Here is a 54,708-nt window from a genome sequence, read left to right as displayed (position 1 = left end):
AGATGCTCGACCGCCTGATGCAGCACCTGCCGCGCTTGTCGCAAACCGGGCAGGACAGCGGCGTGGCACTGCGCGACCTGCGGGTGGGGTTGAACCTGCTCGACCTGCTGGCCTACATGCCGCGTGCCGGGCAGCAGGCTCGTGAGCGGCTGAACACGGTAGTCGAGGAAGTCGGCGCGCACTACGCTGCCTGCCTGCGCGCCGGCGAGCGCCTGCACGCCCCGGCCGCGCTGCTGCGCAACATGGAGCGCGCGCGCCTGGCGCTGAACCTGGATGAGCTGTACGAGCGCGGCGATGCCCGCACCCACCTGCTGCACGCACTGAGCGGCCTGCGCCTGGCACTGCTGCCGGGCGTGGAGGTGATGCTCGAGCCAGCCGAACAACCGCAACTGCCCCCCGGCCTCGACGGAGCACCCCTGTGATCGGTGAACTGGATATCAGTGGGGTATTCCTGCCCACGCTGCTGGTGATGATGTTTGGCACCTACCTGCTGTTCCTCGGGGTGCACGCGGTGCTGGTGCGCCTGCATTTCTACCGCCTGGTCTGGCACCGGGCGTTGTTCAACGTTGCCCTGTATGCCGTGCTGCTTGGCGCGGTGGACCACTTTTGCCGAAACCTGATGCTGCCATGAAAAAACCTTTGCTGACCCTGGGCCGTGTGGTCCTGACCTTGCTGGTAGTGACCTTCGCCGCCGTGCTCGTGTGGCAGATGGTGGTGTACTACATGTTCGCCCCCTGGACCCGCGACGGTCACATCCGCGCCGACGTGATCCAGATTGCTCCGGACGTATCCGGGCTGATCCAGAAGGTCGAGGTGCGTGACAACCAGACCGTCAAGCGCGGCGATGTGCTGTTCACCATCGATCAGGACCGCTTCACCCTGGCCCTGCGCCAAGCCAAGGCGACCCTGGGTGAACGCCAGGAAACCCTGGCCCAGGCCACCCGCGAAGCGCAGCGCAACCGCAAGCTTGGCAATCTGGTGGCCGCCGAACAGGTGGAAGAAAGCCAGTCCCGCGAGGCCCGTGCCCGTTCGGCCGTCAGCGAAGCACAGGTGGCCGTCGATACCGCCCAGCTCAACCTCGACCGCTCGGTGGTGCGCAGCCCGGTGGACGGTTACCTGAACGACCGAGCACCGCGTAATCACGAATTCGTCACCGCCGGCCGCCCGGTGCTGTCGGTGGTCGACAGCGCCTCGTACCACGTCGATGGCTACTTCGAGGAAACCAAGCTTGGCGGTATCCACATCGGCGATGCCGTGGACATTCGCGTCATGGGCGACAACACCCGCCTGCGTGGCCATGTGCAAAGCTTTGCCGCCGGCATCGAAGACCGCGACCGCAGCAGTGGTGCCAACCTGTTGCCCAACGTCAACCCGGCATTCAGCTGGGTGCGCCTGGCCCAGCGTATTCCGGTGCGCATCGCCTTTGATGAAGTGCCGCAAGACTTCCGCATGATTGCCGGGCGAACCGCCACGGTGTCGATCATCGAGGGCCAGCGCCCATGAAACAGCTGATCCTGGCGGGGCTGTGCCTGTCGTTGGGGGCCTGCATGATGGTCGGCCCCGACTATGAGGTGCCGAAGGACGCGGCGGTGCAACGCAGCGAGCTCAACGGCCCGCTGCGCCAGGATGCCGACAGCGTGGTATCGGCACCGGTGCCTGAGGACTGGTGGCAGCTGTATCAGGATCAACGGCTGAACGAGCTGGTGCGCCAGGCCCTGAGTGCCAACACCGACCTGCGCGTGGCTGCCGCCAACATTGCCAAGGCGCGCGCCCAGGTCGAAGTGGCTGAGTCGCAAGGTGGCTTCAACGGCGGCGTCAAACTTGGCGCCCAGCGCCTGCAGGAATCGGGCGAGGCCTTCCTGCTGCCAGAGAAAGTGCCGGTGGCCAACATCGGCGAGGCCATCATCAGTGCCTCGTACCAGTTCGACCTGTGGGGTACTTTCAAGCGTGGCACCGAGGCGGCCAAGGCCAATGCCGACGCAGTGCAGGCCGCCGCCGATACCGCCCGCATCACCCTGGTGGCGGATGTGGTCAAGGCCTACACCCAGGTGTGCTCGGCCAACGAGGAATACCACATTGCCCGCGAGTCGCTCGACCTGCAGGAGCAGAGCGTGAAGCTCAACCAGCGCTTGCGCGATGCTGGCCGTGGCGACGAAACCCAGGTCACCCGCTCGCAGACCCAGTTCAAATCGTTGCGTGCCGAGCTGCCACGCTTCAAGGCGGAGCGCGAGACCGGCATGTATACCCTGGCTGCCTTGTTGGCAAAACCGGTCGATCAGTTGCCTGCCGGCACTGCCGATTGTGCCGAGCTGCCACACCTGAACCAGCTGGTGCCGGTGGGCGATGGCGCCGCGCTGCTCAAGCGCCGCCCAGATGTGCGCCAGGCCGAACGCCAGCTTGCCGCTGCCACTGCCTACATCGGCGTGGCCACCGGCGCCCTGTACCCCGACATCAGCATCGGCGCCCAGGTTGGCACCATTGGTATCCTCGAAAACCTTGGCGAGCCGGCGACCAACCGCTGGGGCTTTGGCCCGCAGATCAGCTGGACCATTCCCACCAACGGCACCCGTGCCCGCATTCGCATGGCCGAAGCCTCGACCCAGGCAGCCCTGGCGAATTTTGATGGGGTGGTGCTGAACGCCATTCGCGAGACCCAGACCCGCCTGGCGCAGTACAGCGCCCTGCTGGACCGGCGTGACGCGCTGGCCGAGGCGGAGAAGTCGGCCAAGGAAGCGGCGGACCAGACGCACCGGTATTACCAGGCGGGGCGTGAATCGTTCCTGGCCGACCTGCAGGCGACGCGCACCTACACCGATATGCGCGCGCAGCTGGCAGCGGCCAATAGTCAGGTGGCTCAGGGGCAGATTGGTGTGTTCCTGGCGTTGGGTGGGGGGTGGAAGGACACCGCCAAGCCTTGAGGCCCAATCGCCGGCAAGCCAGCTCCCACAGGTACTCCACCGCTTTTGAGACCTGTGGTTCACCTGTGATAGCCGGCTTGTGCATGCCTTGAAATTGGTACGGACCATGGGAGAGCTGGCTTGCCGGCGATCGAGGGCAAAGCCCTCGCCCAGGTTCTAGAGCTGGAAGACATTTCCGAACCAGAAACCAAATGCTTCAGTTCGAACGCCCTGTCGAATTATCCTACAGCACCTCTCGGAAGGTGCTGTCTTGGCTGGGAAGCACACCAGGTTTAATGTCCTTGGCTCGCCTTTTCAGGTGAGTTGCCTCACTTCTGTTGCCCATTCCTTTCTGTTTATTCGTTGTCGATAAAGGACATTTACAGGCTTGATGTTATATCGGTATCGATATAATTTGTGTGCAGGCTCCTGAAATCTGTGCATTGCCATGTACGCCAGAAAGGTGCAGCGGCATGACCAAACACACGGGTGAGGCATGAGGCGCAAGCGCAGCTGGCGATTGGAGCGATGGCGAAGGGGTATGCGGCATGTGGGACGGTCAGAAGCCTATCGAATGGGTAGGCGGCAGCAAGGATGATGTGCGCAGGTTTCCACCAGCGGCGAGGCAGCGGGCTGGGTATCAGCTGGACTTGATCCAGTCCGGTGAAGAACCTACCGACTGGAAGCCGATGGAGAATGTGGGGCAGGGTGTGCGGGAGATCCGCATCAAGTGTCAAGACGGTGCTTTTCGCGTGTTCTATGTTGTGAACCGCCCGGAGGCTGTCTATGTCCTGCATGCATTCCGCAAGACAACTGAAAAGACGGATAAGCGCGATATTGATGTGGCGAAAGCCCGTTTCAAGTCGCTGGACTGAGAGGTGATCAACAATGGCGAATGAACGCTCGGCATCTGTATGGGACGCGTTGGCTGATACGCCAGAAGAGGCCGACAACCTTCGGCTGCGCTCGCAGTTGATGCGTATTTTGGTCAAGACGGTGCGTGCCTGGGATCTACCTCAGAAGGATGCGGCGCGTCGGCTACATGTCACTCAACCGCGCTTGAGTGAGCTTTTGAATGGGAAGATTGACAAGTTTTCCCTGGATGCCCTGGTAAATCTGCTGGCCAATGCCGATCTGGAAGTGGATTTCACGGTGAAGGAAAAGCTCGCCTGAATCGGTGGCTGGACCATGAGGGCCAGGCCTTGCCGTTTTCAACCCGCACCGAACTGAGGCGTCGTAAGACATTTCCGAACCTGAAACCAAATGCTTCAGTTCGGATGCCCTGTCGAATTATCCTACAGCGCCTGTCGGAAGGTGCTGTCTTGGCTGGAAAGTGTTCCCGGAATACTGTCGTCGGGTCGCCTCGCAAGGCGATCGGGCGTGAGACACCCGGATTTCATTCGGTAGCACCGCTTTATGGCGGTCGTGTGCGGACAGGCTTCGGCCTGGCCGGGGTTACCGTATGTCCCGTGTCTCACACCGTGCACGACTGCCACCCAACTTCGTGAGACAAGGAGGAGAGCAGTTCAATCCCCCATACGGAGTTCTGCCATGAACAAGCTCGTCCCCGATCCACCAGTTACCGATCTGCTTCTGCTCGACCCTCCCGCGCTCTCACTAATCGATCCTCTCAGCCCCAAAGACTGCGAAGAGCTGATCAGCGCTCTCACCCTGACGATCGACCACACCACCATAGTCCTGCTCGACAACCCTCCCGGCGACACGCGCAATGCCATGGGCATGAATATTCGATTGCTCTGCCGCCTGATCAATGCCGTGTGCGACCGCACCCATGCAACCCGCCACGATCAAGGAGCGACCCGATGAGCGATGATCCAAGAGACTCTGCAACCGCAGGTGTGGAAACCTTCGACTTGTTCCGCCTGCAGCCAAATGTGCCGTTCAGCCATGCTTTCTCGCAGCTATCTGTGCTGCTGGGCTGTATACGCCACCTGACCACCGAAGCGGAAATGGAAAACGACCGCATTGCAGGTAGCGCTGCGCGGATACTAAGCGAGATGGCCAAGGCCTTGATCGATGATATGGAGCGGGGGATGAACAAGGTTCTTCAATAACCCTAAAGACCCCGGGGCCGCTATGCGGCCCATCGCCGGCAAGCCAGCTCCCACACCTGTACGCCACTGCTATCGAGTCCTGTGACTTACCTGTGTGGCTTGCCGGCGATGAGGCCCAGACAGGTCAGCGCCTGCCACAGGCCTGATGAGTACTCTGTGGGAGCTGGCTTGCCGGCGATAGGGCCCTGACAGGCAAAGCCCCATCAAAGCCAAATTGCATCCCAATGCGGATAATCCCCAACCCTCGCGACCAATCCTGCCCGCTTCGGATTCATGACAATGTACCGCGCCACCGCCTGCACATTCTCCTCCCGGCGCAATGCCCGGTCATGAAATCCCTTCTGCCAGAGCTGGCCGCTTCGCCCTTGATACCTGTTGATCATCATGGTGCTGCGAGATTTCACCCTGCGCATCAAGCGCTTCAGGCTGCCCGGTCCAAGCTCGACCAGCCAATGAAAGTGATCAGGCATCACCACCCAGGCCAGCGATCTTACGGCACCTTCCTCCTCAGCCTGGCGCAACTCGGCAACCAGCAAGCGGGCCGAGTGAAGGTCATTGAATATTGGGGCCCGGTCAAGGGTTGTGCTGGTAAGCAGATACAATCGACTGGTTTCCGAAAAACGGCCAAGCCGTAACTGGTCTGAGTGGGGACGATCCATGTTCCCTGTCTCCTGATGGTTTGCTCCTCAGGCTAGTGGCTATGGATCTGCGAATAACCAATCAATTGGTACCCGGTGTTTCCAGTGACATCGGCGCAGCCTTCATCGCCGGCAAACCAGCTCCCACCTCGACCGCATCTCCCTCAAGCCATGTGCAATACCTGTGGGCAGGCAACACAAGACAGAATCTCCCACAGGTTCAGCGCATTCCCCCTCTTCATCTGATTTGTAGCAAGATTTTTCATGAAATCCGCCCAGCACCCTTGAGTGAAGCAAAGTGGGAGTGAACAATGTTCTCTTTCGCATTCCCTTCGAGACTGGCCATGAAAACCCGTTCCCGTCTGCTTGCTTGGCTGCCGGTTATTTTGCTCGGCCCGGTGCTGGCGCTGTGCAGCACCCTGGCGCTGGCCGAAGCCCCCGCCGAGGCCACCAAGGCCCTGCACCTGCTGGACTACATTGGCGCCGACTACCCGCCCACCGTGCAAGACGGCAAGGTGATCGACGATGGTGAATACCGCGAGCAGCAGGAGTTCAGCGCGGTATTGGCCGACTTGGTCAAAGGCCTGCCTGCGCATGCTGAACAAGCAGCCCTGGAGCAGGGCGTCCAGGCGCTGCGCCAGGCCATCGACCAGCGCCAGGACGGCCCGGCTGTTGCCAGGCAGGCCCGCCAGCTGGGTGCGCGCCTGGCGGTGGCCTACGAGGTCAGCCAGGCTCCGGTAATTACTCCGGACCCGGCCCGCGGCGCTTCGCTGTATGCGCAAAACTGCTCGATCTGCCACGGCGAAACTGGCGCCGGCGACGGCCCGGCCGGCGTGGGCCTGGAGCCTGCACCCGCCAACCTGCGCGATGTTTCGCGCCTCGACCAGTTGAGCCTGTTCGACCTCTACAACACCCTGGCCCTGGGCATCGATGGCACCGAGATGCCTTCGTTTGCCGACCAGCTGGACGACCGCCAGCGTTGGGATGTGGCTGCCTACATCGCCAGCTTCACCGCCAAGCCAGAAGCCGGCAAAGGCGACAAGGCCTGGAACATCGCCGACCTGGCCCGCCAGACCCCGGCCGAAGTCGCCGCCAGCGAAGGTGCCACGGCCGTGGAGGCGTTCCGCGCCCAGCGCGCGCAGCCGCCGCAGGTCAAACGTGGCCCGGCGCAATTGCTCGAATACACCGCGAGCACCTTGGACAAGAGCCTGGCGGCCTACCGCGCAGGTGATCACGACCAGGCCTATGACCTGTCAGTAGCGGCCTACCTGGAAGGCTTCGAGCTGGTGGAAAGCTCGCTGGACAACATCGACACCCAGGCGCGCAAGGACACCGAAAAATCGCTGATGGCCTACCGTCAGTCGCTGCAGGACGGCTTGCCCGTGGCCCAGGCCGAGCAACGCCTGAGCGAAGCCAAGGCCAAGCTCGAGCAGGCTTCCAAACTGCTGGGCAGCGATGGCCTGAGCTGGTCGCTGAGCTTTGTATCCGGCTTGCTGATCCTGCTGCGCGAAGGCCTGGAGGCGATTCTGGTGCTGGCGGCGATCCTGGCTTTCCTGCGCAATACCGGCCAGCAGTCGGCGGTGCGCAGCGTCAACATCGGCTGGGGCCTGGCGCTGGTGGCCGGTTTCGCAACCTGGGCGCTGGCAGCCTACGTGATCGACGTTGGTGGCGCCCAGCGCGAGCTGCTGGAAGGCTGCACGGCGCTTTTCGCCGCGGTGATGGTGCTGTGGCTTGGCGTGTGGATGCACGACCGCCGCCATGCTGCCGCCTGGCAGGATTACATCAAGAGCAGCCTGGTCAGTGGTGGCGGACGTTTCGGTTTTGCCGTGCTGGCGTTCTTCTCGGTTTACCGCGAACTGTTCGAAGTGATCCTGTTCTACGAAACCCTGTGGCTGCAGGCCGGCCCAGCCGGGCACCAGGCGGTGCTGGCGGGTGGTGCCACGGCGCTGGTGCTGCTGGTGGGGTTGGCCTGGGTGATCCTGCGTGGCTCGGCCAAGCTGCCGCTGTCGCTGTTCTTCAGCATCAACGCCGCGCTGCTATGTGCCTTGTCGGTGGTGTTCGCCGGGCATGGCGTGAAGGCGTTGCAAGAGGCCGGGGTACTTGGCACGCGGCCGGTGGCGTTCTTCGAGTTCGACTGGCTGGGGGTTCACGCTGACGCCTACTCGCTTTCGGCGCAGGCGCTGGCCTTGCTGGCCATCGTGTTCCTGTACGGGCGCTCGCGCCTGGCGGAAAGGCGCAGGGCGACAGCTCACTGACCGGCCTGCTCGGTCCCTGTGGGAGCGGGTTTACCCGCGAATCAGGCGACGCGGTGTATGGCACCGGCTGCGCCGGTGTTCGCGGCTGAAGCCGCTCCCACAGGGACCGCGCAAGTTTCAAAGTTTGACCAAGTCCGCCATTCAGGCCGGCTGTGGCGCCTTGAGAATGTTCTGCAGCAACTGGACACTCTCGACAGCGTCATGACCCAGGCTGGTCAGATAGCCGCCATCAGGTTGATCGGTCAGCCCTTTTTCATGCAGGCGTTGCGCGGCGGCTACCAGGGCAGGGGAAGCGTTCTTGTGAATCTTGATGCCTTCCTGGCTGCTGTCGTGCTTGAACAGCGAAAGTACTTCCAGTTCAGCGATCAGATCGGGGGTAAAAGGCATGGCGACTCCTGACTTCCAGACAAGGATGACGGCACCGTTCTACGGTGCCTGATCTTCGAGTGTAGCCGGGTTATTCGTCCTCGCCTTGATCCATCTCAGGTGGCAGCTCGGGCAGCGCACGCAGGGCGCTCTCGTACCACTCGCGGTCGAACTCGCGGTCTTCCACCAGCATGTTGTCAATTTCGAAGGCCAGTACATGGGCCATCAGGTTGAGAATGTCTTCGCGCTCGTAACCGACCAGGGTCAGTTTGTTGAGCGTGGCTTTCGCCGCCGCCGGGTCGCCGCTTTCGATCTGGTTCTCGATGGCCTGGGTCAGCGTTGCCTCGGCGAAGGCTTCGTCGTCGTCATTGTCGATTTCGGTGGGCTCGCTCATGGCGGTACTCCTGTGATGGGATGCACAGTGTGCCACGCCCGTGGCGGCAATGCCCGGGCATTGACGGGGCGCATGACGCTGGTCAGCGGCGGGCGTACGGTCTATAAAAGCCGGGCCAACCCCTTACGGCCTGGAGGCTGTTACCTCATGCTCAAGCTTCATGGATTCTCTGTCAGCAACTACTACAACATGGTCAAGCTGGCCCTGCTGGAAAAAGGCTTGCCCTTCGAGGAAGTCACTTTCTATGGCGGCCAGGCGCCACAGGCGCTGGAAGTGAGCCCGCGAGGCAAGGTTCCGGTGCTGCAGACCGAACATGGCTTCCTCAGCGAAACCAGTGTGATCCTCGACTATATCGAGCAGACCCAGAGCGGCAAGGCGCTGCTGCCGGCCGACCCGTTCGGGCAGGCCAAGGTGCGCGAACTGCTCAAGGAAATCGAGCTGTACATCGAGCTGCCGGCGCGTACCTGCTATGCCGAGTCTTTCTTTGGCATGCAGGTCGAGCCGCTGATAAAGGAAAAAGCCCGTACCGACCTGCTGGCAGGTTTTGCCACGCTCAAGCGCAACGGCCGCTTCGCACCCTATGTAGCGGGTGAACAACTGACCCTGGCAGACCTGATGTTCTGCTTCTCGGTCGACCTGGCCTGTGCCGTGGGCAAGAAAGTGCTGAACATCGACTTCCTGGCGGACTTCCCGCAGGCCAAGGCGTTGTTGCAGCTGATGGGCGACAACCCGCACATGGCGCGGATCGTGGCGGACAAGGAGGCGGCGATGCCGGCCTTCATGGAGATGATTCGTAGCGGTAAACGCTAAGAATAGTGTTGGGGCATTCGCGGGTAAACCCGCTCCCACAGGTACAGCACTGCTTTTGAAGCCTGTGCAATACCTGTGGGAGCGGGTTCACCCGCGAACGAGGGCGAAGCCCTCGCAATGGGCCTTAACGCGAAGCCAGCAGCGCCTTGCCGCGGGCAACCGCCGCACGCACCTGCGCCGGTGCAGTACCACCAATGTGGTTACGAGCATTCACCGAGCCTTCCAGGGTCAGCACGGCAAACACGTCCTGCTCGATCTGGTCACTGAACTGGCGCAGTTCGTCCAAGCTCATCTCGGCCAGGTCCTTGCCGGTGTCGACGCCATACTTCACCGCGTGCCCCACGATCTCGTGGCAATCACGGAACGGCAGGCCACGGCGTACCAGGTAGTCGGCCAGGTCGGTAGCGGTGGAGAAACCGCGCAGGGCCGCTTCACGCATGATGGCGTGCTTGGGCTTGATTGCCGGGATCATGTCGGCAAAGGCACGCAGCGAGTCGCGCAGGGTGTCGGCGGCGTCGAACAGCGGTTCCTTGTCTTCCTGGTTGTCCTTGTTGTAGGCCAGCGGCTGGCCTTTCATCAGGGTCAGCAGGCCGGTCAGGGCGCCGAATACACGGCCGCTCTTGCCGCGTACCAGTTCCGGCACATCCGGGTTCTTTTTCTGCGGCATGATGGAACTGCCGGTGCAGAAGCGGTCTGGCAGGTCAATGAACTGGAACTGCGCGCTGGTCCACAGCACCAGCTCTTCGGAGAAGCGCGACAGGTGCATCATCGCCACGCTGGCGGCGGCGCAGAATTCGATGGCGAAGTCGCGGTCCGACACGCCGTCCAGCGAGTTGCCGGCCACGGCTTCGAAGCCCAGCAGCTTGCAGGTAAGTTCGCGGTCGATCGGGTAGGTGGTGCCTGCCAGCGCGGCGCTGCCCAGGGGCATGCGGTTGGCACGCTTGCGGCAGTCGACCAGGCGCTCGTAGTCGCGGCTGAGCATTTCGAACCAGGCCAGCAGGTGGTGGCCGAAGGTGACCGGCTGGGCAGTTTGCAGGTGGGTGAAGCCGGGCATGATGGTTTCGGCTTCACGCTCGGCCTGCTCCAGCAGGCCCTGCTGCAGGCGGGTGATTTCGGCCAGGATCAGATCGATTTCGTCGCGCAGCCAAAGGCGAATGTCGGTGGCCACCTGGTCGTTGCGGCTACGGCCGGTGTGCAGCTTCTTGCCAGTGATGCCGATACGGTCGGTCAGGCGTGCCTCGATGTTCATGTGCACGTCTTCGAGGTCGACACGCCAGTCGAAGGTGCCAGCCTCGATCTCGCCCTGGATGGTCTTCAGGCCATCGATGATGGTGTCGCGCTCGACATCGCTGAGCACGCCGACCTGCGCCAGCATGGTGGCATGGGCGATCGAACCCATGATGTCGTGGCGGTACAGGCGCTTGTCGAAATCGACCGAGGCGGTGAAACGGGCGACGAAGGCGTCGACGGGCTCACTGAAGCGGCCGCCCCAGGACTGATTGGTCTTGTCGGTGCTCATGGATTCACTCATTGCAGGCGTGAACGAAAAAGTGGCGCCGATAATAGCAGGGTTGGACTGGCTGCCGCAGGGCGCCGGTCGAGAGAAATGCCCGGAAAATGGCTGAGAAGGATTTCAAGGAATGAACGGCAGTGTTCCACGGACCGTCTACAGTTGGACAGAGGACTGGCAGTGAATCTGCCGGCCGAGTGAATCTTTGGCCATCGCACCGGTCTAGAGCGTGACCTTGTGTCGCTCGAACCATACCTGTCTACGCTATACCTGTGCGAGACTCATTCAGGAATCCAGCGCAATTATGAATGTCCTGATCGTTGATGACGAACCCCAAGGCCGTGAGCGCCTTAGCCGGCTGCTCGGCGAACTGGAGGGTTACACCGTGCTGGAGCCTAGCGCCACCAACGGCGAGGAGGCCTTGGCGCTGATCGAAAGCCTCAAGCCCGATGTGGTCCTGCTGGACATCGGCATGCCAGGCCTGGACGGCCTGCAGGTTGCTGCTCGCCTGTGCGAGCGCGAGGCGCCGCCGGCGGTGGTGTTTTGCACCGGGGACGATGAATACGGTGCCGAGGCTTTCAAGGACAGTACCCTCAGCCATGTGACCAAACCTTTCCAGGCCCAGGCCTTGCGCGATGCCTTGCGCAAGGCCGAAAAACCCAACCGCGCCCAGTTGGCGGCGCTCACCAGGCCGGCCAACGAAGGCGGCGGCCCGCGCAGCCACATCAGTGCCCGCACGCGCAAAGGCATCGAGCTGATCCCTTTGCCCCAGGTGATCTATTTCATTGCCGACCACAAGTACGTGACCTTGCGCCACGAGGCCGGGGAGGTGCTGCTCGACGAGCCGCTCAAGGCCCTGGAAGACGAGTTTGGCGAACGCTTCGTGCGTATCCACCGCAATGCGCTGGTCGCCCGTGAGCGTATCGAGCGCCTGCAGCGCACGCCGCTGGGGCATTTCCAGCTGTACCTGAAAGGCCTTGACGGCGACGCCCTGACCGTAAGCCGCCGGCATGTGGCCGGTGTGCGCAAGATGATGCAGACCCTCTGATACGGCGCCCGCATGGTAAGGGCTGCGCCCTTGTTCGCGGCTGAAGCCGCTCCCACAGGTATGGTGCCGCTCTGAAGGCAGTGATGAACCTGTGGGAGCGGCTTTAGCCGCGAAGAGGCCCTCAGCTGATCCACATCTGCTAGCGATACCGGCGATGCTGTTATCATCGGCAGCATTTATCTGGATCGGGGCGTTCCATGTCCACTCGCGAAATCCGCATTGCCACCCGTAAAAGTGCCTTGGCCCTGTGGCAGGCCGAATACGTCAAAGCCCGCCTCGAGCAGGCTCACCCCGGTCTGCTGGTGACCTTGGTTCCCATGGTCAGCCGTGGCGACAAGCTGCTCGACGCGCCGCTGGCGAAGATCGGCGGCAAAGGCCTGTTCGTCAAGGAACTGGAAACTGCCCTGCTGGACAATGAAGCCGACATCGCCGTGCATTCGATGAAGGACGTGCCCATGGACTTCCCCGAAGGCCTGGGCCTGTACTGCATCTGCGAGCGCGAAGACCCGCGCGATGCCTTCGTTTCCAATACCTTCGACAGCCTCGAAGCGCTGCCTGCCGGCAGTATCGTCGGCACCTCCAGCCTGCGTCGCCAGGCCCAGCTGCTGGCGCGTCGCCCGGACCTGCAAATCCGCTTCCTGCGCGGCAATGTCAACACTCGCCTGGCCAAGCTGGATGCCGGTGAGTACGACGCCATCATCCTCGCCGCCGCCGGCCTGATCCGCCTGGGCTTCGAAGAACGAATCACCTCCACCATCAGCGTCGATGACAGCCTGCCGGCTGGCGGCCAGGGCGCGGTGGGCATCGAGTGCCGTAGCGCCGACCAGGAAATCCATGCGCTGCTGGCGCCGCTGCATCATGCCGATACCGCCGACCGGGTGGTGGCCGAACGTGCCCTGAACAAACGCCTGAATGGCGGCTGCCAGGTACCGATCGCCTGCTATGCGGTGCTGGAAGGTGACCAGCTTTGGCTGCGTGGCCTGGTAGGCCAGCCCAGCGGCGGTACACTGCTGGTGGCCGATGCCCGCGCACCCCGTACTGCCGCCGAAACCTTGGGCGTGCAGGTGGCCGAGGACCTGCTGGGGCAGGGCGCCGAGGCCATCCTCAAGGAAGTCTACGGCGAGGCCGGCCACCCGTGAGCTCCTGGCGCCTGTTGCTGACCCGGCCTGCCGAGGATTGTGCGGCACTGGCGCAAAGCCTGGCAGCGGCGGGGGTAGCCAGCAGCTGCCTGCCGCTGCTGGCAATCGAGCCCGTCGCTATGGATAACCAGCAACGCCTGTTGCTGGAAGGCCTGCAGGGCTTCCAGGCGATCATTGTGGTCAGCAAGCCGGCAGCCCGGTTGTTGCTTGAGCAACTGGCCGATGCCGGCCTGCAGCCACCCGTGCAAGGCTGGTTCACTGTGGGCGAGGCGACCGCCGCCGTGCTGCAGCGGGCGGGCCTGACGGTGAGCTTCCCGCCAAGTGGCGATGACAGCGAAGCTTTGCTGGCACTGCCGGTCCTGCGCCAGGCAGTTGCCACGCCGGCACCGCGGATCTTGATCGTTCGTGGTGTCGGAGGTCGCGAACTGCTGGCAGAGCGTCTTGCAGAGCAAGGTGCTAGTGTCGATTATCTGGAACTGTATCGTCGCTGCCTGCCGGCTTACCCGGCGGGCACCCTGATGCGCCGCATCGAAGCGGAACGCCTCAATGGCCTGGTGGTCAGCAGTGGGCAGGGTTTTGAACACTTGCAGCAGATGGCCGGCGCCGATTGGCCGCAGCTGGCGCGTCTGCCGCTGTTCGTGCCCAGCCCTCGGGTTGCAGACCAGGCCAGGGCCGCCGGGGCCCAACAGGTTGTGGATTGCCGTGGCGCCAGTGCCACGGCCTTGCTGGTAGCCGTGCAGCGCAGCGCTGCACCTGCCTCTTAAGGCGCTAAGCTGAACGCGATGCGCCCCCATGCAAAGGATGGATACGTGAGCGAGACTGTCTTGTCCAATAACGATCAGCCGTCGGCACAGGCGCCGGCGGAACCCGTCACCGCCCCACCTGCCAAGCGCTCCGGCAGTGGCCTGGCAACGCTGGCCCTGCTGTTGGGCGCGGCCGGAGTGGCGGTAGGTGGCTGGGGTGTCTGGCAGGTGCGTCAGCTGCAAGGCAGCGAATTCAACCAGGGCCAGCACATCGAGGCGCTGAACCAGCGCGCCGAGGCCCTGCAGCAGCGCGAACAGCAGATCAGCGCACAGCTGGCCAGCCTGCCGGCGGCCAGCGAGCTGGAAGACCGCCGCCGCCTGGTGGCACAGCTGCAAGGCGACCAGCAACGCCTCAGCCAGCGTCTGGAAACCGTGTTGGGCGAAAGCCGCAAGGAATGGCGCCTGGCCGAGGCCGAGCACCTGCTGCGCCTGGCCACCCTGCGGCTGTCTGCGCTGCAGGACATTACCAGTGCCAAGGCCTTGGTAGAGGGTGCCGACGAGATCCTGCGCGAGCAGAGCGATCCGGGTGCCTTCGCCGCCCGTGAGCAACTGGCGCGCAGCCTGGCCACGCTCAACAGCACCCAGCAACCGGACCGTACCGGCCTGTTCCTGAAACTGGCCGCTCAGCGCGAGTTGGTGCAGCAACTCAGCGCCCAGTCGCCGGAGTTCGACACCAATGCCGATGCCCTGGGCGCGCTCACCGCCGATGGTGACGGCGCCAGTCGCCTGTCCCAGTGGTGGGCCGAGATCTCCAAGTACTTCCAGATCGACTTCAACGCCGATGACAACGTGCGTCCGCTACTGGCCGGGCAGCAACTGAACCAGCTGCGCCTGGCCCTGAGCCTGACCATCGAGCAGGCCCAGTGGGCAGCGCTCAATGGCGATAGCAAGGTTTACACCCAGGCGCTGGACGACGCCCGCAGCGTACTGTTGGCCAACTTCAACGCCGACAACCCGCAAAGCAAGGCCATGCTTGACAGCCTCAATGCCCTGGCCGAGCAGCCGGTGTCGGTGGTTACCCCTGACCTCAGCGAAAGCCTGGCTGCAGTGCAGGCCTATATCCAGCGCCGCCACCTGCCGGCCGAGGCAGAAGGGGGCAAACCATGAAACGTGTCTACCTGCTGGCCGTGCTGGCGATCGTGGTCGCCGCGGCGCTGGGTATTGCGGTCGCCAAGCACAGCGGCTACGTGCTGATCTCGTATGGCAGCTTCCGTTACCAGTCGGGGCTGTGGGCGGCCCTGGCGGGTTTGCTGGCCGTCGTGCTGCTGCTGTGGCTGGTGCGCTACCTGGTCGGCCTGGTGCTGACCTCCAGCGGCGTGGTCAACCCGTGGTCGCGGCGTAACCGCAGCCGGCGTATTCGCCTGGCCATCGAGCAGGGCCAGCTGGACCTCGCCGAGGGCCGCTGGGCCAGCGCCCAGCGCCACCTGCACCGGGCTGCCGAGGCCGAGCGACAGCCGCTGCTGTTCTACCTCGGTGCCGCGCGTGCGGCCAACGAGCAAGGCCGTACCGAAGACAGCGACAACCTGCTGGAGCGTGCCCTGGAGCGCCAGCCGCAAGCGGAACTGGCCATCGCCCTGACCCATGCGCAGTTACAGATGGACCGTGGCGAAAGCGATGGTGCGCTGGAAACCCTGCTGGCCATGCAGGAGCGCCACCCGCACAACAGCCAGGTGCTGCGCCTGTTGCAGCGCCTGTATCTGGAGCGCGGCGACTGGTCGGCACTGATCCGCCTGCTGCCCGACCTGCGCAAGCACAAGGTGCTGCCAGCTACCGAACTGGCGGCCCTCGAGCAACGTGCCTGGGGCCAGAACCTGAGCTTGGCCAGCACCCGTGGCGAGGATGCGCAAAGTGCCCGTCAGGCGCTGGAGCGCGCCTGGCAGCAACTGACCGCAGCCCAGCGCCAGGAGCCACAACTGGTGCTGGCCTATGCCGAGCAACTGCGCCAAGTGGGCGCCCAGAGCGAAGCCGAACAGGTGCTGCGCACTGCCCTCAAGCGTGACTACGAAAGCCACCTGGCCCGCCTGTACGGCCTGGTGCGTGGCGATGACCCGGCGCGCCAGCTGCAAACGGCCGAAGGTTGGCTCAAGGCCCACCCCCAAGATGCAAGCCTGCTGCTTACCCTGGGCCGCCTGAGCCTGCAGAACCGCCTGTGGGGCAAGGCGCGCGACTACCTCGAAAGCAGCCTGCGCATGGAGCGCAACCCCGAGGCCTGTGCCGAGCTGGCGCGCCTGCTCGCCGGCCTTGGCGAGACCGAGCGCAGCAACCAGCTGTTCCAGGAGGGCCTCGGCCTGCTTGACGAGCGCCTGCTAGCCCTGCCATTGCCCGAAGGCGTACGCGCCTGACCTACCCCAGGGCCCGCGCAAAGGTGCGGGCTCCGGGGGCAGGTAACTTTCCTTTCGATGTAAGTTAGATCTGCAGTCCATTTCTTCAGACGTTTCCTACCGCATGGTTGGAAATTTCCTTCGCGATTCAGCGACTTGTCATTGCCGTCGCGCCTTGAAACAAAGCGCGTCTTTCCTCTACCGTTTCAAGCCACTTCATTATCCCGGGACCTTCACCGCCCATGCTGCCGGCCCGTTTGCGCACCTTTTTCCTACCTGCCTGCCTTGCTGCACTGGCGGTACTGGCCGCGTCCGTCCACCTGGAAAGCGTCCTCGGGCTGGTGCCCTGCCCGTTGTGTTTCAGCCAGCGGCTGCTGCTTGGCGTGTACGCGCTGCTGTGCCTGGCGGCAGTGCTGCAGGCGCCGGGTACGGCGGGCATTCGCTGTTACGCGCGGGCAACGCTGGGCTGTTCGCTGGCCGGGGCGTTGCTGGCAGCGCGACATGTCTGGTTGCAAGGGGGTGACGGGGCCATCCCTGTCTGCCCGGTGCCGCTCGGTCGGCTGTTCGAACAATCCTGGGGCGAGGCGGCCCGGCAGTTGTTGTTCGGCGGCCCGGATTGCAGCTCTCTGACCTGGAGCTTTCTCGACCTGACCCTGCCCGAGTGGAGCCTGCTGGCTTTCCTGCTGTTGGCGTTGCTGCCCTTGAGCTGCCTGCTGGCGTATCGTTTCCGCAGCCTGGCGAGAACATGACCTGGCGCAAGGTTGCGCCATTGGTACGACCAATGGCCGTGTAACAGGGTATTAAACACTTGTATGAACTTTGTCCGCTGCGTACCTTGAAGGCCAGCCCGTGCGGGAATAATCTCCCAGCACGCATACCGAAAACACAACTGCTCGATGCCGCCTGCTGATGTCACCTTTGTGCTGCATGGTCGTGGTGCGAGGTGCAGCGGCATCTACCCAGAAGGGAAGAGATAGCCATGCTCGATAGTTGCCAGAACGCTCAGGAACGCTGGGGTGGGGTTCATAAACTGATCGACCGCTGGCTGGAGGAGCGCCAGGAACTGGTGCAGGCTTTCCGCGCATTGCGCGATGCGAAGCCGGCCTTCGCCGACAAGGACACGAACGGGGAGTTTTGTGCGCTCCTTGTCGACTACGTTTCGGCGTGGCATTTCGAGGTCTGCGAGCAGCTGGTCAGTGAGGCCAAGGCCTTCGGAGACGAGAAGGCGTTGAAGCTGGCCGAAGAGATCAACCCACGGATCAATGACAGTACTCAGATCGCACTGGCCTTCAATGACCATTGCGCCAAGGGTGAGTGCAAGGACACCGAACGCTTTGCCGAAAAGCTGGGCAAGCTGGGTGGCCTGCTGCACGAGCGCTTCGAGCTGGAAGACTGCCTGATCGAAGTGTTGCACAACGCGCACAAGGAAGAAGGCGCGGTCCAGGCCTGAGGGTTGGCGTCAATCGCCAACCGCCAGCAGCTCGATCTCGAACACCAGGGGTGTGTAGGGTGCGATCAGGTCCCCTGCGCCCTCGGCGCCATAGGCTTGCGCTGAGGGAATCACCAGGCGCCATTTGGCGCCAGCGTGCATCTTTGGCAAGGCTACCTGCCACCCTTCGATCACCGAATCCAGGCTGAACCACTGGGGCGTCTGGTTCTGGTCGAACACCGAGCCATCTGGCAGCCTGCCCACATAACGCACCTGCACCTTGCCACCGGCTTTGGGCTGCGCGCCCGTACCTGCTTGCAGTTCGCTGTAGAGCACGCCCTCCGGTAGTTCGCGTACGCCATAACGACCACGCTCGTTGGCCATGAAGCGTGTTTCAGCAGCTTGCAGCTTTTGCATGGCGGCATCGCCTTCCTGCGCTTCCTGCTGTTGGAGCAGGGCCTGCATGCGTGCCTTGTCGAGTTTCAGCGGTTGTCCCTCATAGGAATGGCGCAGGCCTTCTATCAGCGCATCCAGCTGCAGGTCAGGCACATCCTGGCGCAGTCGCTCACCCAGGCTGGCGCCGATGCTGTAGGCAAGGTCATGTTCTTTGCTGTCGGCCAAGGCGATGGGTGCCAGCAGGCATAAACCTAAAACAAGATATCGAGACATGGTCAGTTCCTGCGCCAATGAGCGGGGAAGTATGCCAGTGTTCACTACTTGTATTGGCCTTTTCATGGTCCTTGTGGGAGCGGCCTTGTGTCGCGAAAGGGCTGCAGAGCAGCCCCGGCGATATTTGCCCTGGCGCTGAAACCGGGGGCCGCTCCGCGCCCCATCGCGACACAAGGCCGCTCCTACAGAGGGGCTGTGCAGTACAGATAACTGCCAAATATCAGCAATGATTTATTCAGCAACTACACTTGCTCGGAGCTGCAAGATAACAACTTTGCCCAGGCATGCAACGCGGCGTAAATAATACTGTCAACATGCCCTAGCGGCGGTAGCAGCAGAAGCATAGTATGAGCCGCAAACTCGTCAGCCAGGAGGTAAACCATGTCGGCTAAAAAGAAGCCAGTAAGCACGCCGTTACACCTGCTCCAGCAACTTTCGGGCAGCTTGCTCGAACACTTGGAAGATGCCTGCTCGCAAGCGCTGGCTGATGCGGAAAAACTGCTGGCCAAGTTGGAAAAGCAGCGTGGCAAGGCTCAGGAGAAACTGCACAACGGTCGCCTGAAACTGCAAGACGCGGCCAAGGCAGGTAAAGCCAAGGCGCAGACCAAGGCGCAAAAAGCCATTGGCGAACTTGAAGAGCTGCTCGACTCCCTCAAGGAACGTCAAACCCAGACCCGTTCTTATATCCAGCAACTCAAGCGCGATGCCCAGGACAGCCTCAAGCTGGCCCAAGGTGTAGGCAAGGTTCGTGAAGCTGCAGCCAAGGCGCTTGACCAGCGTGCTGCCAAGACTTCCAAACCGGCAGCCGCCAAACTCGTCACCAAGGCTGCTGCAGCCAAGCCAGTTGCCAAGGCCACCGCTGCAGCCAAGCCTGCGGCCAAACCAGTTGCCAAAGCCACTGCTGCTGCCAAGCCGGCTGCCAAGGGCACTGCTGCTGCCAAACCTGCGGCCAAACCAGCTGCCAAAGCCACTGCTGCTGCTAAACCTGCAGCCAAGCCAGCCGCCAAGGCCACTGCTGCAGCCAAGCCGGCTGCCAAGGGCACTGCTGCTGCCAAGCCTGCAGCCAAACCAGCTGCCAAAGCCACTGCTGCTAAACCTGCAGCCAAGCCAGCCGCCAAAGCCACTGCTGCTGCCAAACCTGCAGCCAAGCCAGCCGCCAAAGCCACTGCTGCTAAACCTGCAGCCAAGCCAGCCGCCAAAGCCACTGCTGCTGCCAAACCTGCAGCCAAGCCAGCCGCCAAGGCCACTGCTGCTGCCAAACCTGCAGCCAAGCCAGCCGCCAAGGCCACTACCGCTGCCAAGCCTGCAGCCAAGCCAGCCGCCAAGGCCACTACCGCTGCCAAGCCAGCTGCCGCCAAGGCTCCAACACGTGCGGCCGTCAAGCCCGCAGCTGCCAAGCCTGTTGCCAGCAAGCCAGCCGAAGCCAAACCGGCTACGCCAGCCGCCAGCACTCCGGCCGCCGCGACCAACTCGGCCACCCCGGCAGCTTCGGTAGCATCATCGGCACCTGCCAGCACCCCGGCTCAGGCACCGTCTTCGGCGTCCTGAAGTGCTGCCGCCGCGACGCGCAAATTAACTAGCGCGTCGTGGTGGCGGGCCTGGTCCGGCGCCAGCCGGTCCAGCCAGTCTTCCATGGGTTCATGGGCGCCCACCGGCCACTGTCGCGAACGCTCCTGCAAGCGTTCCAGCAAGGCCTTCTCAGCCTGCAATTCCAATCCCTTCACTTGCTCCCGCAGCACCGCCAGCTGCGCATCACCTTGCGCTGCTGCTCGCCACTGTTGGCGCAAGCTGCGCAACGGGTTGACCACGTCGCGCTGCCAGGGCTCGGCAATCTCGCGCAATGCTGTTACGCGTCCCTCTCGCACGGCCACGCCACGCGCCTGCAGCCAGGTTGCGCACAGCAGCAGACAGACATCGCCACCCAGTGTCTGCAGGTCAAGGCAGGCGGCTTCCACGCCGGGCCTGGCGTACAGGGCCAGGGCGTGATTCCACAGGTCGGTGTGCATGGTTCCACTCGCGCTATGGGCCGAGGAAGCTGGTAGACTCCGCGACCATCATGATCAGACTATCCAACCTCACTTTACAGCGTGGTCCGCAGCGCTTGCTAGAAGGCGCCGAGATGACCCTGCACACCGGTCACAAGGCCGGCCTGATCGGCGCCAACGGCGCCGGAAAATCCAGCCTGTTCGCCTTGCTGCGCGGTGAGCTGTCGCCCGATGCCGGCGATTGTCAGTTGCCTGGTGACTGGCGCATCGCCCACATGCGCCAGGAGGTCGACACCCTTGACCGCCTGGCCGTGGACTATGTGCTCGACGGTGACGTGCGCCTGCGCAAGGTCCAGGCTGAACTGGCCGCAGCCGAGCAGGCTCACGACGGTACCGCCCTGGCGCGCCTGCACATTGAGCTGGATAGCGCCGACGGCTATACCGCCGACGCCCGCGCACGCAAGTTGCTGGCCGGCCTTGGCTTCACCAACGAACAGATGGGCCGTCGCGTCGGCGACTTCTCCGGTGGCTGGCGGATGCGCCTGAACCTGGCCCAGGCCCTGATGTGCCCGTCCGATCTGCTGCTGCTCGACGAGCCCACCAACCACCTGGACCTGGACGCTATCCTGTGGCTGGAGGACTGGCTCAAGGGCTACCCCGGCACGCTGTTGCTGATCTCCCACGACCGCGACTTCCTCGATGCCGTGGTCGACCATGTGCTGCATGTCGAGCAACGCAAGCTGAACCTGTACAAGGGCGGTTACACCGCCTTCGAGCGCACCCGTGCCGAGCGCCTGGCGCAACAGCAGCAGGCCTACGAGAAGCAGCAGGCCCAGCGTGCGCACATGGAAAAGTACATTGCCCGCTTCAAGGCCCAGGCCACCAAGGCCCGCCAGGCCCAGAGCCGGATCAAGGCCCTGGAGCGCATGGAAGAACTGTCGGCGGCGCATGTCGATTCGCCGTTCGATTTCGTCTTCCGCGAGTCGCAGAAAATCTCCAGCCCGCTGCTGAGCCTGTCCGAAGGCCGCCTGGGCTACGGTGACAAGGCAATTCTCGACAAGGTAAAGCTGCAGCTCACCCCCGGTGCGCGCATTGGCCTGCTCGGCCCCAACGGTGCCGGCAAGTCGACCCTGATCAAGAACCTCGCAGGCGAGCTCGAGCCACTGTCGGGCCGCCTGGTGCGGGGAGAGAACCTGGCCGTGGGCTACTTTGCCCAGCACCAGCTGGACTCGCTGGACGACAAGGCCAGCCCGCTGCTGCATCTGCAGCGCATTGCCCCCACCGAGCGTGAGCAGACCCTGCGCGACTTCCTGGGCGGTTTCGACTTCCATGGCGACCGCGTCGACGAGCCGGTGGTGAACTTCTCTGGTGGTGAAAAGGCACGCCTGGCGCTGGCCCTGATTGCCTGGGAGCGGCCGAACCTGCTGCTGCTCGACGAACCGACCAACCACCTCGACCTGGAAATGCGCCTGGCGCTGACCATGGCCCTGCAGGAGTTTGCCGGTGCCGTGGTGGTGGTGTCGCACGACCGTCACCTGCTCAAGAGCACCACCGACGACTTCTTGTTGGTGGCCGACGGCAAGGTCGACATCTTCGATGGTGACCTGGACGACTACAGCCGCTGGCTGGTCGAGTACCGCCAGCGCAGCGCGCCGGCCAGTACCGCCCCGGTCAACCCGGACAAGACCGACAAGAAAGCCCAGCGCCAGGCCGCCGCAGCCTTGCGCCAGCAACTGGCCCCGCACAAGAAGGCCGCCGACAAGCTGGAAGCCGAGCTCAACCAGGTGCATGCGCAACTGGCCGAGATCGAGACCGCGCTAGGTGATGGTGGCCTCTACGACGCGTCGCGCAAGGACGAGTTGCGTGACCTGCTGGCGCGCCAGACCAAGCTGAAGCAGCGCGAAGGCGAACTGGAAGAGGCCTGGATGGAAGCGCTGGAAACTCTTGAAAGCATGCAGGCCGAGCTCGAGGCGCTGTCCTGATGGAGGAACTGCGTTCGCTGCTGCCGGGGCAGTGGATGGACACCTTCTGGCTGGGCTTGCAGATCCTGTTGATCCTGGTCGCGGCCTTCGTCCTGCAGCGCATCGTTGCGCGCGGGTTGAGCCGCCTGGGCCAGCGTTACCCGTTGCCAGCGGAGCTGCTGGTGCCGGTGCGTGGCGGCTTGCGCTGGCTGATCATGGGCAGCGCGTTGCTGTTCGTGCTGGAACGCCTGGGTGTCTCGGCGACAGTGCTGTGGACAGCACTGTCCGGCTTCGTCGCGGTGGCGGCAGTGGCCTTCTTCGCCATGTGGAGCGTGCTGTCCAACTTGCTGTGCGCGGTGCTGATCTTCACTGTCGGGCCGTTTCGCATCGGTGACGTGGTCGAACTGGTCGACACCCTGGACAAGCCGGGCGTGAAAGGCCGGGTGATTGCCATCAACCTGCTGTTCACCACCTTGATGGAAATGCCCGAGACGGGCGGGGCGCTGGTGCAGGTGCCCAATAGCCAGTTCTTCCAGAAGTCGGTGCGGCGCTGGCGGGGGGCTGAGGTGCAGTCCATGCACAAAGAGTCGTCCGCCGAGGCTGACTGAACCTGCACCGGCCTCTTCGCGGGTAAACCCGCTCCCACAGGAATTCCACAGCCCTTGGGGACAGCGCGATACCTGTGGGAGCGGGTTTACCCGCGAAGAGGCCGGTACAGGCAGAACAAATCCTGCAGAATTTGCTGGTTATTTTTTCACCAAAACCTTAGCTTAACGTTTTGCAACATATGTTCGAGCGAGGTGTGTGATGTCGATGGAAGTGTGGCTGGGCTTCTTTGCCGCCTGTTGGGTGATCAGCCTTTCACCCGGTGCCGGGGCGATTGCTTCGATGTCCAGCGGCCTGCAATACGGCTTCTGGCGTGGCTACTGGAACGCCCTGGGCCTGCAACTGGGTCTGATCCTGCAGATCGCCATCATCGCCGCCGGCGTCGGCGCCGTCCTTGCCGCCTCGGCCACGGCCTTCCAGGTCATCAAATGGTTCGGCGTCGCCTACCTTGTCTACCTGGCCTACAAGCAATGGCGCGCCTTGCCGATGGACATGAGCGATGAATCCGCCGTGCGCCCGATCGGCAAACCGCTGAGCCTGGTGTTCCGTGGCTTCCTGGTCAACGTCAGCAACCCCAAGGCACTGGTGTTCATGCTGGCGGTGCTGCCGCAGTTCATCAACCCGCATGAACCGCTGTTGCCGCAGTATGTGGCGATCACCGTGACCATGGTCACCGTGGACATGCTGGTAATGGCGGGGTACACCGGGTTGGCGGCGCGGGTTTTGCGCTTGCTGCGTACGCCCAAGCAGCAGAAGCGTTTGAATCGGACGTTCGCCGGGTTGTTCATTGGTGCGGCTACCTTCCTGGCGACTCTGCGCCGCGCGCCTGTCTGATAGGTCCGGGGGCTGCTTTGCAGCCCATCGCGACACAAGGCCGCTCCTACAGGGATTGTGTAGCGGCCACCGCTATTTTTGCTTGTCCACCAACCCCTTGAGCAAATCCACCGGCAGCGGAAAGACGATGGTCGAGCTCTTGTCCCCGGCAATCGTCCCCAGCGTCTGCATATAACGTAACTGCATCGCCCCCGGCTCCTTGCTCAGCATCTGCGCCGCCTGCATCAGCTTCTCCGACGCCTGCAACTCACCCTCGGCATGGATCACCTTGGCCCGCCGTTCACGCTCGGCCTCGGCCTGGCGGGCAATGGCGCGCACCATCGATTCGTTGAGGTCGACGTGCTTGATCTCGACGTTGGCCACCTTGATGCCCCAGGCATCGGTCTGTGCATCCAGCACCTGGCGAATGTCCGAGTTCAGCTGCTCGCGTTCGGCCAACAGTTCATCCAGTTCGTGCTTGCCGAGCACCGCGCGCAGCGTGGTCTGGGCCAGCTGGCTGGTCGCCACGAGGAAATCCTCGACCTGGATGATCGCTTTCTGCGGGTCGAGCACGCGGAAGTAGACCACGGCGTTGACCTTGACCGAGACGTTGTCGCGGGTGATCACATCCTGTGGTGGTACATCCAGCACCACGGTGCGCAGGTCGACCCGCACCATTTGCTGGATCACCGGGATCAACAGGATCAGCCCCGGCCCCTTCACCTGCCAGAAGCGCCCCAGCTGGAACACCACGCCGCGCTCGTATTCACGCAGGATGCGAAACGCCGACAGCAACAGCATCGCCAGCACGATCAGTACCGCGCCGAAGCCCAATTGCATGAACATGGTCATTCTCCTTGCGCCGCGGGCGCGGCGGCGCTCACTTCCAGCATGACGCCATGGCGCGCGGTCACCCGCACGTTCTGGCCCGCTTGCAGTGGCGTTGCACACTGCGCCTGCCATTGCTCGCCCTGGGCTAGCACAAAGCCACAGAACGGGTTGCCCGCCTTCACCTGGGTGACGGTGACCAGGCTGCCGACCAGGCCGGCGTCACCGCTGACCAGGGCCCGTCGGCGGGCCTTGAGGGCCATGCCCAGCACACCGCCGATCAGCAGCGCCGAGAGCAGCGCCAGGGTGCCGATCAGGGCCAGCGGGATGCCGAAACCGGGGGCATCGGTGTCGATCAGGATCAGTGCGCCGACCACGAAAGCGACAATGCCGCCAAAGCCGACCACGCCGAAACTGGGCAGGAAGGCTTCGGCGATCATGAAGGCGATGCCGAGCAATATCAGCGCCACCCCGGCGAAGCTCACCGGCAACAGCTGCAGGGCATACAGCGCCAGCAGCAGGCAGATGCCGCCGACCACGCCGCCCACCGTCGAGCCGGGGTTCATGAACTCGAACAGCAGGCCGTACACACCGATCATGATCAGGATCAGCGCCACGCTGGGGTTGGTGATGACCGCCAGCACCCGGGTGCGCCAGTCCGGCAGGTGCTCCACCAGGCTGGCGCCGGCAGTCTGCAGCTGCCGGGGCTGGCCAGCGACAGTGAGCGTTTTGCCATCGAGCTTGCGCAACAGGTCGGGTACGTCATCGGCCACCAGGTCGATCACATCGATCTGCAAGGCCTCGCTGGCGGACAGGCTGACCGCCTCGCGCACGGCCTTTTCCGCCCAGTCGGCATTGCGCCCGCGCAGCTGCGCCAGGCCCCGTATGTAAGCCGCCGCATCGTTGACCTGCTTGCGCGCAAGGGCCTCGTCATCGCTGCCTTCGGCCTTGTCGTCCTTGGGCGTGCCTGGCGTGGCGCCTATCTGCACGGGGGTTGCGGCACCCAGGTTGGTACCGGGCGCCATGGCTGCGACATGGCTGGCATAGAGGATATAAGTGCCGGCGCTGGCGGCGCGGGCACCACTGGGGGCGACGAAGGTGGCGACCGGCACGGGGCTGGCGAGAATCGCCTTGATCATCTGGCGCATGGCGCTGTCCAGCCCGCCCGGGGTGTCCATGCGGATCACCACCAGTTGCGCGCCCTGCGCCTGGGCCTGGCTGAGGCTGCGCACCAGGTAGTCGGCGCTGGCAGGGCCGATGGCATCATCGATGCCCAGCACCCACACTGCACCGGGCGCTGCCTGACCGCCTGGCGTCATACCAAGCAGCAACAGCAGCAACAGCCAGCGCCAGCAGCGGGCGATCACCTGTCGTCACCTCGTTTGCCTCTATTGCACAAGTTTAGCCCTGCCTGCTGGTACCCGGCCTAAAATTGGAAATTGGGGGACGAAACCGGAGGTGCATCATGCGTATGGCAAAGACCCTGCAGGATCGCCTGGACAAGGCCAACTGCGACTACGACATCATTCCCCATCCACATTCGGCCACCAGCCTGGAGTCGGCCCGCACGGCCGGCGTGCCCGCCGAGCGGGTCGCCAAGTCAGTGATGCTCGATGACCGTCATGGCAACTACATCATGGCCGTACTACCGGCCAACCGGCATCTGGACATGACCAAGGTGCGCATGTCCGGGGCATGGCAACTGACCCGTGAAAGCGGCCTGCCGAGCCTGTTCGGCGACTGCGAGCGCGGTGCCGTACCGGCGCTGGGTGATGCCTACCAGATAAAGATGCTGCTTGATTCGAGTCTTACCCGCCAAGGCGATGTCTATCTGGAGGCGGGTGATCACGATCATCTGATTCACATGAGCATGGAGCAGTACCTGAAGCTGGTGCCGCGCGCCGAAGTGCGTGAGCTCAGCTGATGCTCTCAACCCATGCCGGGCCGGCATCGTCGACGACCGGTCTGGCGACGAGGAGGAACCATGGATAAGCCGATTCATCCTTTGTCCGAGATTTTCCAACAGCTGGGGTTGCCAGACGATCCGGTCGAAATCGACCGTTTCATCACCACCCATTCGCCGCTTGACGACGATATAAAGCTGGTTGATGCACCTTTCTGGAACGATTCCCAGCGTGCCTTCCTGAAAGAGAAGTACATTGCCGATGACGACTGGATTCCGATGATCGACCAACTGAACGAGGCGCTGCACCCACGCAAAAAATAAAGCGCCGAGTGGTGCCTGACGAGTGATTGGCCGTTGCTATGCTCAGGAAAACAACAAGGGGATAGCGCGATGAAAGATCCCTACGCACCGGGTTTCTGGTGCTCCGTGACGATCCTGGGCACGTTGACGGCCAGTTATTTCTACGGCATCAGGCAAACGCAACAGATGAACCAGGCAGTGCACTTCCTGTATGCCGCTGCCGCCGTCACTGTGGCAGTTGCACTGGTGGCGCTGACCTGGATCGCCTGGCAGCAGCTGCACCTGAACAAGCGTGAGGTGGTGCAGGGGCGAACGTTGCTGACCATCTGGAACACCAAGGTTGCGCTACGCCGCGTCGAGACGGTGTTCGACCGCTATTTCTGGGGCAGCTACTGGCATTCGGGGCGCACCTTCGAAGAGGTCATGGGCGAACTCAAGGGCACGCCGCTGGAGCAGAGCCTGGATGCGTTGAAACGCCAGTGCCGCTTGCTCGACCGCGAAATTCATGACCACCATCACCACTGGCTGGCCAATGCCCGCGACCTGTCCAGCGTGGCCCAGGCCATGGCTCGTGAACGCTACCAGCTGGACCTGGGTGAGCCGACCCGCAGCGGCCATGGCAACACCGCTGTGCTCAACCGGGACCTGGAAGTGCTGGTGTACACCTGGTCGGCGCGCCTGCGCAGCTTTGACCATCAGCTGGACGAACTGGAGCGCGCCTACCATTGAGACGCTTTATTCACCGCGGATGTATTGCTCCAGTTTCAGGATCAGGTTTGCCTGTTCTGCGATGGTTTCCTTGACCAGGTCACCGATCGACAGCAGGCCAAGCAGTTCGCCATTGCTGACCACCGGTAGGTGGCGCAGGTGGCGGTTGGTCATCAGGTTCATGCAGTACTCGAGGTTCTGCTTCGGTTCCACGGTAACCACCGGCGCACTCATGATGTCGCGCACGGGGGTAGCGGCGGACGAACGGCCCTTGAGCACCAGCTTGCGCGCATAGTCCCGTTCACTGACGATACCCACGACCTGGTTACCCTCGACCACCGGTAGCGCACCGACGTTTTTCTCCGCCAGCAGCTTCAGTGCGTCGAGTACCGAGTCATCCGGGCCGATGGTGTACACGGTCTGGTGCTGGGACTTGGTCTTGAGGATTTGTTCGACGGTCTTCATACGGGCCTCTGCGGGTGGAAAAAGCGATGTCTCGGAGTAAATAAAGCATCCGGCACGGCGCTCTGCACGGCAATGCAGGAAACGGCATCGAGTCGATTGAAAAACGTCATGAGTGGTCGCCTGTGCTGGCCTCTTCGCGGCTGAAGCCGCTCCCACAGGGACTGCACAGCTTTCAAAGGCGGTGCAGTCCCTGTGGGAGCGGCTTCAGCCGCGAAGAGGTCGGCAGAGTTGGCTCAGAGCTTCGGCATCTGCCCGATCCGCGCCACCATTTCGCTCACCACCTGCAAGTCCAGCATGAACTGCTCCACGGTCTTGAACTCGTTGTCGTTGTGCCCGGTGTACTTCACATCCGGCATGGCCAGGCCGAACTGCACGCCGTTAGGCAGGTCGTGTACCGAGGTGGCGCCCGCCGAGGTACCGAACTCGTGCTTCATGCCCAGGTTCTCGGTGGCCACATCAAGCAAGGCTTTGACCCATTCGCCCTCGGGGTTGCGGTACATCGGCTCGTCCAGGCTGTAGTCGAAGGCCACCGAGGTATGGCTCTGCCGGGTCCATTTGCCCAGCTTGTCGGCCAGTTCGTCCTTGATCGTGGCAATTGGCTTGCCTTTCGGAATGCGCAGGTTCACCGCCAGCTTCAGGCCTTTTTCATCCACCCCGACAAAGGTCAGCGAGGCGGTCAGCGGGCCCATGAACGGGTCCTTGAAGGCCACGCCGAGCTTGTTGCCCAGGTAGTCCAGGCCCCAGTTGTCGGCGGCGTAGCGGGCGGCGTCGGTGAAGTGGTTGTGCTTGAGCGGCACATCCTGGCCCAGGCCGTTGATGAAGCCGAGCATGCGCGCTACCGGGTTGACCCCGGATTCCGGCTCCGAAGAGTGGGCGGAAACGCCGGTCACGGTGAGCAATACCTGCTTGCCATCGGCTTTGGCCACGATGCTGAAGTCGCCGCCATTGCGCTTCACGTAATCGGCACCGGCTTTTTCCAGCTGGCTGGCCAGCTTCGCCGGGTTGTCGGTGACCAGGGTCGCAACCGAGGTAGTCGGAATCTGGTTGGTGGCCAGGCCGCCAGTCAGGTTGACGATCTCGGCACCCTTGCCACTGGCCGGGCGCTTGCTGAAGCTTGCCATGATCGTGCCGTAGCCTTTCTCGGCGATGACCACCGGGTAGCCGCCATCGAGGGCCAGGTTGTAGTCGGGCGTGGGGTTGCGCTCGAAGTAGTAGGGGATGGCATCGCCGCTGGTTTCTTCAGTGGTGTCGATCAGCAGCTTGAACTGGCGGGCCAGCGGCAGGTTCTCGTCCTTGGCCACTTTCAGCGCGTACATCGCCACGACAATGCCGTTTTTGTCGTCTTCGGTGCCGCGGCCATACATGCGGTCACCGACCAGGGTGACCTTGAACGGGTCCAGGCGCGTGCCATCGGCCAGCTTCCAGTTGTCCGGGTTGACCGGCACTACGTCGGCGTGAGCATGGATGCCGACCACTTCCTTGCCGCTGCCCAGCGAGATCTCGTACACCCGGTTGTCGATATTGCGGAAAGCCAGGCCGAAGCTGTCAGCCAAGGCCTTGATCTTGTCGGCGATCCTGAGGAACTCGGGGTTCTCGTGCTGCGGCGTGCCCTCGACATTGAAGGTGGGGATGGCCACCAGCTCACGCAGGGTTTCGCTGGCAGCCTTGCCGTACTTGATGCGGGTATACAGGCCGAGCAGGCGGTTGATCTCGTTCTGCTGCTCGGCCGCCAATGGCTTGCCGCCCAGGTAGGCATCCAGGGTTGCCGCAAGGTTGTCGGCCTTGGCCAGGTCGCTGCCTTTGAGCTTGCCGAGGAACTGCTTGAAGTCGCTTGGGTCGCTGCCGTCGAACGCTTTGACGATGGCCGCGGACTGCTGCTGGGTAAGGTTGGCCTGGGCCGGTTGGGTGAACAGGCCGATGCTGGCCAGCAGCAGGGTGGTGGCGGTGAGTTTTTTCAGGTGCATGGTTGTGCGCATTCCTTCGCCAGTCATTGTTGTGGGTTACCCGTCGGGAAACGGGAAGACGCCCACGCTAACACCAATGACCCGTGGCACGGGAGTGCCAGAAACGCGACATGTCGCACAAACGAAAAAGCCCCCAGCAATTTACCGGGGGCCTTTCTGTGCTTCTGTCCCGTCCTGAGCAAGGTTCATACCTGCAGCCCGGGGCGTAGCGCAGCGCGCGGGATTCGCGTGTAACCTGTGCCTGCGCTTTTTCACAAGTGACCCCGTGAGTATGGAAGCAGACAACAATACCAAGTCCCACTACACCTACCAGGCCGTGTACCGGTACCTGCTCGATTGGATCGAGGCCTCACCGTCGGACGTTGAACAGCGCCTGCCGTCGTTGCGTCAGCTGGCCCAGCGCCTGAACGTGTCGGTATCCTCCACCAAGTACGCCTATTCGCTGCTCGAAGACGAGGGCCGGGTGTACGCGAGGCCCAGGCACGGTTATTTCACCCGGGCCAGCAAGACGCCGCTGCACGGCGAATGTTCACCCAGCCTGCTCGACACGGTGTTCTCCAGCGCCCGCCAGCCCGGCATGCTGGCCCTGAGCAGCGACGCGCCGGCCATGCTGCTGTCACTGGAGAAACCGCTGCTGATGATCGAGCGCGAGCTGGCGCGCCAGTACCCCCGTTCCCATGCGCCGCTGTACCAGCCGTTCGGCGAGCCGGAGCTGCGCGGTGTGCTGGCCGACCGCTACACTCGCTCGCCCCAGCGCTACTGGCATGCCGAGCATGTCTTCATCGGCTCGGACCTGCGCAGCATCCTCGAGCTGTCGCTGCGCGCCCTGGGCCTGGAAGGCCAGGTGGCGCTGGTCGAGTCGCCCTGTTCCTGGGCGGTGCTGCGGCAGTTGCTGGCTGCGCGCATGACCATCGTCGAGGTGCCTTTGCGCGCCGACGGCCGTTTCGATCTGGAGCAGTTCCGTCAGTTGCTGCATGCCCAGCCCGTGCGCCTGGCGGTGCTGTCGTCGGCCACCAATGTGCCCCAGGGCGGGTTGATGCCGGCTGCGGACAAGCGGCAGATCTCCCGCTGGCTGGCCGAGCGGGATGTGTGGCTGTTCGAGAACGATGGCTACGGCGAGTTCTGCTTCGAGGCCTCACCGGCCTGCTATCGCGACTTCGCCGACCCCAACCGCTTGCTGGTGTTTTCCACGCTCGACAAAGTCATCGGATCCGAGGCGCCCTATGGATACCTGCTGTGTCGGCGCCAAACCGAGCAGTTGCAGCAGCTGTTTCTGGAACGTGCCTTCCGCCTATCGCCGATACGCCAGAAGGCCATCGCCAAGCTGTACACCTCACGCCGGGTTGACCAGCACTTGCAATTGCTGCGCGCCATGCTGCGCGAGCGCATGCAGCACATGCAGGGCCTGCTGGAGCTCCACGGCCAGGGTTACCTGCGCTGGGTCGCGCCCCAGGGCGGGGCCAGCCTTTGGCTGGAAGCGACCCGGCCGGTGGAAATGCGCCGGGTATTCCAGCGCCTGCTGAGCCAGCGCATTGTCATCGCGCCCGGGGAAATCTTCAGTCAGCGCGGCCTGTGGCGTAGCCATCTGCGCTTGTGCTACACGCTGGACTGGAGCAAGGACATTCCCCAGGCGCTGCAACGCCTGGTCAAGGCGATCCAGGACGAGGCTCAGACGCCGTAGCAGTGGTCAAGCGTCGGGAAGGTGCCGTCACGCACCTCGTCTGCGAAGTGTGTGCAGGCCTTGCGAATCACACCGGCGACATCGGCGTACTGCTTGACGAACCGTGGCACATGCTCACCCCCCAAGCCCAGCAGGTCCTCGGTGACCAGCACCTGGCCGTCGCAGGCCGGGGAGGCGCCGATACCAATGGTTGGCTTGTCGCTGTCCTCGGTTATGGCCCGGGCCACCGGCTCGGCGACGCCTTCGAGCAGCAGCGCGAAGGCGCCCGCCCGCAGGTTGGCGCGTGCATCGGCCATCAGTGCCGCGCCGCTTTCCGAGCTCATGCCTTGGGCCTTGTAGCCGCCCATGACGTTGACGAACTGCGGCATCAGGCCGATGTGCGCCATCACCGGCACACCGCGCTCAACCAGAAATTCCACGGTGCCGGCCAGCACCTGGTTGACTTCCAGTTTCACCCCGGCGCAGCCGGTACGGGCAAGCACCTCGGCACAGTTGCGAAACGCCTGCTCGGGGCTCTCCTGGTAGCTGCCGAACGGCATGTCGGCGATCACACAGGCCAGGCGCGTGCTGTCGACCACCGCGCGGGTATGGGCGATGGTCTCGTCCAGGCGCATGCCCAGAGTGGAGCTGCGGCCGTAGCCGACCATCGCGGTGGAGTCACCGACCAGGATGAAGTCGACCAGGGGGTCGATTACCTGGGCAATCGCGCTGGAGTATGCCGTCAGCGAGACGATCTTCTGACGGCCTTTCATGGCCACCAGTTGCGGGACAGTCATTCGTCCGTTACGGATATGCGTGCTCATCAGTGTCTCCTTAGTTGTGAAACGGCCCCGGTAATCGGGGCTCCCGGTTACAGCCAGTCTTGCTCCCACGTCCGCCAGGCGAGTTGGTCCTGGCGGATGCGGTCAGGTTGCGGATGGACCATGAACACGGCCCCCGGCGAACTGTTGAGGTCGACGGTCGGCGCCAGGGCGCGGCCGTCGCTGAAACGCCAGCGGGCGCTGTGGTACGAGGCAAGCTGGTCGAGGCGCGAGGTTACCCGGCCCAGGTCGAAGCGACCCTGGCCACGGGCGATCAGGTTGAGGGTGCAGGCCGCCTGCAGCTGGCGATAGCGCCGTGGGCGCTGCAGCAGGCGCGCTGGGGTCAGGCAGGCCTCGACGGTCAGGCTGACCTGGTCGGCGCCAGTGGCAGCCTGCAGGGCGGGTGGGTTGGCCAGGCCGGACAGGCGCGCGCCGGTTTCCAGCAGGCGTGGCCCGGCGGCGGTGAGGATCACCTCGGTGTGCGCCGGGCCCTCACCGATGGCCAGGGCATCGAGCACGCCCTCGACATAGCCGACCAGGGCCTCCAGGCATGGGTCGTCGGGGGCCAGCAGGTATTCGCTGTCGTAGATCTTTCGCCCATCCTCGCTCAGTGTCTTGGTGCAGCGCCAGGCATCGCTGAGCCAGTGCCGGCCTTGGTGGCTGACGGTGTTGATCACGTACTCGTCGCCTTCGAGGTACTCCTGCACCAGCACTTCATGGTTGTCGCGCATCATCAGGTTGGTGCCGCCGAGGATGGCGTCGGCGGCATCGCGGACCTGGCTGGTGTTGCGGCAGATGAACACCTGGTCGGAGCCGGCACTGTCCAGGGGCTTGACCACAACCGGCCGCGCACCCTGGGCCTGGAACCAGGCGCAGGCCTGCTCGGCGCTGCCGGTGCGCAATTGCGCTGCCACCGGCAGACCTGCGGCGGCCACCTGCTCGGCCATCAGCGCCTTGTCGCGGCGCGCTGCCGACAGCGTCGGGTCGTTGCCCGGCAGGCCAAGGGTGGCGGCCAGGCGGTCGGCCAGCTCAACGCCGAACTCGCTGCCGGTCAGCACGGCTTCGGGGTGCTGGGCCGCCAGCACCTGACACAGTGGCTCGAAGCCGACCTCGTGCAGTTGGTAGCGCTGGGCGAACAGGGCCTGCGGGCAGCTGGCGGCGAAGGCGGCCGGCATGTCCCGTCGCGAGCTCACGTGCAGCAGCGGGCGGTGCTCGGCCAGGGCACGAGCGAGGAAGGCCCCGGTGGAGTAGGCGTCCACCAGTACCAGTGGGCGCTGGCCGGGTTCAATGCAAGGGTTGGTCATAACGGTTCACCATGTAGTGCAGCATCTTGAACAGTTGGTCGGCGCGCACGCCGTGTTCGGCGTTGCCTGCCGCGTGGTTACGCGCAAGCGGCAGGCCGCCCAGGGTGGCCCAGCGCAGCGCACCGTGGTCGTCGATCAGGGTGGTGGCGCGGCCGGCGTTGTCGGCGTGAAGGCAGTAGGGAATATCCAGCAAGCCCCGGGCGAAGCCCTGCAGCAGCGCAATGCCCAGGTCGGCGTGCAGGTCGAGCACGGCGTCGACCAGTTGCCTGGTTTCCATCAGGATTTCCTCGTAATAGCCCTGGTTGGCAGGATCGAGCGCCGCTGGCGCCTGCGCCGCGCTGCTGCTGGCCATGTCCAGCGCCTGAAGGTTGTCGCGCACCGAGGGAATCTGTCGGGCTTCGGCCACGGTCTTGACGATCAGCCGTTCGCAACCGGTGGCCTGGGCCAGTCGGGCGCTGTCGGCGATCAACCGGCGGGCGCCATGTTCGGTGCAGGGGAACACGCCCATGTAGGTGTACACCACCACGTGCCAGTGGATATCGCCCAGGTAGTGCGCCGCCAACTGGCGCAAGGCGCGCAGCGCACCTTGGTCCTGGGCCATGCTGGTGCCCTGGGCATAGCTCAGTGACACGCTGCGGATGCCGTACTGGCGAAAGAACATGGCTTCGAGCAGGCCGACCGCCAGCAGCATCGAGGGTGGGCATAACTGACCCAGCAGGCAGCCGCCGAAGCTCTCGATATGGCCATGCGCGGTGCCCTCGGCCAGCGCACGGCAGCTTTGTCCCCAGGCTTCCACCGCATGCAGCAGCGGCAAGCGGCTGTAGGGCATGCAGTAGGACACAGGGCCGCCTTCGGTGGTATCCAGGCCAACTGCGGCCATGCGCTTGAAGATGTTCTGCGGCTGGGCCGTGCCATGGCGTACCTGGATCGGAAAGTGCTCGCTGTAGAGTCCGTCGAGCATGCCGCGCAGGGCTTCCAGCGGGTGGCTGACGATGGGAAAGCCATTGAGCGGGCTGCCGTCGTTGAGGCAGCGCAGGGCGCTCTGGTAATCGCCGACACGGGTGTAGCTGTCGAGGGTGATGGTGCCCAGGGCGCCCGGCTGGCGGGCCACGGCCTCCAGGCCAGCACGCATGCTGGGGATGTCGGCGAAACCCATGCGCGGCTGCACCACGAGCTGCCCGCGCTCGCGGGCGCGTTCGATGAAGCGCTGGAAGTGGCTGGTATTGGTGCTGGCCATGGTCAACGCCCCGACACCAGTTCAACCACCTGTTCACCGGTGATCGGATCGTGACGCACGATCCGGCCCTTGTGCGGGTCGCCGGCGCGCACTCGGGCGATCAGCGAGGCATCGCTGTCGAAATCGATAGGCGCGTGCCGGTAAAGGCTGCGCAATGCCGCCAGCGGCAGGCCGCTGACCTCACCGAGCCATTGGCCGAGCATTTCGTCCTCGGCCTGGCCGTCAAGCAGCGCGTGCAGGTCTTCCAGGCGCCCGACAATCTGGGGATGACGCAGGCTCAGGTATAGCGCCAGGTCACGGCCATGGCTGACGAAGGGCGAGAACTGCATGCAGACAAGCTGCTCTTCGTCGAGGTCAAAAGCCGAGCGGGCGAAGCTGTCGGCCAGGGCGCGCCGGTTGGCCATGCCGGAGGCGCCGGCGTAGGGCGCCAGGGCCAGCTCGATAAGACGATCGGGCATTTCCTTCTTGCGCATCAAGGCCTGGGCCAGTTCCAGGTATTCGGCCAGGCCATCGTCGTAGCTGCGTCCCTGCACCTGTTCGGCCTTGAGCCCGCGCAGGTGGGCCATGAGCATCGGGTTGGCGCAGTCCGACTCGGTGAAGCTGAACGCCAGCTCCTCGAACCGGAAGCCAAGGAACTCGGTGATCAGCTCCCAGTGGTCGTCGACCCGGTAGCTCACCAGGTCGTAGATGCTGATGAACGCAGGTTCCTCTCCGGCGTTGCCGGTACTGACCCGACGCTCGTCAAGTGCAGCGTCGAAGCCTTCGCCGAGCAGTTCGATGAAGTAGGCCTGGGCGATACCGTCCAGCGCCTGCAGCAGCCCGCGGAAGCCTTGGCGGCGGCAGGCCTCGACGTTCAGCCCCAGGCGTTCGGCCAGGCGCATGATCCAGGTGAAGTAGTGCTTCTGTTCCTTGCGCGAGTCGCCGGTGACCACCGCGTCGACGCCACCCTGCCACCAGGCGGCGCGGCCGAAGAAGTCGGCCACCGCAAGGTTGCAGCTGTTGCAGAAGGTCGGGCGACCGTCGCCGGCGGTGCGGTGGCCGTTCATCAGCACGTCGAAGCGGTTCATCGCCTTCACCTGGCTGGGGAAGGGCAGGTGGCGTTCGAATGGGCGGATCTGCCTGTGGTCGACCACCAGCATCTCGACCCGCGCGTCGCCGTATAGCGCCAGGGCATGGTAGACCCGGTCGATGTTGGCCATCACCGCGTCGGCCACCCCGGCATGACGCATGTTGGCGATGCGCAGATGGAAGGTGCGACCATGGGTGATGGCCAGGTGCAGCTGGGTCGCGCGCAGCAGCGACACGGTATAGGAGCTGTCCTTGCCGCCGCCGTAGGCGACCATCAGGCGGTAGTCGGCCAGGCCTGCCAGGCCTCCGGCGGCCTCGATCAGGCGTTCGCCGAACACGCGCACGGCGTTCTGGTCGTTGTCGCTCAGGTAAGGGGTGAGCCGGGCCAGCAGCGCGGCGTCGTCGTGTTCGGTACGTGCGGCGTGGTTCATGCTGGCTGCGTCTCCAGGCGGTAGTGTTCGATGACGTGTCGGATGTCTCGCTCGATGCCGGCCTGGTCGCTACCGGTGAAAATGAAACGTCCGCCCTGCAGCGCGTCGTAGCCGCCGCCGGCCTCCAGTACCTCGCCGGGCTGGGGCAGCAACTCGCGCCAAAGCGAAGCGACCTGGGTGCGCTGCGACGGTGCCTCGAGCACCGTGCACGGCAGTTGCCGCGGCTTGGGGATGATCAGCCAGCCGCCGCTGGGGTCGCTGTCCTGGCCGGGCAGGGTGGCAGGCTCGCCGAGCAGGTTCTTCAGCCAGTGCTCATAGAGATTGACGCCGAACACCCGGTTGATCAGGTGTGGCACCTCGCTGCCGCCAACCCGCGCACCCACTTCCAGGAATACCAGGCGACCGTCCTCGCACACGAACAGCTCCAGGTGGAACGCGGTGTCGCGCAGCCCCAGCGCCTGCAGGCACTGGCGACTGAAGTCGGCGATGCGCGTACGCAACGGTGAGGCCTGCAGCAACACCGAGCCCAACGGCTGGTACCGGGCGAAGTCCAGGCAACTGTTGAGGTAGCGCGACACGGCTTGGAACGGCACCTGACCGGTAGCGTCGGTGTAGCCGTCGACGTGGTATACCTGGCCCTCCACGAAGGCCTCCACTTCGTGGCGCGCCAGGTCGATGCCGTCGAGCGCGGCCAGCAGCTGGCGCTCGTCATCGACCCGCACCACGCCGATGCTGGCGGCGCCGTCCACCGGTTTGACGATCAGCGGGTAGCCGGTTGCGTTGGCGAAGTCCAGGGTGTGTTCCAGGCTGTGGCAGCGGGTGAAGGCCGGCACGGCCAGGCCATGCTCTTGCAGCACCTGTTTCATCCGCGCCTTGTCGCGGTACACACCCACTTCGTCCGGACCATGGCCGGGAATGTTCAGTGCCTGGCGCACCTGGGCGGCGATTTCGAGGGTGAATTCGGACAAGGCGATCAGCAGGTCGACCGGGCCGACCCGTTCGATCACTTCAGTCACTGCGGCCAGCAACTGAGGGTACTGGTTCACGTCCTCGACCTGCACCATGTGGGCGATCTGCTCGCGCGGCGTCAGCACGCCAAGAGCGCCGGGGCCGTCGACCACATAACTGATGCGGTGGGCATGGTGATCGAAGAAGGCTTCGTAGCGGGTCAGTTCGTTGTCCCAGCGCTGGCCGTCGTGGAAGCGCGGCCAGCGGTTGACGATCACGATATGCATGGGTTCGTTCCTTGTTCGGGCGACAGAAGGGGGCTCAGGTCCAGTGCGTCACGTCGCCGGTGCCGAGCACCAGCGAGTGACGGACCTGGGCCAGGCGATCGAGGTGGCGCTGGAAGGCGTCGAGGGCGTCGGCCTCGGTGAACACCGCGTCGTACCCGGCAGCCAGCAGCTCCTCGCGGACCGCGCGGGTCTGCGCCTCGGAGGTGGTCAGCTTGCCGCCAATCACCACGTGCAGGTGCGGGTGTTGCTGGCGCAGCGCGCGGATCAGTGCCAGGCCCTGGGAGTAGCCGTGGCCGTTGACACTGCTGATCACCAGCAGATGCGCGTGTCTGTGCTGGTCGACCGCGTCGAGCACGGCCTGGGCCGGTGTGCAGCTGCCCAGGTTCTTCACCTCCAGGCCGCGCTCGCCCAACCACAGTTGCAGGTACACCAGATTCCACATGTGCGAATCGGATTCGACCGTGGCCAGCAGGCATAGGTGTTGGCTGTTCATCGGGAGGCCTCCATGGCAGGGTTATCAGTATCAAGTGCGGCGTTCAGGCGCCGCGTGGTCAGGTGGAACAGCAGGGCGCCCGGCCCGCTCAGCAGCAGGCCCAGGGCGAGGATCAGGCCTTGAATGCCGTAGCGCTGGCCGATGCTGGCGCTGAGCAGCCCACCCAGCGGATAGGAAGCCAGGTTGACCAGGTAGAAAGGGCCCATCACCTTGCCCAGGTGCTCCCGCGGGATAACCTTGATTCGCTGGGTGCGGTTGAACACGTTGAACAGGGTGCAGCCGGCCATGGCCAGGACGAAGCTGGCACCGTAGCCGAGCAGGCCGCTGGCCAGCCCCATGGCCAGGATCCCGCCGCACAGCACGGCGAAACCCAGCGCGCCCACTTGGTGGATCGACAGTCTCGTCAGCAACCACGGCACCAGCAGGAAGTTCAGCAGGCCCAGGGCGCCGGCGGCGCTGTTGATCAGGCCGAAGGCACCGTCGGTGGCCTGGAACACGCCGCTGACGACGAAGGCATTGGCGCTGAGCACACAGGCGAAGGCCAGGTTGATGCTGAAGTTCAGCAGCGCCAGGCTGATGATGGGTGGGTTGCCCAGCAGCAGCTGCCAGCCCTGGCCCAGGGCGGCGAGCACAGGTTGCCGAACGCTGTCGGCGTGGGCGTTGGGCAGACCGCGCCAGCACATTGCTGCCAGCAGCAGCGCGACGGCGGCCAGGCCCAGCAGCGCCAGCTTGCCGCTGTACAGCACTAGCGCGGCGGCGCAGGCCGGGCCCAGCACCTGCGCCAGCAGCTCCATGTTCTGCACCAGCGACTGGGTGTGGGCCAGGCGCTCGGCCGGCGCCACCTGCGGCACGGTGCGCTCCACGGCCATGCGCACCGGAGCCATCAGCAGCGACAGTAGTACGCCGTTGGCCGCCAGCGCCCAGACCGTCAGGGCCGGCGCCAGGCTGCAGCACAGTACGGTCAGCCCCAGGCTGGCGGCGCGCAGCACGTTGGCCCACTGCAGCAGATTGCGCCCGCCGACACGGTCCGCCAGCACCCCGGCGAATGGGTAAGCGAGCAGCGCCGGCAGCCATTCCAGGGCGAACACCAGCCCGGAATAACGCAGGCTGCCGGTGACCTGGTAGACCATCAGCGGGACGGCGAACAGCACCGTCTGTTCGGCCATCAGGCCCAGCAGCAGGCCGGCGCCGAAGTGGCGCAGGGGCGGGTGCTCAGCCATGCTGGCGGTCCAGGTCGGCTTCAAGTTCGCGCAAGCGTGGCAACACGTGCTGGCAGAAGCGACGCATCTCGTCGCGGGTCGGCCAACCGGAGAAGATGAACTCGCTCACCCCGGCCTTCTTGTACTCCAGCAGGTAGGCGGCCACTTCCTCGTAGCTGCCCACCACGCACAGTGCCGGGCCGCCTCGGTAGGCCACAGCACCCGACCAAAGCATCGGCGACAGCCAGTCGTGATGGGCACCCTCGGCCAGACGGAACGAGGTCTTGACCGCCTCGGAGTCGCAGCGGGCGACAAACTGGCGCACCCATTCGCGGTGCTGCTGGTCGGGGTTTTCCATCATTGCCTCGACCTCGGCCAGTGCCTCGTCGCGGGTTTCTCGCGCCAGCACGTGCATGCGTATGCCTACCGAACGTCCGGCCGCGAGTACTTCGCGCGCGGCCTCGGCGATGCCTTCGGGCGTGTCGCCGTAGCGCAGCCAGCAGTCGCTGTGGGATACCGCTACCTGCTGGGCGATCCCTGAGGCGCCGCTCAGATACAGGCGTGGCCGCTCGAGGTCCTTGAACGGGAGGCCCAGCTGGGCGTTGTCCAGCTGGTAGAAGTCGCCATGGTGGCTGAGTGGAGTTTTCCCGGCCCAGAAGCGCCTGAGAATTTCGATGAACTCGCAGGTGCGCGCATAGCGGCCATCGTGTGCAACGTAGTCACCGTAGTACGCCTGCTCGTCCGGCGAGATGCCGGCCACCAGATTCAAGGCGATGCGTTTGTCGGACATCCACGACAGCGTGTTGACCACCTGGGTGAACAGGGTCGGGTGCAGCAACCCGGGGCGGTAGGCGAGGATGAACTTGACGTTGCGAGTTTCGCGCACCAGCGCGCCGATCATCGGCAGCGGGTCGGGCATGTGGTAGCTGATGCCCATCAGCAGCGAGTCGATGCCCAGTTCGTCGGCCTCCTGGGCGAAATCGACGATACCGGCGAAGTCCAGGCGCCCGGTGTCGTACTTGTCGGAGGCTTTCTGCTGGCCGCTGTCGAGCGGCGAGCACCAATGAATGCGCAAGGGGGTCATGCGGGTGTCTCCGGAAAAGGCCCGCCGTCAGAGCGGGCCGGTGCGAGGGCGTGGGGGCTCAGAACAGGAAGTCGCTGCCGACACTGCGGTCGAACAGGGCGACATCGCGGATATGGCGCTTGCCGCAGATGAAGCGCAGCAGCCGTTCAATGCCCAGCCCGCCGCCGGCACTGGGGTGCAGCAGCCCCTGGCGGGCTGCTTCGAGGAAGTTGCCGAACGGGGTCAGGTCCATGTCCAGCTCGTTCATGCGGTAGAGGATCTGACCGTGCTCGTACTCCCGTTCGGCACCCGACAGTGCCTCGCCATAGCCCTCGGGCCAGACCAGGTCATAGTTGTTGTAGTGGCCGCGTTGGCCGGGGGTCTCGCGGTCGTAGAATTCGCGGCGGTGGTTGGTGATGAAGAACGGCGTATGGGCCTTTTCCGACATCAGGCGCTCGAAGTCATCGCCCAGTTCGGCCTGCAGTTCGTCGGTGCTGTACACCGGGAAGGCGGTTTCGTAACGCGGCAGTTCACGGCCCAGTTGGGCCAGTTGCGCGGCGCAGTGTTCGCGCACCTCGTCCAGGGTGTGCTTGACCATCTGCTCGATCAACTGCATGGCCTGTTGCATGGTGCCGCCGCGAATCTCGAAATCGAACTGGGAGAACTCCAGCAGGTGACGCTGGGAGTCCTTGATCTCCGGCTTTTCCAGGCGGATGTTCGGCGCGACGATGAAGATGCGCTCGTGGCCGCGGGCGGTCAGGGCCAGCTGCTTGTGGAAGATCATGCTGGCGGTGAGTTTCAGGCGCCGCTGCTGGTACTGGATCTCGGCCGGGTACACCGCGTGGTTCAGGGGGTCGGTGATCGGCGACATCAGTATCGGCAACAACTGGCGGAAGTCACGGTCGAGCAAAAAGGTCTGTAGGGCATGCAGCACACGGCCACGGATAATGGCCACTGCTTCGACGTCCGGGTGGTCAAATGCGGCGATCTGGCGCTGAATTTCTTCCATGTTGGGGTCATCTTGTGGGTCAAAGGTGGCCCGATTATTGGCTTTCGCTGTCAAAACTCAATGTACAGATTCAGGTGAAAAAGCGACCCAGACGCGCTTTTTATTGTCCTGTCCGCCTGCGACGGTGACCATGAGCCCGACCGGTTCTGCCGCGCCTTCGTTACCCGATTACAGGACACCCATGCCAATGACGGCCCACCCTCGACCCCTTTCCACGCGCTTCAGCCGCACCGACTACAAGACCTTGGGCCTTGCCGCGCTGGGCGGCGCGTTGGAGATCTACGACTTCATCATTTTCGTGTTCTTCGCGCTGATCCTCAGCGAGCTGTTCTTCCCGCCGCACATGCCTGAATGGCTGCGCTTGCTGCAGAGCTTCGGCATATTCGTCACCGGCTACCTGGCGCGGCCGCTGGGGGGCATTCTGCTGGCGCACTTCGCCGACCGTCTGGGGCGCAAGCGTGTGTTCAGCCTGAGCATTCTGATGATGGCGTTGCCGTGCCTGTTGATCGGCCTGATGCCGACCTACGCGCAGATTGGTTACTGGGCGCCGTTGCTGTTGCTGGCCCTGCGCATTCTGCAGGGCGCCGCCGTAGGCGGCGAAGTACCCAGCGCCTGGGCGTTCGTCGCCGAGCACGCACCGGCCGGCCACCGCGGCTTCGCCCTGGGCATGTTGCAGGCCGGGCTGACCTTCGGCTACCTGCTGGGCGCGGTCACCGCGGCGGTGCTGGCGCGGGTCTACACCCCGCAGGAGATGCTCGATCACGGCTGGCGTCTGCCGTTCATCCTGGGCGGTGTGTTTGGTCTGGTCGGTGTCTGGTTGCGTCGCTGGCTCAGCGAAACGCCGGTATTCGTCGCTCTGCAGGCGCGCCGCGCAGCCGACCCGGAGCTGCCGTTGCGCACCGTGCTGCGCGGGCACCGGCGAGCCATCGCCCCGGCACTACTGCTGACCTGCCTACTGACCTCGGCAGTGGTGGTGCTGGTGGTGATTACCCCGACGGTGATGCAGAAGCGCTTCGGACTGCCGGCGGACCAGACCTTCGCCCTGAGCAGCCTGGGCATCGTCTTCCTCAATATCGGTTGCATCCTCGCCGGGCGCATGGCCGACCGCCTCGGCCCCTGGCGCGCCCTGGCGATTCACAGCGCACTGCTGCCCGTCGGGGTGGCGGCGCTGTACGCCAGCCTGATTTTCGAATTGCCGCTGGTCGGCGTGGCCTACGCGCTGGCCGGCCTGTGCTGCGGCGTGGTCGGGGTGGTGCCGTCGATCATGGTCGGGTTGTTCCCGGCGGCCATTCGCGTGTCGGGGATATCCGTAACCTACAACATCGCCTACGCGTTGTGGGCGAGCGTTACACCGTTGCTGCTGATCGCCCTGATGCCCTGGAACCAGTGGGTCGCGGTGGGCTTCAGCGTGCTGATGGGCGCAGTAGGGCTCTGCTGCGTGCGCCTGTTCGCCCGGCGCGGGCCGGACGTCGAAAACGCCGGTGTGCCGGCAGGTGCCAAATGAGCTGCGGCCCTTTGCAGTGGCTGTCGGTGGCCGAACTGACGGCGCTCTATGATCGCCGCGAGCTGTCGCCCCTGGAATACCACCAGTACCTGATCGACCATGTACAGCGCCGCGAGCCGGCCCTGAATGCGCTGTGCCAGTTTACCCCTGAGCTGGTGCTGGAGCAGGCCGCTGCGTCCACCCAACGTTGGGCCAGGGGCGCGCCGCTCGGGCCGTTGGATGGCGTGCCGGTGACCTTGAAATCGTTGATTGCCACCCGTGGGCAGCTACTCGACCAGGGGTGCGCGGGCCTGGAGCCGCGCCTGGCAGTGGCCGACGCGCCACCGGCGGCGCGCCTGCGCGAGGCGGGCGCGGTACTGCTGGGCAAGACCTGCGTGCCGGATTTCGGCATGTTGTCTTCGGGCCTGTCGAGCCTGCACGGCATCACCAGAAACCCATGGAACACGGCACTCAACCCCGGTGGCTCGAGCGCCGGGGCGGCGGCCGCGGCAGCGGCGGGCTACGGCCCGCTTCACCTGGGCACCGACATCGGCGGTTCGGTGCGCCTGCCGGCCGGCTGGTGCGCGCTGGTGGGCTTCAAGCCGACCCTCGGGCGCATACCCATCGACCCGTATTATACCGGCCGCTGCGCCGGGCCCATGACCCGCACGGTAGACGACTGCGCGGCGATGATGGCGGTGCTGGCGCGCCCGGACCTGCGTGATGCCACCAGCCTGCCGGCGGCCGATCTCGACTGGGGGCTGCGCCCGATGAGCGTGCGCGGCCTGCGGGTGGGGCTGCTGCTTGAACCTGGTTGCGGCCTGCAGCCCGACGCGCAGACCTGCGCCGCGGTGCGCGCCGCCGCCGCGCTGTTCGAGGCGCAGGGCGCCAGGCTGGTGGAGGTGAAGCCATTGATGGAGCGTCGTCTGCTCGACGGCCTCGACCGCTTCTGGCGCGCGCGGCAGTGGAGCGAACTCCGCCAGCTGGAGCCCGAGCGCCTGGCCCAGGTGCTGCCGTACATCCGCCAGTGGGCCGAGCCGGCCCGCCACATGACGGCGGTGGAGGCGGTGGAAGGCTTCAACCAGACCTTCGAGATGCGCCGGCGCGCTGCGCGGCTGTTCGAGCAGTGCGACCTGCTGCTGTCGCCGACCAATCAGGTGCAGGCCTATCCCGCCGAGCTGGCCTCCCCCGGCAACGACCCGCAACTACCGTTCGAACACATCGTGTTCACCGTGCCTTGGAACATGGGCGAGCAACCGGCGCTCTCGATCAACTGCGGCTTCAACGACCAGGGTATGCCCATTGGCTTGCAGATGGTCGCCCCGCGCTTTGCCGACACTTGGCTGCTGCGCCTGGCCAAGGCCTTCGAAACCTGGCGCGGGCCGATCCGGCACTGGCCCGAGTGACCCCATGCCGTGCCAGGCAGGCGCGGCACCGACCTTCGTTCACGGACAGGACACCGCTTGCACATGCAAAGACGCACATTTCTGTGCTGCGCCCTCATCACGCCCTGCGTGGCAGCTGGCCAACCCGGCTTCATCGACGGCAGCCGTCTGGACCTCAACCTGCGGCACTACTACTCCAACCAGCATACGCAGGGCGACACCTACCTGGCGATTCGCAAGGACGGCCGCCTGACCCCCACGCGCCTGCGCGAGACCTGGGTGCAGGCGGCGATGCTCGACTATGCGTCAGGCTACACTCGGGGCGTGCTCGGCATCGGCGTCGATGCCTCGCTGTACAGCGCGATCAACCTGAGTCGCGGCCATGGCCGGGTGGCCAACGGTGGCGACCGGGTACTGGTGGACAGCGACGGCGACGCCATCCCCACCTGGAGCCGCCTGGCTGTCGGCGCGCTGCGCCTGCGCCTGGCCGGCAGTACCTTGCGGGTTGGCCGACAACGCCTGGACAATCCCATCCTGCGCTACAAGGATAACCGGGCGCTGCCGTCGAGCTTTCAGGGTGTGGCGCTGAGCAACCAGAGCATCGCTGGCCTGCAACTGGACGCCGGGCGCTTCGACCGGGCAATCCCGCGCACCGGCACCGGCAGCGAGCGGCTGACCAGCACCTTCGGTGACCGGGCAGTGAAGGCCGATTCGATCAGCTATGTCGGTGCCCGTTACAGCGGCGCCCTGTCTGCCAGCCTGTACGGCTCGCACCTGGCAGACACCTGGCAGCAACTGTACGTGGGGCTGGGCGGCACGCTGGGTGATCGGGCCAGGCTGGCTGTGCGCCCGGCCTTTCACTACTACCGCACCCGCGACAGCGGCCAGCAGCAGCTGGGCTTCATCGACAACCAGGCCTGGAGCCTGGCCGCCACGCTGGAGCACCAGGCCCATGGTCTGACGCTGGCCTGGCAGCAGGTCGAGGGCAACGAATATTTCGACTATGTGTGGGAGTCGACTGGCAACTACATGGCCAACTCGCTGTATTCGGACTACAACGGCCCGAACGAACGCTCCTGGCAGTTGCGCTACGACTTCGATGCAAGCGCCTACGGCGTGCCGGGCCTGAGCCTGGGGCTGTGGCACGCCAAGGGCTGGGGCATAGATGGCAGTCACTACCAGGGCGACCGTAATGGCCGCCACGCCGGATACAACGTGCGCGGTCTGCGCGGCGCGCGGCACGAGGAGAATGGCCTGGTAATCGGCTACGTGCTACAAGGCGGCGCCTGGCGCGACACCAGCGTGCGTACCATCGTCTACAACCATCGCGCCCATGGCGGGCAGATCGACGGCAGCTACGACGAAGTGCGGCTGGTGGTCAACATGCCGCTGCGATTGTTCTGAACTTCCTCAACCCAGCACCTTGTGCAGCCGGTACCAGTGCGTGCCCAAGGCCAGCAGCCATGCGGCCCAGTGGGTTACGTTCAGGCCGTACCTGAAATAGCGCCAGGAATAGAATACGTTGGGGGTGAGCCTGCCGACTTGAGCGAAACGGTTGGCGGTGATGCCGATCTTCGGCTCATTGATAGTCCAGACATACATCGGCCAGTTGCGCTTTGGCAAGGCGATTTTCAGGACCAGGCAGGTTCTGCGCGGAAGCGCCGACCCCTTGTGACACAAGGGAAGAAGATGGCGCACTCGGCGGGATTCGAACCCACGACCCCTGCCTTCGGAGGGCAGTACTCTATCCAGCTGAGCTACGAGTGCAACGCGCACGCATGATACCCATCTGTGGTGGTGGCGTCCATCACCTTGATCTGTAGCCATTTTTCCCATTAGCCGTGAAACGGTCGGCAATGGCACTCACAAATGCCTCTATCCATATGCAATATCGATATTTCCATGGTCGCTGTTATGCCATCTATTCTCTGGTCACAACTTGTTATAACAAGTATCCGATCAGCGAAGAGACCCCATGGCCGAACTGCTCCCCCTGTCCCCGGTACCGCTTTACACCCAGCTCAAGGAATTGCTGCGCGAGCGCATCCTCGACGGCACTTATCCATCGCATAGCCGCATGCCCTCTGAAAGCGAACTGGGCAAGGCTTTCGAAGTCAGCCGCATCACCGTGCGCCAGGCGCTGGGCGACCTGCAGAAGGAAGGGCTGATTTTCAAGATCCATGGCAAGGGCACCTTTGTCGCCAAGCCCAAGGCGTTCCAGAACGTCAGCACCCTGCAGGGGTTGGGCGAGTCGATGACGCAAATGGGTTACGAGGTGATCAACCGCCTGCGCAGCTTCCGCCATGTGCCGGCCAATGCACTGGTGGCCGCGCGGCTGCAGGTTGGGGAGGGCAGCTTGGTCACCGAGATCCGCCGGGTGCGGTTGATCAACCGCGAGCCGGTGTCGCTGGAACTGACCTGGTTGCCCAAGGCCGTCGGCGAAAAGCTGGAGAAGGCCGACCTTGTCACCCGCGACATTTTCCTGCTCCTGGAAAACGACTGCGGCATTGCCCTTGGCCACGCCGACCTGGCCATCGATGCCGTGCTGGCCGACAGCGACCTGACCCAGGCCCTGGATGTTGAAGAAGGCTCGCCGATCATGCGCATCGAGCGCCTGACCCATGCCGCTGACGGTACTCCGTTGGACTTCGAACACCTTTACTACCGCGGCGATGCTTTCCAGTACCGCCTGCGCATCGACCGCCAGAAGGGGAGCAAGGCATGAGCATCCAGACTCAGGACTACGACATCATCGTTATCGGTGGCGGTACCGCCGGGCCGATGGCTGCGATCAAGGCCAAGGAGCAGGACAAAAGCCTGCGCGTGCTGCTGCTGGACAAGGCCAACGTCAAGCGCAGCGGGGCCATCAGCATGGGCATGGATGGCCTGAACAACGCGATCATCCCAGGCCACGCCACCCCCGAGCAGTACACCAAGGAAATCACCGTGGCCAATGACGGCATCGTCAACCAGGCCACGGTGCATGCCTACGCTACCCACAGCTTCGAAACCATCGAGCAGCTTGACCGCTGGGGCGTGAAGTTCGAGAAGGACGAGACCGGCGACTACGCGGTGAAAAAGGTTCACCACATGGGCGCCTACGTGCTGCCCATGCCCGAAGGCCACGACATCAAGAAGGTGTTGTACCGCCAGCTCAAGCGTGCCCAGGTCGAGATCAGCAACCGTATGGTCTGCACCCGTGTGCTGCTCGATGGTGAAGGCGCGGCCGCTGGCGTGTTGGGTTTCGACTGCCGTAGCGGCGAGTTTCGGGTGGTGCGGGCCAAGGCGGTGATCCTTGCCTGCGGCGCGGCCGGGCGCCTGGGCTTGCCGTCGTCGGGTTACTTGATGGGCACCTACGAGAACCCGACCAACGCCGGTGATGGATACGCCATGGCCTACCATGCCGGTGCCGAACTGGCCAACCTCGAGTGCTTCCAGATCAACCCGCTGATCAAGGACTACAACGGCCCGGCCTGCGCCTACGTCACCGGCCCACTGGGTGGATATACCGCCAACAGCAAGGGTGAGCGCTTTATCGAGTGCGACTACTGGAGCGGCCAGATGATGTGGGAGTTCCATCAGGAACTCGAGGGCGGCAATGGCCCGGTGTTCCTCAAGCTCGATCACTTGGCCGAGGAAACCATCCAGAACATCGAAGAAATCTTGCACAGCAACGAGCGCCCCAGTCGTGGCCAGTTCCACGCCGGGCGTGGCACCGATTATCGCCAGCACATGGTCGAGATGCATATCTCGGAGATCGGTTTCTGCTCGGGGCATTCGGCGTCGGGGGTGTGGGTCAATGAAAAGGCCGAGACCAGCGTCAAAGGGCTGTATGCCGCAGGCGATATGGCAGCGGTGCCGCACAACTACATGCTGGGGGCCTTCACCTACGGCTGGTTTGCCGGTGTGAACGCTGCGCATTACGTGACCGGGCGCGAATTCGCCGAGGTTGATGCCGAACAGGTCGAGCGCGAGCGCGCGCGGGTGTTTGCTCCGCTGCAGCGTCAGCATGGCCTGCCGCCAGCGCAGGTCGAGTACAAGCTCAGACGCATGGTCAACGATTACCTGCAGCCGCCGAAGGTGACCAGGAAAATGGAAATCGGCCTGGAGCGCTTTGCCGAGATCGAACGTGACCTGGACCAGATGAAAGCCAGCAACCCTCATGAACTGATGCGTGCGATGGAAGTTTCGGTGATTCGCGATTGCGCCGAGATGGCGGCGCGGGCCTCGCTGTTCCGCGAGGAAAGCCGTTGGGGGTTGTACCACCACCGAGTGGACTTCCCCGAGCGCAACGATGGCGAGTGGTTCTGCCATTGCCATCTGAAAAAGGGCGAGAACGGTGAAATGACCAGCTTCAAGAAGGCCGTCGAACCCTACCTGGTCGCCCTGGATACAGAAGAGCAGACCGCTTATGACCGGTTGCGTGTCAAAGCCGATGCCGCCTAAGCGCCACCTCACCTTGTGGGAGCGGGTTTACTCGCGAACACCGGCGAAGCCGGTGCCATCCACCGTGTTGGATTCTTCGCGGGTAAACCCGCTCCCACAGGGAAACGTGCAAGCCTCTAGATAGAAGGGAGCCAATGAAGGCCCCGAGGACTCCGTGAAATGGCCTACCAGCCGCAAGAAATCTTCTTCCGCAGCAGTGCCCCCGTCACCATCGACGAAGACAAGTGCATCGCCGACAAAGGCTGCACCGTATGCGTCGAGGTTTGCCCCATGGACCTGCTGGCGATCAACCCGGCCACGCAGAAGGCCTACATGGCCTTCGACGAATGCTGGTACTGCATGCCCTGCGAAAAGGACTGCCCCACTGGTGCGGTGAAGGTCGATATCCCGTACCTGCTGCGCTGATTCATCCCGCCATCCGGCGCACCACCGGACGCCCTCCTGCTTTGCCCCTCGTTTCCCACCACCCAAGCCGGGCGGCGGAGACGACCCAATTCTTATAACGACTCGAGGGGAAACACCCATGCGCCTTGTTGCAACCGTGGCCGGCCTCGCGCTGGCGCTCACTGGTCTGAATGCCAGTGCCGAAACCATCCGCATCGCCATCGGCACCCAGGACACCACCATCAACTGCGCCACCGGCGGCCTGCTGATACGCGAGCTTGGCCTGTTGGACAAGTACCTGCCGCATGACGGCAAATACAAAGATGCCAAGTATCAGGTTGAGTGGAAGAACTTCACCAGCGGTGCGCCACTGACCAACGAAATGGTCGCTGGCAAGCTCGACTTCGGCGCCATGGCCGACTTCCCCGGCTCGTTCAACGGCGTTGCTCACCTGGATGCCGGCAAACGCAGCCTGTTCATAAGCGTGCTGTCGGGCAGCGTGCACGGCAGCGGCAATGGCATCGTCGTACCTGCGGCGTCCAGCGTGCAATCGTTGGCTGAACTCAAGGGCAGGACCATTTCCGTGCCGTTCGCCTCCACCGCCCATGGCATGCTGCTACGTGCCGTGGCAGCCCAGGGCTGGGACCCGCAGAAGGATGTGCGCATCATCGCCCAGGCGCCGGAAATCGCCGGTTCCGCCCTGCGTAGCAACCGCATCGAAGCCCATGCCGACTTTGTGCCGTTCGCCGAACTGTTCCCCAACCGCGGCTTCGCCCGCAAGATCTATGACGGCGCCCAGGCCAACGCACCGACCTTCCATGGCGCCTTGGTCGATGCCGAATATGCGAAGAAGTACCCGGAAGTGGTCACCGCCTACCTGCGCGCCAGCCTCGAAGCCGATCGGCTGATCGCTGCGGAACCTGAGAAGTACAGCGAGTTGATCGAGAAAGTCACCGGCATCGAAGCCGAGGTCAATTACCTGTTCCACGGCCCGCTCGGCCTGCAGACCCGCGACCTGACCTGGAAGCCTGAATACCGTCAGGCAGTCGCAACCTCCATCGATACGCTCAAGCTGCTCAAAAAGACCGATCGCGGTCTCGACACCGACAAGTTCATCGACGACCAGTACATCCGTGCGGCCTTCAAGGAGGCTGGCCTGGACTACGACAAGGCGCTGAAAGACTACGACCCGCAGCCACTCAAGGCCAATGACGCGCTGACAGGCAAACCGATTACCGACTTCAGCCGCCTGGCACAGATCTGGGTGCGCGGTGAAGGCAAGGTCCGCCACTACGCTTCGCCGGAGGCCGCGCTTGGCGCCTTGGCCCAGCTGGAGCAGGAGGGCAAGGACATCCGCGCCATCTACGCCCAGGCCGCCGACAGCGGAATCAAGTTGCTGGCGAACCAGGCCTGGTTCGTGCGCAACGCCAAGGGTGAACTCGCGGCGTTCCTGCTCAAGGACCAGGCCGAGCAGTATGCCAAGGCCCACGGCGGTGAAGCGCTGGACTTTGTCAGCGCCAACCAGAAGCTGGTCGCCCAGCGCTGACCGGGAGGCACCGACATGACCCGTAACCTCAAGCGCTGGCCGGTGCGCCTGGCTTCGCTGCTGGCCTGCCTGCTGTTCTGGCAGGCAGCGGCGAGCGTGAAGCTGGACCTCGGGCTGCTGACGTTCACCTATGTCCCCACACCCAAGGCGGTGCTGGAAGCTGCCTGGCAGTTGCTGACCTCCAGCGCCCTGCTGGCGCACCTGGGCAGCAGCCTGTCGCGGGTGTTTGCCGGTTATGCCGCCGCAGCGCTGACTGGCGTGGCCCTGGGGTTGTTGATCGGCCGCTCGCAATGGGCCGAGGACACCCTGCTGCCGCCACTGGAAGTACTGCGGCCGATTCCGGCGGTGGCGTGGATCCCGCTGGCGATCCTGATGTTCCCGTCGTCGGAGCTGTCGATGGTGTTCATAACGTTCACTGGCGCGTTGTTCCCGATCCTGCTGAACACCGTGCACGGCGTCGAGGCCGTCGACCCGCGCCTGGTTGCATCGGCGCGCAGCCTCGGGGCAGAGCGGTGGTCGATTCTGCGTGAAGTGGTGTTGCCGGGAGCGTTGCCAAGCATCGTCACGGGCCTGGCCATCGGCATGGGTACATCATGGTTCTGCCTGGTCACCGCCGAGATGATTTCCGGGCAGTTCGGTATCGGCTACTACACCTGGGAGTCGTACACCTTGCAAAACTACCCCGACATCATCGTCGGCATGCTGCTGATCGGCGTGCTGGGCATGGGTAGCAGTGCCCTGGTCAAGCGCCTTGGGGAGTTGGCCACGCCTTGGTACCGCACGCGGAGGGCCAGCTGATGAACAGTTATCAACCAGCCCCAGGGCGTATTGACGGGCGTGGCCTGTCGATACGCCTGGGGCACGGTAGCGAAGCATTCGAAGCGGTGCAGCGGCTGGACTTTGCCGTAGAGCCTGGCGAGTTCGTCTGCATCCTTGGCCCTTCCGGTTGTGGCAAGTCGACGTTGCTCGGTGCCCTGGCCGGGCACCTGGTACCCAGCAGCGGCCAGTTGAGCGTGGACGGCCAGGCTGTTGCCGGGCCGTCACCGCAGCGTGGCATGGTGTTTCAGCACCATACCTTGCTGCCCTGGCGTAGCGTGCTCGACAACGTGGCCTTCGGCCTGAAGATGCAGGGCCAGGGCCGCGCCGAACGTCGCCGGCAGGCTCGCGAAATGCTGCAACTGGTGGGGCTGGATGACTTTGCCGGGCGCTGGCCCAGCCAGCTTTCCGGCGGTATGCAGCAACGGGCCGAGATTGCCCGGGTGCTGATCAACCGCCCGCGCCTTTTGCTGATGGACGAACCTTTCGGTGCCCTGGATGCGCAAACCCGTGCACGCATGCAGGAGCTGTTGCTGGATATCTGGGCAAGTATCCGCACCACCGTGGTATTCGTCACACACGACATCGACGAGGCGCTGTTCCTGGCCGACCGTATCTTGGTGATGAGCCCGCGACCTGGCCGCTTTATCGAAGACCTGCACCTGGACTTTCCGCGCCCACGCCGCGCCAGCCTGCTGACCAGCCCTGAATTCACTCACCTCAAGCGTCACTGTCTGGCCTTGCTCCGTCACGAGGAGGGCCGCGAACTTCCGCGCCTGACCCCGCTGGGCCTGCCGGACACTGAGCACCCACCGCTACGGATCGCGCTATGACTGAACGAACGACTGACAACCCCGACATCCTTGCCCTCCTGCCTCGCCTTGGGGCCGCTGACGCGGGGGTACGCCGTATCGGCCTGATCGAACTGGCCGACCTGGAAGACCCCGATGGCTTGCCATGGCTCACCGATGCGCTGCTGGTGGATACCGCCGACGAGGTGCGCGCCGAGGCCGCGCGCCTGCTCGAGGCCTGGGAAGAGCCCGAAGTCGTGCAGGCCCTGTGCGCTGCGCTGGCCGATGCTGCCGAGCCGGTACGGCTGGCGGCCGCCCAGAGCCTCAGCGAGCTCAAGAGCCTGGAAGCCGGGCAGTTGATCCTGCCATGGGTCAAGCATGCCGATGCCTTCGTCCGTGCCAGCGCCCTGCGCGCCTTGCGCGAGCTGCGCCTGGAAGATGCCGCGGAGCCTGCACTGCTTGCCCTGGCCGATGACGACGCTGCGGTCCGGCGTGAGGCCGTGGGTATTCTTGGCTGGCTCAAGCACCAGCCGGCTTTGCCAGCTTTGGCAAAGCTTGCCGAAGACGAGCCGGACACCGAGGTGCGCCGCGCGGCCATCGGTGCGCTGGGGCTCGCGCGCGACAGCGCGGTGGTGCCAGCCTTGGTGGCGGCATTGAGTGACAAGGCCTGGCAAGTGCGCGAAGAAGCCGCCACCACGCTAGGCAAGGTGGGCTTGGCCCCTGCAGGCCCGGCACTGGTAAATGCCCTTGCCGATGACTTCTGGCAAGTACGTCTGCGTGCGGCGCGGTCTCTGGGGCGGCTACGTCATGCTGCGGCACTGGACGCGCTTGGCGAGTTGCTTGGCCACGGCATGGCCAACCTGCGCAAGGAGGCCGCTCTGGCCCTGGGGGAGCTGGGCCAGGCGCGTGCCTTGCCGGTGCTGCAGGCTGCCGAGGCCGATAGCGACCCCGAGGTGCGCAAGGCTGTGCGGATTGCCATGGCACAACTGCGCGGGGCCTCCTGATGAACGCCCCGCAAGCTCTTCGCAACATGCGCGGCCCCGGGCAACTGATGCTGCAATGGCAAGACGGCGAACATAGTCTCAGCCATGCCCGCCTGCGCGGTGCTTGCCCCTGCTCGCAATGCCGAGCGGCACGGCTGCAGGGGAACATCAGCCTGGTTCGCGATGATGTGCGCGTGGTGCACATCGAGCCGCAAGGATATGGCGTGCAACTGGTGTTCAGCGATGGGCATGAACGGGGTATCTACCCTTGGGCTTACCTGCGAGACCTGAGTGCCCGGTGAGTTTTCTTCGCGGGCATTCGCTGTCGCATGGAGACCTGAATTCGCAGGCGGTCCGCGTACCCTGTGGGAGCGGTTTTAGCCGCGAAAAATCCAACGCGGTGCATGGCACCGGCTGCGCCGGTGTTCGCGGCTGAAGCCGCTCCCACAGGGTTCCTGTTAATTCAAAAGTCATGTGCAGTCCTGTGAGAGCGGGCACGCCCGCTCCCACAGGCTCAGAGCGCAATCAGCTCCGGCCTCAGCCCTTCGACCCGTCGCACCGGCGGTGTCAGGTAGCCGCCATCCCCAGTGATCTGGTGCAGTACCTTCTCGCGCAGCCCGTGAAGTGCTACGCCCGTACGCAACCGTGGGTGTGGCAGGTCGATTTCCACCACCGACTTGATCCGCCCCGGGCGTGGCTCCAGAACCACCACCCGGTCGGCCAGGTAGGTAGCCTCTTCGGCGTCATGGGTGACCAGTAATGTGGTGATGCCGGCACGTTCGCGAATGGCCAGCAGCTCGTCCTGCAGTTGCTGGCGGGTCAGCGCATCCAGCGCGCCGAACGGCTCGTCGAGCAGCAGGATACGCGGGCTGGCTACCAGGCCTCGGGCGATCGCCACGCGCTGGGCCATGCCGCCGGACAGCTGGTGTGGGTAGGCCGACTCGAAACCGACCAGCCCCACCAGTTGCACGAACTCGTGTACCCGTCGCGCGCGTTCACCCTGGATGAGCGGCTCGTTGACCAGGCCCAGAGCAATGTTCTGTTCCACGCTCAGCCAAGGGAACAGCCGGTGTTCCTGAAACACGATGCCGCGCTCGCTACCAATGCCGCTGACAGTGTGGCCGTCGACGCGGATACTGCCGCTGTAGTCGGTATCCAGCCCGACCAGCAGGCGCAGCAGGGTGGATTTGCCGCAGCCGGAAGCACCGACGATGGCGATGAATTCGCCTTGGTTGATCGACAGGTTGAAGTTGCGGATGGCTTCCAGCGGCTGGCCATCGACGCTGAACACTTTGCCGACCCCCTCGAAGCTGACCAGGGGAGGAGTGACGTCGGGCTGGTTGGCCGCGTGCAGGTGTGAGGTATTGAAGGCGTTCATGCGGTTCTCCAGCGCGTGGCGCGCGATTCGAGGCGTTGTCCAAGGGTGCCGAGCAGGGCGCCGACCAGGCCGATCAACAGCATGGC

Annotated in this window: 58 protein-coding genes and 1 tRNA gene (2 of these 59 running past the window's edge); 36 read left to right on the top strand and 23 right to left on the bottom strand. The window is 64.2% G+C overall.

The window, feature by feature from the left end; genetic code table 11:
- The 8 genes from J5M58_RS06815 to J5M58_RS06780 form a co-directional block, all read left to right on the top strand.
- Positions 1–422 carry the final stretch of an FUSC family protein gene (locus J5M58_RS06815; protein ID WP_015268530.1) on the top strand. It extends 1,666 nt beyond the left edge of the window, so the window shows 422 of its 2,088 coding nt (coding positions 1,667–2,088); its start codon lies beyond the left edge, outside the window; its stop codon occupies positions 420–422.
- A complete protein-coding gene (locus J5M58_RS06810; RefSeq protein ID WP_003255905.1) occupies positions 419–631 on the top strand; it encodes a DUF1656 domain-containing protein in 213 nt (70 codons plus the stop codon). Before J5M58_RS06815 ends, J5M58_RS06810 begins: the two co-directional genes overlap by 4 nt.
- Positions 628–1,503, top strand: a complete 876-nt coding sequence (locus tag J5M58_RS06805; protein ID WP_023662453.1) for an HlyD family secretion protein — start codon at positions 628–630, stop codon at positions 1,501–1,503. The genes J5M58_RS06810 and J5M58_RS06805 overlap by 4 nt, the downstream gene beginning before the upstream one ends.
- Positions 1,500–2,918, top strand: coding sequence for an efflux transporter outer membrane subunit (locus J5M58_RS06800; RefSeq protein ID WP_112251171.1), 1,419 nt, complete (start codon positions 1,500–1,502; stop codon positions 2,916–2,918). Before J5M58_RS06805 ends, J5M58_RS06800 begins: the two co-directional genes overlap by 4 nt.
- A 527-nt stretch (positions 2,919–3,445) precedes the next feature.
- Positions 3,446–3,772, top strand: coding sequence for a type II toxin-antitoxin system RelE/ParE family toxin (locus J5M58_RS06795; RefSeq protein WP_112251173.1), 327 nt, complete (start codon positions 3,446–3,448; stop codon positions 3,770–3,772).
- Positions 3,773–3,785: 13 nt separating this feature from the next.
- A complete protein-coding gene (locus J5M58_RS06790) occupies positions 3,786–4,070 on the top strand; it encodes a helix-turn-helix domain-containing protein (protein ID WP_003260206.1) in 285 nt (94 codons plus the stop codon).
- Between the two features lie 378 nt (positions 4,071–4,448).
- Positions 4,449–4,724, top strand: a complete 276-nt coding sequence (locus J5M58_RS06785; RefSeq protein WP_112251175.1) for a hypothetical protein — start codon at positions 4,449–4,451, stop codon at positions 4,722–4,724.
- Positions 4,721–4,972 (top strand): DUF3077 domain-containing protein, encoded by a 252-nt coding sequence (locus J5M58_RS06780; protein ID WP_023662451.1) that lies wholly within the window; start codon positions 4,721–4,723, stop codon positions 4,970–4,972. The genes J5M58_RS06785 and J5M58_RS06780 overlap by 4 nt, the downstream gene beginning before the upstream one ends.
- A gap of 203 nt (positions 4,973–5,175) precedes the next feature.
- Here the strand turns inward: J5M58_RS06780 and J5M58_RS06775 are convergent, their stop codons facing one another.
- Complete coding sequence (locus J5M58_RS06775) at positions 5,176–5,631, bottom strand: transposase (RefSeq protein ID WP_112251179.1); 456 nt, start codon at positions 5,629–5,631, stop codon at positions 5,176–5,178.
- Between the two features lie 290 nt (positions 5,632–5,921).
- On the opposite strand from J5M58_RS06775, the gene J5M58_RS06770 reads away from it, so the two are divergent.
- Entirely contained in the window at positions 5,922–7,865 is a 1,944-nt protein-coding gene (locus J5M58_RS06770) for an FTR1 family protein (RefSeq protein WP_207877641.1), read from the top strand.
- Between the two features lie 141 nt (positions 7,866–8,006).
- Here the strand turns inward: J5M58_RS06770 and J5M58_RS06765 are convergent, their stop codons facing one another.
- Both J5M58_RS06765 and J5M58_RS06760 read right to left on the bottom strand, forming a co-directional pair.
- Positions 8,007–8,252: a TIGR02647 family protein gene (locus J5M58_RS06765; protein WP_015268535.1), complete on the bottom strand. Its 246-nt coding sequence runs from the start codon at positions 8,250–8,252 to the stop codon at positions 8,007–8,009.
- Positions 8,253–8,322: 70 nt separating this feature from the next.
- Positions 8,323–8,625, bottom strand: coding sequence for a hypothetical protein (locus tag J5M58_RS06760; RefSeq protein WP_207877639.1), 303 nt, complete (start codon positions 8,623–8,625; stop codon positions 8,323–8,325).
- 147 nt (positions 8,626–8,772) lie between these two features.
- Here J5M58_RS06760 and J5M58_RS06755 point away from each other — a divergent pair, with 147 nt between their 5' ends.
- Complete coding sequence (locus tag J5M58_RS06755; protein ID WP_207877637.1) at positions 8,773–9,435, top strand: glutathione S-transferase; 663 nt, start codon at positions 8,773–8,775, stop codon at positions 9,433–9,435.
- A 124-nt stretch (positions 9,436–9,559) separates the two neighbouring features.
- On the opposite strand, the gene argH is transcribed toward J5M58_RS06755, so the two are convergent.
- On the bottom strand, positions 9,560–10,954 hold the full coding sequence (gene argH, locus J5M58_RS06750) for an argininosuccinate lyase (protein ID WP_112251186.1): 1,395 nt from the start codon (positions 10,952–10,954) through the stop codon (positions 9,560–9,562).
- A 295-nt stretch (positions 10,955–11,249) separates the two neighbouring features.
- On the opposite strand from argH, the gene J5M58_RS06745 reads away from it, so the two are divergent.
- From J5M58_RS06745 to rsd, 7 genes are all read left to right on the top strand, one after another.
- Complete coding sequence (locus tag J5M58_RS06745; RefSeq protein WP_015268539.1) at positions 11,250–11,993, top strand: LytTR family DNA-binding domain-containing protein; 744 nt, start codon at positions 11,250–11,252, stop codon at positions 11,991–11,993.
- A 197-nt stretch (positions 11,994–12,190) separates the two neighbouring features.
- On the top strand, positions 12,191–13,132 hold the full coding sequence (hemC, locus tag J5M58_RS06740; RefSeq protein WP_112251188.1) for a hydroxymethylbilane synthase: 942 nt from the start codon (positions 12,191–12,193) through the stop codon (positions 13,130–13,132).
- Positions 13,129–13,896, top strand: coding sequence for a uroporphyrinogen-III synthase (locus J5M58_RS27850; protein WP_112251190.1), 768 nt, complete (start codon positions 13,129–13,131; stop codon positions 13,894–13,896). Before hemC ends, J5M58_RS27850 begins: the two co-directional genes overlap by 4 nt.
- Positions 13,897–13,941: 45 nt before the next feature.
- Entirely contained in the window at positions 13,942–15,042 is a 1,101-nt protein-coding gene (locus J5M58_RS27845; RefSeq protein WP_025337277.1) for a uroporphyrinogen-III C-methyltransferase, read from the top strand.
- The gene (locus tag J5M58_RS06730) at positions 15,039–16,277 is read left to right on the top strand and encodes a heme biosynthesis protein HemY (RefSeq protein ID WP_112251192.1); all 1,239 of its coding nucleotides are present in this window, start codon (positions 15,039–15,041) and stop codon (positions 16,275–16,277) included. The genes J5M58_RS27845 and J5M58_RS06730 overlap by 4 nt, the downstream gene beginning before the upstream one ends.
- Before the next feature lie 221 nt (positions 16,278–16,498).
- Complete coding sequence (locus J5M58_RS06725; RefSeq protein WP_207877635.1) at positions 16,499–17,005, top strand: disulfide bond formation protein B; 507 nt, start codon at positions 16,499–16,501, stop codon at positions 17,003–17,005.
- A 230-nt stretch (positions 17,006–17,235) separates the two neighbouring features.
- Positions 17,236–17,706: a sigma D regulator gene (gene rsd / locus J5M58_RS06720; protein WP_112251196.1), complete on the top strand. Its 471-nt coding sequence runs from the start codon at positions 17,236–17,238 to the stop codon at positions 17,704–17,706.
- Positions 17,707–17,715: 9 nt separating this feature from the next.
- Here the strand turns inward: rsd and J5M58_RS06715 are convergent, their stop codons facing one another.
- Entirely contained in the window at positions 17,716–18,354 is a 639-nt protein-coding gene (locus tag J5M58_RS06715; RefSeq protein ID WP_112251198.1) for an FKBP-type peptidyl-prolyl cis-trans isomerase, read from the bottom strand.
- 381 nt (positions 18,355–18,735) lie between these two features.
- Here J5M58_RS06715 and J5M58_RS06710 point away from each other — a divergent pair, with 381 nt between their 5' ends.
- Positions 18,736–19,902: an AlgP family protein gene (locus tag J5M58_RS06710; protein ID WP_207877633.1), complete on the top strand. Its 1,167-nt coding sequence runs from the start codon at positions 18,736–18,738 to the stop codon at positions 19,900–19,902.
- Here J5M58_RS06710 and J5M58_RS06705 read toward each other — a convergent pair.
- The gene (locus tag J5M58_RS06705; RefSeq protein ID WP_112251200.1) at positions 19,878–20,360 is read right to left on the bottom strand and encodes a TIGR02444 family protein; all 483 of its coding nucleotides are present in this window, start codon (positions 20,358–20,360) and stop codon (positions 19,878–19,880) included. The genes J5M58_RS06710 and J5M58_RS06705 overlap by 25 nt on opposite strands.
- A 50-nt stretch (positions 20,361–20,410) precedes the next feature.
- Between J5M58_RS06705 and abc-f the strand changes: the two genes are divergently transcribed.
- The 3 genes from abc-f to J5M58_RS06690 all read left to right on the top strand — a co-directional run bounded on the left by abc-f (position 20,411) and on the right by J5M58_RS06690 (position 23,740).
- The gene (gene abc-f / locus J5M58_RS06700; protein WP_112251202.1) at positions 20,411–22,321 is read left to right on the top strand and encodes a ribosomal protection-like ABC-F family protein; all 1,911 of its coding nucleotides are present in this window, start codon (positions 20,411–20,413) and stop codon (positions 22,319–22,321) included.
- Positions 22,321–22,908: a mechanosensitive ion channel family protein gene (locus J5M58_RS06695; RefSeq protein WP_112251204.1), complete on the top strand. Its 588-nt coding sequence runs from the start codon at positions 22,321–22,323 to the stop codon at positions 22,906–22,908. Before abc-f ends, J5M58_RS06695 begins: the two co-directional genes overlap by 1 nt.
- A 199-nt stretch (positions 22,909–23,107) precedes the next feature.
- The gene (locus J5M58_RS06690; RefSeq protein ID WP_133969897.1) at positions 23,108–23,740 is read left to right on the top strand and encodes a LysE family transporter; all 633 of its coding nucleotides are present in this window, start codon (positions 23,108–23,110) and stop codon (positions 23,738–23,740) included.
- A gap of 72 nt (positions 23,741–23,812) precedes the next feature.
- Here J5M58_RS06690 and J5M58_RS06685 read toward each other — a convergent pair whose 3' ends face one another.
- Entirely contained in the window at positions 23,813–24,565 is a 753-nt protein-coding gene (locus J5M58_RS06685) for a slipin family protein (RefSeq protein WP_025337287.1), read from the bottom strand.
- A gap of 2 nt (positions 24,566–24,567) precedes the next feature.
- Complete coding sequence (locus tag J5M58_RS06680) at positions 24,568–25,914, bottom strand: nodulation protein NfeD (protein WP_207877630.1); 1,347 nt, start codon at positions 25,912–25,914, stop codon at positions 24,568–24,570.
- A 98-nt stretch (positions 25,915–26,012) separates the two neighbouring features.
- Between J5M58_RS06680 and J5M58_RS06675 the strand changes: the two genes are divergently transcribed.
- The 3 genes from J5M58_RS06675 (at position 26,013) to J5M58_RS06665 (ending at position 27,482) form a co-directional block, all read left to right on the top strand.
- Positions 26,013–26,471, top strand: coding sequence for an aminoacyl-tRNA deacylase (locus tag J5M58_RS06675; RefSeq protein WP_003260230.1), 459 nt, complete (start codon positions 26,013–26,015; stop codon positions 26,469–26,471).
- Between the two features lie 60 nt (positions 26,472–26,531).
- Positions 26,532–26,774 (top strand): DUF2789 domain-containing protein, encoded by a 243-nt coding sequence (locus J5M58_RS06670; RefSeq protein ID WP_112251210.1) that lies wholly within the window; start codon positions 26,532–26,534, stop codon positions 26,772–26,774.
- Between the two features lie 69 nt (positions 26,775–26,843).
- On the top strand, positions 26,844–27,482 hold the full coding sequence (locus J5M58_RS06665; protein ID WP_112251212.1) for an NADH:ubiquinone oxidoreductase subunit N: 639 nt from the start codon (positions 26,844–26,846) through the stop codon (positions 27,480–27,482).
- Between the two features lie 6 nt (positions 27,483–27,488).
- Here J5M58_RS06665 and J5M58_RS06660 read toward each other — a convergent pair whose 3' ends face one another.
- Both J5M58_RS06660 and J5M58_RS06655 read right to left on the bottom strand, forming a co-directional pair.
- Complete coding sequence (locus J5M58_RS06660) at positions 27,489–27,926, bottom strand: CBS domain-containing protein (RefSeq protein ID WP_112251214.1); 438 nt, start codon at positions 27,924–27,926, stop codon at positions 27,489–27,491.
- 233 nt (positions 27,927–28,159) lie between these two features.
- Positions 28,160–29,890 carry a dipeptidase gene (locus J5M58_RS06655; protein WP_112251216.1) on the bottom strand — a complete coding sequence of 577 codons (1,731 nt, stop codon included), beginning with the start codon at positions 29,888–29,890 and terminating at the stop codon, positions 28,160–28,162.
- 271 nt (positions 29,891–30,161) lie between these two features.
- Between J5M58_RS06655 and J5M58_RS06650 the strand changes: the two genes are divergently transcribed.
- Positions 30,162–31,571: a PLP-dependent aminotransferase family protein gene (locus J5M58_RS06650; protein ID WP_112251218.1), complete on the top strand. Its 1,410-nt coding sequence runs from the start codon at positions 30,162–30,164 to the stop codon at positions 31,569–31,571.
- On the opposite strand, the gene panB is transcribed toward J5M58_RS06650, so the two are convergent.
- The 9 genes from panB to J5M58_RS06605 are packed head-to-tail and all read right to left on the bottom strand — an operon-like array spanning position 31,559 to position 41,410.
- Positions 31,559–32,374: a 3-methyl-2-oxobutanoate hydroxymethyltransferase gene (gene panB, locus J5M58_RS06645; protein WP_207877628.1), complete on the bottom strand. Its 816-nt coding sequence runs from the start codon at positions 32,372–32,374 to the stop codon at positions 31,559–31,561. The genes J5M58_RS06650 and panB overlap by 13 nt on opposite strands.
- 47 nt (positions 32,375–32,421) lie before the next feature.
- Positions 32,422–33,675 carry an ATP-grasp domain-containing protein gene (locus tag J5M58_RS06640; RefSeq protein ID WP_112251220.1) on the bottom strand — a complete coding sequence of 418 codons (1,254 nt, stop codon included), beginning with the start codon at positions 33,673–33,675 and terminating at the stop codon, positions 32,422–32,424.
- A complete protein-coding gene (locus J5M58_RS06635; RefSeq protein ID WP_207877624.1) occupies positions 33,656–34,912 on the bottom strand; it encodes a methylaspartate mutase in 1,257 nt (418 codons plus the stop codon). Before J5M58_RS06635 ends, J5M58_RS06640 begins: the two co-directional genes overlap by 20 nt.
- Positions 34,913–34,914: 2 nt before the next feature.
- Positions 34,915–36,411: a hypothetical protein gene (locus J5M58_RS06630; protein ID WP_112251224.1), complete on the bottom strand. Its 1,497-nt coding sequence runs from the start codon at positions 36,409–36,411 to the stop codon at positions 34,915–34,917.
- Positions 36,408–37,646, bottom strand: coding sequence for an acetyl-CoA carboxylase biotin carboxylase subunit family protein (locus J5M58_RS06625; RefSeq protein ID WP_112251226.1), 1,239 nt, complete (start codon positions 37,644–37,646; stop codon positions 36,408–36,410). Before J5M58_RS06625 ends, J5M58_RS06630 begins: the two co-directional genes overlap by 4 nt.
- 34 nt (positions 37,647–37,680) lie before the next feature.
- Positions 37,681–38,139 (bottom strand): cobalamin B12-binding domain-containing protein, encoded by a 459-nt coding sequence (locus J5M58_RS06620; RefSeq protein WP_112251228.1) that lies wholly within the window; start codon positions 38,137–38,139, stop codon positions 37,681–37,683.
- Positions 38,136–39,359: an MFS transporter gene (locus J5M58_RS06615; RefSeq protein WP_112251230.1), complete on the bottom strand. Its 1,224-nt coding sequence runs from the start codon at positions 39,357–39,359 to the stop codon at positions 38,136–38,138. The genes J5M58_RS06620 and J5M58_RS06615 overlap by 4 nt, the downstream gene beginning before the upstream one ends.
- Complete coding sequence (locus tag J5M58_RS06610; protein ID WP_207877622.1) at positions 39,352–40,422, bottom strand: LLM class flavin-dependent oxidoreductase; 1,071 nt, start codon at positions 40,420–40,422, stop codon at positions 39,352–39,354. Before J5M58_RS06610 ends, J5M58_RS06615 begins: the two co-directional genes overlap by 8 nt.
- A gap of 58 nt (positions 40,423–40,480) precedes the next feature.
- Positions 40,481–41,410 carry an asparagine synthetase A gene (locus J5M58_RS06605; RefSeq protein ID WP_112251234.1) on the bottom strand — a complete coding sequence of 310 codons (930 nt, stop codon included), beginning with the start codon at positions 41,408–41,410 and terminating at the stop codon, positions 40,481–40,483.
- A 187-nt stretch (positions 41,411–41,597) separates the two neighbouring features.
- Here J5M58_RS06605 and J5M58_RS06600 point away from each other — a divergent pair, with 187 nt between their 5' ends.
- The 3 genes from J5M58_RS06600 (at position 41,598) to J5M58_RS06590 (ending at position 45,682) form a co-directional block, all read left to right on the top strand.
- Positions 41,598–42,914, top strand: a complete 1,317-nt coding sequence (locus J5M58_RS06600) for an MFS transporter (RefSeq protein ID WP_112251236.1) — start codon at positions 41,598–41,600, stop codon at positions 42,912–42,914.
- Positions 42,911–44,299, top strand: a complete 1,389-nt coding sequence (locus J5M58_RS06595) for an amidase (RefSeq protein WP_207877620.1) — start codon at positions 42,911–42,913, stop codon at positions 44,297–44,299. Before J5M58_RS06600 ends, J5M58_RS06595 begins: the two co-directional genes overlap by 4 nt.
- Before the next feature lie 63 nt (positions 44,300–44,362).
- The gene (locus J5M58_RS06590) at positions 44,363–45,682 is read left to right on the top strand and encodes an OprD family outer membrane porin (protein ID WP_112251240.1); all 1,320 of its coding nucleotides are present in this window, start codon (positions 44,363–44,365) and stop codon (positions 45,680–45,682) included.
- A gap of 6 nt (positions 45,683–45,688) precedes the next feature.
- On the opposite strand, the gene J5M58_RS06585 is transcribed toward J5M58_RS06590, so the two are convergent.
- Positions 45,689–45,880, bottom strand: a complete 192-nt coding sequence (locus J5M58_RS06585; RefSeq protein ID WP_207877618.1) for a hypothetical protein — start codon at positions 45,878–45,880, stop codon at positions 45,689–45,691.
- 88 nt (positions 45,881–45,968) lie between these two features.
- Positions 45,969–46,045: transfer RNA gene (locus J5M58_RS06580), tRNA-Arg, on the bottom strand.
- A gap of 208 nt (positions 46,046–46,253) precedes the next feature.
- On the opposite strand from J5M58_RS06580, the gene J5M58_RS06575 reads away from it, so the two are divergent.
- The 8 genes from J5M58_RS06575 to J5M58_RS06540 all read left to right on the top strand — a co-directional run bounded on the left by J5M58_RS06575 (position 46,254) and on the right by J5M58_RS06540 (position 53,546).
- On the top strand, positions 46,254–47,003 hold the full coding sequence (locus J5M58_RS06575; protein WP_207877616.1) for a GntR family transcriptional regulator: 750 nt from the start codon (positions 46,254–46,256) through the stop codon (positions 47,001–47,003).
- The gene (locus tag J5M58_RS06570) at positions 47,000–48,724 is read left to right on the top strand and encodes a fumarate reductase/succinate dehydrogenase flavoprotein subunit (RefSeq protein WP_207877614.1); all 1,725 of its coding nucleotides are present in this window, start codon (positions 47,000–47,002) and stop codon (positions 48,722–48,724) included. Before J5M58_RS06575 ends, J5M58_RS06570 begins: the two co-directional genes overlap by 4 nt.
- 159 nt (positions 48,725–48,883) lie before the next feature.
- On the top strand, positions 48,884–49,129 hold the full coding sequence (locus J5M58_RS06565; protein ID WP_046616397.1) for a ferredoxin family protein: 246 nt from the start codon (positions 48,884–48,886) through the stop codon (positions 49,127–49,129).
- A gap of 118 nt (positions 49,130–49,247) precedes the next feature.
- Positions 49,248–50,654, top strand: coding sequence for an ABC transporter substrate-binding protein (locus J5M58_RS06560; protein ID WP_207877612.1), 1,407 nt, complete (start codon positions 49,248–49,250; stop codon positions 50,652–50,654).
- A 15-nt stretch (positions 50,655–50,669) separates the two neighbouring features.
- Positions 50,670–51,452 (top strand): ABC transporter permease, encoded by a 783-nt coding sequence (locus J5M58_RS06555; protein ID WP_112251248.1) that lies wholly within the window; start codon positions 50,670–50,672, stop codon positions 51,450–51,452.
- On the top strand, positions 51,452–52,303 hold the full coding sequence (locus J5M58_RS06550; protein ID WP_112251250.1) for an ABC transporter ATP-binding protein: 852 nt from the start codon (positions 51,452–51,454) through the stop codon (positions 52,301–52,303). The genes J5M58_RS06555 and J5M58_RS06550 overlap by 1 nt, the downstream gene beginning before the upstream one ends.
- Positions 52,300–53,265 (top strand): HEAT repeat domain-containing protein, encoded by a 966-nt coding sequence (locus J5M58_RS06545; protein WP_112251252.1) that lies wholly within the window; start codon positions 52,300–52,302, stop codon positions 53,263–53,265. The genes J5M58_RS06550 and J5M58_RS06545 overlap by 4 nt, the downstream gene beginning before the upstream one ends.
- Entirely contained in the window at positions 53,265–53,546 is a 282-nt protein-coding gene (locus J5M58_RS06540; protein ID WP_112251254.1) for a gamma-butyrobetaine hydroxylase-like domain-containing protein, read from the top strand. The genes J5M58_RS06545 and J5M58_RS06540 overlap by 1 nt, the downstream gene beginning before the upstream one ends.
- Before the next feature lie 212 nt (positions 53,547–53,758).
- On the opposite strand, the gene J5M58_RS06535 is transcribed toward J5M58_RS06540, so the two are convergent.
- Entirely contained in the window at positions 53,759–54,622 is an 864-nt protein-coding gene (locus J5M58_RS06535) for an ABC transporter ATP-binding protein (protein ID WP_112251256.1), read from the bottom strand.
- Positions 54,619–54,708 carry the end of an ABC transporter permease gene (locus J5M58_RS06530; protein WP_243432227.1) on the bottom strand. The gene runs 1,512 nt beyond the window's last position, so 90 of the gene's 1,602 nt are visible here — the last part of the coding sequence; its start codon lies beyond the right edge, outside the window — the gene reads right to left on this strand; the stop codon is at positions 54,619–54,621. Before J5M58_RS06530 ends, J5M58_RS06535 begins: the two co-directional genes overlap by 4 nt.

The sequence above is a fragment of the Pseudomonas sp. 32_A genome (assembly GCF_017490905.1).
GTDB classification, from domain to species: Bacteria; Pseudomonadota; Gammaproteobacteria; order Pseudomonadales; family Pseudomonadaceae; genus Aquipseudomonas; species Aquipseudomonas inefficax.
This window is presented reverse-complemented; position numbering and strand designations above follow the sequence as displayed.

Bases quoted from the DNA above. Each gene is read 5' to 3' on its own strand.
- J5M58_RS06775 (WP_112251179.1), bottom strand. From the start codon at position 5,631: ATGGATCGTCCCCACTCAGACCAGTTACGGCTTGGCCGTTTTTCGGAA.
- J5M58_RS06770 (WP_207877641.1), top strand. From the start codon at position 5,922: ATGTTCTCTTTCGCATTCCCTTCGAGACTGGCCATGAAAACCCGTTCC.
- panB (WP_207877628.1), bottom strand. From the start codon at position 32,374: ATGAGCACGCATATCCGTAACGGACGAATGACTGTCCCGCAACTGGTG.
- J5M58_RS06595 (WP_207877620.1), top strand. From the start codon at position 42,911: ATGAGCTGCGGCCCTTTGCAGTGGCTGTCGGTGGCCGAACTGACGGCG.
- J5M58_RS06730 (WP_112251192.1), top strand. From the start codon at position 15,039: ATGAAACGTGTCTACCTGCTGGCCGTGCTGGCGATCGTGGTCGCCGCG.
- J5M58_RS06605 (WP_112251234.1), bottom strand. From the start codon at position 41,410: ATGGAAGAAATTCAGCGCCAGATCGCCGCATTTGACCACCCGGACGTC.
- J5M58_RS06785 (WP_112251175.1), top strand. From the start codon at position 4,449: ATGAACAAGCTCGTCCCCGATCCACCAGTTACCGATCTGCTTCTGCTC.
- J5M58_RS06665 (WP_112251212.1), top strand. From the start codon at position 26,844: ATGAAAGATCCCTACGCACCGGGTTTCTGGTGCTCCGTGACGATCCTG.
- J5M58_RS06650 (WP_112251218.1), top strand. From the start codon at position 30,162: ATGGAAGCAGACAACAATACCAAGTCCCACTACACCTACCAGGCCGTG.
- J5M58_RS06615 (WP_112251230.1), bottom strand. From the start codon at position 39,359: ATGGCTGAGCACCCGCCCCTGCGCCACTTCGGCGCCGGCCTGCTGCTG.
- J5M58_RS06590 (WP_112251240.1), top strand. From the start codon at position 44,363: ATGCAAAGACGCACATTTCTGTGCTGCGCCCTCATCACGCCCTGCGTG.
- J5M58_RS06760 (WP_207877639.1), bottom strand. From the start codon at position 8,625: ATGAGCGAGCCCACCGAAATCGACAATGACGACGACGAAGCCTTCGCC.
- J5M58_RS06685 (WP_025337287.1), bottom strand. From the start codon at position 24,565: ATGTTCATGCAATTGGGCTTCGGCGCGGTACTGATCGTGCTGGCGATG.
- J5M58_RS06670 (WP_112251210.1), top strand. From the start codon at position 26,532: ATGGATAAGCCGATTCATCCTTTGTCCGAGATTTTCCAACAGCTGGGG.
- J5M58_RS06710 (WP_207877633.1), top strand. From the start codon at position 18,736: ATGTCGGCTAAAAAGAAGCCAGTAAGCACGCCGTTACACCTGCTCCAG.
- J5M58_RS06780 (WP_023662451.1), top strand. From the start codon at position 4,721: ATGAGCGATGATCCAAGAGACTCTGCAACCGCAGGTGTGGAAACCTTC.
- J5M58_RS06630 (WP_112251224.1), bottom strand. From the start codon at position 36,411: ATGAACCACGCCGCACGTACCGAACACGACGACGCCGCGCTGCTGGCC.
- J5M58_RS06585 (WP_207877618.1), bottom strand. From the start codon at position 45,880: ATGTATGTCTGGACTATCAATGAGCCGAAGATCGGCATCACCGCCAAC.
- J5M58_RS06565 (WP_046616397.1), top strand. From the start codon at position 48,884: ATGGCCTACCAGCCGCAAGAAATCTTCTTCCGCAGCAGTGCCCCCGTC.
- J5M58_RS06635 (WP_207877624.1), bottom strand. From the start codon at position 34,912: ATGGCCAGCACCAATACCAGCCACTTCCAGCGCTTCATCGAACGCGCC.
- argH (WP_112251186.1), bottom strand. From the start codon at position 10,954: ATGAGCACCGACAAGACCAATCAGTCCTGGGGCGGCCGCTTCAGTGAG.
- J5M58_RS06745 (WP_015268539.1), top strand. From the start codon at position 11,250: ATGAATGTCCTGATCGTTGATGACGAACCCCAAGGCCGTGAGCGCCTT.
- J5M58_RS06545 (WP_112251252.1), top strand. From the start codon at position 52,300: ATGACTGAACGAACGACTGACAACCCCGACATCCTTGCCCTCCTGCCT.
- J5M58_RS06610 (WP_207877622.1), bottom strand. From the start codon at position 40,422: ATGACCCCCTTGCGCATTCATTGGTGCTCGCCGCTCGACAGCGGCCAG.
- J5M58_RS06600 (WP_112251236.1), top strand. From the start codon at position 41,598: ATGACGGCCCACCCTCGACCCCTTTCCACGCGCTTCAGCCGCACCGAC.
- J5M58_RS06755 (WP_207877637.1), top strand. From the start codon at position 8,773: ATGCTCAAGCTTCATGGATTCTCTGTCAGCAACTACTACAACATGGTC.
- J5M58_RS06715 (WP_112251198.1), bottom strand. From the start codon at position 18,354: ATGTCTCGATATCTTGTTTTAGGTTTATGCCTGCTGGCACCCATCGCC.
- J5M58_RS06800 (WP_112251171.1), top strand. From the start codon at position 1,500: ATGAAACAGCTGATCCTGGCGGGGCTGTGCCTGTCGTTGGGGGCCTGC.
- J5M58_RS06805 (WP_023662453.1), top strand. From the start codon at position 628: ATGAAAAAACCTTTGCTGACCCTGGGCCGTGTGGTCCTGACCTTGCTG.
- J5M58_RS06540 (WP_112251254.1), top strand. From the start codon at position 53,265: ATGAACGCCCCGCAAGCTCTTCGCAACATGCGCGGCCCCGGGCAACTG.
- J5M58_RS06560 (WP_207877612.1), top strand. From the start codon at position 49,248: ATGCGCCTTGTTGCAACCGTGGCCGGCCTCGCGCTGGCGCTCACTGGT.
- J5M58_RS06725 (WP_207877635.1), top strand. From the start codon at position 16,499: ATGCTGCCGGCCCGTTTGCGCACCTTTTTCCTACCTGCCTGCCTTGCT.
- J5M58_RS06625 (WP_112251226.1), bottom strand. From the start codon at position 37,646: ATGCATATCGTGATCGTCAACCGCTGGCCGCGCTTCCACGACGGCCAG.
- J5M58_RS06575 (WP_207877616.1), top strand. From the start codon at position 46,254: ATGGCCGAACTGCTCCCCCTGTCCCCGGTACCGCTTTACACCCAGCTC.
- abc-f (WP_112251202.1), top strand. From the start codon at position 20,411: ATGATCAGACTATCCAACCTCACTTTACAGCGTGGTCCGCAGCGCTTG.
- rsd (WP_112251196.1), top strand. From the start codon at position 17,236: ATGCTCGATAGTTGCCAGAACGCTCAGGAACGCTGGGGTGGGGTTCAT.
- hemC (WP_112251188.1), top strand. From the start codon at position 12,191: ATGTCCACTCGCGAAATCCGCATTGCCACCCGTAAAAGTGCCTTGGCC.
- J5M58_RS06675 (WP_003260230.1), top strand. From the start codon at position 26,013: ATGCGTATGGCAAAGACCCTGCAGGATCGCCTGGACAAGGCCAACTGC.
- J5M58_RS06660 (WP_112251214.1), bottom strand. From the start codon at position 27,926: ATGAAGACCGTCGAACAAATCCTCAAGACCAAGTCCCAGCACCAGACC.
- J5M58_RS06695 (WP_112251204.1), top strand. From the start codon at position 22,321: ATGGAGGAACTGCGTTCGCTGCTGCCGGGGCAGTGGATGGACACCTTC.
- J5M58_RS06550 (WP_112251250.1), top strand. From the start codon at position 51,452: ATGAACAGTTATCAACCAGCCCCAGGGCGTATTGACGGGCGTGGCCTG.
- J5M58_RS06620 (WP_112251228.1), bottom strand. From the start codon at position 38,139: ATGAACAGCCAACACCTATGCCTGCTGGCCACGGTCGAATCCGATTCG.
- J5M58_RS06690 (WP_133969897.1), top strand. From the start codon at position 23,108: ATGTCGATGGAAGTGTGGCTGGGCTTCTTTGCCGCCTGTTGGGTGATC.
- J5M58_RS06570 (WP_207877614.1), top strand. From the start codon at position 47,000: ATGAGCATCCAGACTCAGGACTACGACATCATCGTTATCGGTGGCGGT.
- J5M58_RS06655 (WP_112251216.1), bottom strand. From the start codon at position 29,890: ATGCACCTGAAAAAACTCACCGCCACCACCCTGCTGCTGGCCAGCATC.
- J5M58_RS06555 (WP_112251248.1), top strand. From the start codon at position 50,670: ATGACCCGTAACCTCAAGCGCTGGCCGGTGCGCCTGGCTTCGCTGCTG.
- J5M58_RS06795 (WP_112251173.1), top strand. From the start codon at position 3,446: ATGTGGGACGGTCAGAAGCCTATCGAATGGGTAGGCGGCAGCAAGGAT.
- J5M58_RS06705 (WP_112251200.1), bottom strand. From the start codon at position 20,360: ATGCACACCGACCTGTGGAATCACGCCCTGGCCCTGTACGCCAGGCCC.
- J5M58_RS06535 (WP_112251256.1), bottom strand. From the start codon at position 54,622: ATGAACGCCTTCAATACCTCACACCTGCACGCGGCCAACCAGCCCGAC.
- J5M58_RS06640 (WP_112251220.1), bottom strand. From the start codon at position 33,675: ATGACCAACCCTTGCATTGAACCCGGCCAGCGCCCACTGGTACTGGTG.
- J5M58_RS06765 (WP_015268535.1), bottom strand. From the start codon at position 8,252: ATGCCTTTTACCCCCGATCTGATCGCTGAACTGGAAGTACTTTCGCTG.
- J5M58_RS06790 (WP_003260206.1), top strand. From the start codon at position 3,786: ATGGCGAATGAACGCTCGGCATCTGTATGGGACGCGTTGGCTGATACG.